Below are 50775 nucleotides of genomic sequence, written 5' to 3'. Positions count from 1 at the left end.
TCATTTTAGATTGTTCATTCATTTGATTCATCCCTTTATTAGTAAGTATTTTGAATTGGATTTGAAGTTTTAATAAGAGTCCCTTTTTTAATAACCCATACGCCTACCAAACAAATAATCATTCCGATAATAGTTAAAACCCCAATCTGATCTCCGAACATAAAGAAAGACCAGAGCATCGTCACAGGAGGAGTTAAGTACATTAGGCTACTAACTCGTGTGACACTTCCTAATTTTAAATTCAACCAGTAAAAACCATATCCACCTATTGTCGAGAATCCAGCTAACCATAACACAGCTAACCAAAATTCTGTAGTAGCAGGAGGGAGTGCTGAACCTGTAGCAACTCCAACCACAGTAAAAAGAAAAGCGGTAATAACCGTTTGAATAGGCAAAGCATCTACAACGCTAATAGGATGCTTTAACCCTTTTTCGTACAATGTCGCACCTACTAAACTAAGCATGGCTAAAAATGATAAAGCATAAGCCCATAAAGGAACTTGTGCACCAGTACCTAAATCAGCATAAACAACAAATAACACACCCAATATTCCTAAAAGTAAACCGCCCCATTGTTTTATTGTCGTAATTTCTTTAAGTATGGGTCCTGCTAACGCTGCTGCGACGATTGGTTGAAGCGTGGTAATTAAATTAGATGTACCCGCAGATACCCCGTATTCAACCGATAGAAATACACAATAAAGATAGCCCCCTTGAGCAAAAAGACCAATCAATGACTGTGAAAGAATGGATTTAAAGCTGAGCTTTTTTCGCTTTACCAATACCCACCACATACCTAAAATAGCTGCTGCGACGATAAACCGCCACATTAGTACAGTCATAGAACTAGCTTCTGCTGTGCCTAATCGTGCACCAATAAAACCTGAACTCCACATAATTACAAATCCAACGGCAGCAATAATATTTATCTGTTTATAAGAAAACATTTTAAAGTTCCTCCTAAAGTATACCGAACAGTATATTATTTTATAGTACAACCACACCGGTCGGTATACTGTCAAGAGTGGCTATTATATAGAGCGCATCAAGAAGATTGGTTTTGATGTAATAGAAAGTAAAATGATGAACTTTTCCTGTTTAATGAAATATGCAAAATATGGTAAGGTTGAGTAACCATAGGCGATATTACGAGGAAACTTATATATGCTACACCTTTTGATATTGTGACAGCCATAACAGTTTTAATCGTTTTAGTAACATGAAAGAAAGCGAACCTAAAGACATAGTTCGTGCATCTGAACCAGAAATTGAACCAGTAACTCAACAAGAACGAGAAGAATACAGATGGAACGACCCCGACAATCCTCAGGGCAGCTTGTATTAAGTAGAAGATCGTGAAGTGAATTTTGATAAGTTTGTCGAAGTAATTAAAAAGAATGTGGATACTGAACGAGGCCATATCTATCGTTAAATTTCAAAATGAAAAATACCAAGAACTAATGAACACTCTTAAAGATTCACTTAGAATCTTTAATAAAATAGCCTTCAAAAGGTGGAACCATAATGGATAAATGCGATTACAAGAAATTCTATGAGACAGTTGGGAATTTAAACGGTTGGGATTTTAGCAAATTACAAGTTCAAAGTGACGAACCGAAATGGGACTTTTATGATGAAGTAAAAAGAAGGGCTAAAACAACTGATATCCTTTTAGATATTGGTACAGGTGGTGGAGAAAAAATTCTAACCATTGCGCCATCATTGAAATTTACAGTTGGAATTGATTTATCGCATGCGATGATTCAAGTAGCAAAAGAAAATCTTAAAAATTCTAACTTACCGAACGTGCAGTTTTTGCATATGTCTTCAGACAAAATCGGATTTCCTGCTAACTTCTTTGATGTGGTATCAAGTCGCCATGCACCATTTAATGCAAAAGAAGTTGCACGCGTTTTAAATACAGACGGCTTGTTTTTAACTCAACAAGTAAGTGAAGCTGACAAATTGAATATCAAAATTGCTTTTAAACGAGGGTAATCCTTTAGTGAAAAGGATGGTGTTTCAAAAGAAAGGTATATACGGGAATTAAAAACAGCGGGGTTTTCCAACGTGCAATCTTTTGACTATAACGTCACTGAATATTATCAAAGACCAGAAGATTTGATTTTTCTCTTGCAACACACGCCCATTATTCCGAATTTTGGTATGGAACCAGAGGATTACTCTCGTTTAACTGCTTTTATCGAAAACAACCGAACAAAAAAAGGAATCTACACAAACTCGAAGCGATTTTTGATCATAGCCAAAAAATAGTTAGTCAGTGAAATACGTCATTTTTAAGACGCTTACGAATACTTAATTAGGATTGAACTTTTTTAGAGAAAAAGCCGAAAACTAAGAATATCAATCCATTTATGAACGTAGTTGTCGCAAAGACAAATCCTGCAAAGCTTGCTCCAATGCCGCCACCGGAATAGCTTCCGATAATATTAAGCGTCAGGATATAAACAAGTGGAGCTAATAAAATCATTGTAATGATCCCAGAGATAAACCATTTTTTACGATTAAGACCGGCTATTTTATTTACGATAAAATTTAACAAAACTAAAATTGTCCCCATAACTACAATTGACATGTAAAGGACCTCCTTTTATTAATTAAACATATGTGTTTAATTTAGTTTACCTTTTCACCAACAAGAATTCACTTACTATTTAGTGAATTACTGGAAAACGGAGCAGAGCTTATAATTATGTTTTTAAAAAATGATTTTTTGGAGGAATTTAGGGATGTCGGATTATAGAGAAGATAAACTTGTCGGAGGAAATGTCTCTACGGTATATCGTATAGGAAACACAGTTCGTCGAGAACTAAAGCCGGAAAGCTTTAAAATCCATCAGCTTTTAAAGCATTTAGAAGAAAAGGAGTTTACCCAATCACCCCGATTTATCGGAATTGATGAAAATGAAAGAGAGATTTTAACATATATTGAAGGAGAAGCTGGTAATTATCCAGTAAAAAAGTATATGTGGTCAGACGAAGTATTAATAGATATAGCCAAAATGCTTCGTCTTTATCATGATTCAGTAAGTGATTTTACATTTGATGAAAATTGGCAGCCTTTAGATAATACACCCTCACCATATGAAGTAATCTGCCATAATGACTTTGCTCTATACAACCTTATTTTCAATCAAGAAAAGTCAGTTGGAATTATTGATTTTGATCATGCTTGTCCTGGTCCAAGACTTTGGGATATTGCTTATGCGCTTTATACGTGTATCCCTTTATCAAGGTACCATCTAGCAGAATCAGAGGATAAAAAAGTTTACTACAATTCTTCCAAAGATGCGGATCGTATAAAACAGCGCGTACAGTTGTTTTTCGAATCTTACGGAGATAAAGTGGATAAGAATTATTTGGAGATGGTTTTGCTGCGATTAGATGGATTATGTGAAACGATAGCAAGAAAAGCTGCTGAAGGGGATCTTGCATTTCAACAAATGATAAGTGAAGGTCATATAGAACATTACCAAAAGGAAATTGAATTTATACGAGAACGTGGTCATGAATGGATTTGAAAAACTAAAAAAATTGCCATTTGAGAATCCCTTTTAATCCGGAAACTCAATGGCAATTTTTAAATAGTTAGCGAAATCATACTTAGCGGTTCTTTAGTGCCAAGTGCAACTAAAATACTTCACGCAATTCAATTTGACCTTCACCATCTCCTTGAGGGTCAGGCATACGCATGGCCCATTCAATAGCTTCTTCTTTTGAGTTCACCTCGATAAGGATAAACCCGGCGATTATATTGTCGGGTTCGGAAAATGGCCCATTTATAACCACAGGGTTTTCTGTTGAAGTTGGATAAGAAATGCGCATTCCATTTGAACTTGGTTTTATCCCTTTCGCGATGACCCTTACTCCTGCCTCGATTAACTCTTTATTGTATTTGTTCATATTAAATATAAAGCTTCTAGAAATTAACGATGAAATATTCTATTCAAACCTGTAATAGTCGGCTATTAGGCTACGCGTTTATTTAACAAGGTAAAAGGGAAAGTGAGCCTGTGGAATATATAAAAGGGAGTTGTGTGTATGGAAAAAAATCAAGGTTCCTATTCGTTTCGCAACTTAGGGTCTGGCCTGCTTTTTGGTATGGGTTTAGTGGCCTTTATTGATGAAGCTGTTTTTCATCAAATTTTAGGCTGGCATCATTTTTACGACAAGTCAACAACTGCAGTTGGTTTGTTTTCCGATGGCTTATTCCATGCATTTAGTTGGTTTGCGACGGTCGCTTCACTATTTCTATTAGCGGATCTTCGGAGAAGAAATTCGCTTTGGATAAAAAGATGGATTAACGGTGTGTTTCTTGGAGCGGGCTTTTTCCAACTTTATGATGGACTGGTTCACCACAAACTTCTCGAACTGCATCAAATCCGCTATCATGTCGATATTCTGCCGTACGATATTGTTTGGAACGGCGTTGCAGTGATTATTCTACTTGTGGGTGTCTTTCTTTATATGCAAACTCAAAAAAGCAAAAGGGCTGCAAAAGAAGGGAGATAGGTGAGCATGCATTCTCATGTTCAAGCACAAGGGACAAGTTTCGAGATGATTGTGGCATTGCTGTTAATCGCAATGGTTTCTCTTTATCCCTTTGCTGCGATTAGAACAAATCGAAAATATAAAGAATGGCCAGTTTATCGCTATGTATTCTGGGTTACAGGCGTTTTTAGTATAGGAGTAGCACTAACTGGCCCATTGGCTGAGTTTGCTCACAATAACTTTAAAGGACATATGGTTACGCACCTACTAATAGGAATGTTGGCACCGCTTCTTTTTGTGTTCGCTACACCGATGACTTTATTGTTACGAACTTTAAAGGTGACTACTGCTAGAAAAGTGACTCGTGTTTTAAAAAGTCGTCTGCTGCAGTTTTTAACCAATCCTGTGACAGCTACTGTTCTTAATATTGGTGGACTTTATGTACTTTATACGACTGATTTGTATATGCTGATGCATCAATCACTTGTTCTTTATGGACTGATTCATTTGCATGTTTTTCTGGCGGGGTATTTGTTTACGTTGTCCATTATATATGTTGACGTGACACCACATCGATATAGCTATATGTACCGAGCCAGTGTATTGATCTTAGCAATAGCTGGACACAAAATTTTATCCAAGTATATATACGCAAATCCTCCAAATGGCGTTCCGAGAACGGATGCAGAAGCAGGAAGTATGCTGATGTATTATGGGGGAGATCTCATTGAACTCGCTATAATTATTTTCTTTTGTTACCAATGGTATAAATCAACTGCACCACGTTTCACAAATTCTTTATACAAAACTTAACTAGAGTTGGAAACCAACAACAAATGTGCAGAAAAAAGAGGCTCTCAATATAGAGCCTCTTTTCAGCTTGTAGACAAAGTTCTATTAAACTGAATAATGATGCATAATCTTCAACTAGGCTGGCCACTGCGCTTTCCATGGGCTCAGCTTCAGCCTCCTCGTCACTGGCGTTCCTGCGGGGTCTTCAGCTTTCGCTGTCCCATAGGAGTCTTCGTGACCAACCTAGTTGAAGGTTTCCAGCTTCGATCACTAAGAGATACTTGAGTGCACTTCACCATAAAAGTAACCTATCAAAAAAACTTACCCACTCGCTTCAGGATTCGGAGCACCTAGTGGCGACTCCAGCGGAAAAACGAAGTGATGAGACTCCGCAGGAGCTTGCGACGAGGAGGCTCAGCGCGGAGTCCGTGGAAAGCGTCCACTAAGTGCGGAGAATCCTATATGCATACAAAATTGAGTAAATATTCTTTTGTCTACAGTCTGATAAGCTCTCATTAAAGAGCCTCTTTTTTCTGTGTAGAGATAGTGTTTAAAAGACACGGAAACTTAGCTTTGATTTACCTGCTCTCTTTAGAAAGACTAGGTAAAGTTTCGCGTAACCGCAGTGCTGCAATTATCCCTGCACTCAACGGTAAAATAGCGACCAGACCGATAGCCCAACTGACATTGAGTAAATCCGTTAATATGCCGGCAAATAATGCGCCAAAGGCATATCCACTATCCCGCCAAAAACGATAAACCCCCATTGAAGAAGCTCTCCATGATGGATCTGCGAGATCACTTATAGAAGCTTGCAATGTTGGATAAACCATCGCAGTTCCAACACCTAACAAGATAGCTGCAACAATCCACGTACTATATTCATTGACCAGCAAAATCATCCATAGTGAAAGGGCTTGAAGCCACATGCCACTAACAATCAATTTTTTTCTGCCTATTTTATCGCTAAGAAAACCAGTGAAAAGTTGAAAAAAGCCCCATGAAGCTGGGTAAATGGCAACCAGTAATCCGATTTGCGATAAAGTTAGCCCGACGCTTGCAAAAAATATTGGAAACAGTCCCCAGGCCATGCCGTCTTTTAGGTTGGTGCTTAGTCCGGAAAAGGTGAGAATAGATAAATTTTTGTTTTTATACGTCGTATTTTTGAAGACATCTGCCGCAGAAAGTGTCGAATTTTTAGTAGATGTGCTAGCTTGTAATTGAATGTGTGCTTGCGTATCTTTTACGATTAGCGATAATGCAAAACCGATCAAGACAATGACAATTCCAATATAAAAAGGTTCTGGTCGGTTTGAATAACTCGACGCAATAAAACCTGAAACAGCGGCCATTACCGCTACTCCGGTATAACCTGCAAATTCATTAAATCCTACAGCAAATCCTCTTTGGGTAGGTTTTGCTAAATCAATCTTCATGTTTACGGTCATAGACCAAGTAAGTCCTTGGTTAATACCTAAGAAAATGTTTGCGACTACAATCATCCACCACGAGCTTGCGAAGATCACGAGTAAAGGGACGAGTAACCCAACACTCCAGCCAATGAGCAAAACTTTCTTTCTTCCAAACCGGTCGGCGATGGTTCCTGCGAAATAGTTCACAATAGCTTTTGAGAATCCAAAACTAATGATAAAAGATAATGCCGCACTTGTAGAGACTAGGCCAAAATCTTCTTCGCCGATAATTGGAAGGATAGTTCTCTCTAAGCCAACCATAGATCCTACAAAAAAGTTTGTTACAACTAAAAGGATGAAATTCAGTAAATTTTCTTTGATGCCAATTTGTACAGTTTTCATAATGCCCACCTTCAACAAAAGGCTTTCCTTTTGTTATTTTCTTTATTCATCTGTTTTACTGTTTACTTTGCGGTTGAGTATTTAGTATATCAATAGTACAGGTTCGAATCGATTATCAAAACTGAAACAATGACGGGAACAATAAATAAATAGGTAACCCGCGCTCATTCACTTCACCTTATTAAGTAACTATTTTTGTACGTAATCTTATTAAACGATTGAAGCAAATAGCTATGAATAAGTAAAGGTGAATTCCTTAATTTACTAGTTTGTATAAATGTTAAAATAAAGAAATAAAAAACTTTGAAAATCTTGTAACGAAACCACTATTTTTTAGATATGAAGTGGAGGGTGGTAGAAGTGTGGATGAACTTACAGAAATGAAGGCGAGCGAAAAGAAATTGGTCCAATTTGAATACAAAAACGCGTATCTCAAAACCGTCGAAAATGCCCACCAAACAAAATACTATTCTCTTAAGGTTTGGGAATTATTTTCTTTGCCACTCGCGTTCGGCTTGATCACGTTATTTATTTTTGCTATATGGAGTTACCAAAAGCGCATCATGAAACCGTTGAGACCTCAAATTGGGTGAAATACTGCTACCAAAATTCACTTGAATCCAAAAGAAGAGAGACGAGCCTATACGTATAGGCTCGTCTCTCTTCTTTTGTTTTTGGTTTTTTGAGATCTTCAGTGTGTAAAAAAACTAAATGGGTAATAGATAGTAAATAGCAGTCAAAAATACGATTAACGGGATATTAAAAAATAGTGTGATCAGAGCGCTTACTACAGTTAAGGTTTTGTATTCAAAGTAAATCCTCATAAAAGTTAAAATAATCCATGAAAAAAGCAAAATCCATTTAACACTAAAGAATATATCATAGCCAATTGGGAAACCAAAAAACAAGGCGAGAAGACCGTATACATAAATCATCGGATATATAATAGCTATAGCACTCAAAATAATGAGTATGCGCAAAATCCAGGAAGCACGATAAATTCCGGCGTAGCGAGTTTCTTTCAGTGTAGGTACTTTTAAGTATTTTCTAACAAAAAATTCAACCGTTACATGGAATAGAATGTACATGTATAAATAGATGAATATACTTTCTTGATAGAAAATTTCTTCGATTTCATTCATATCGATCCACCTCGAGTTCTTTATTTATTTCGAAATCGAAGATCTTATGACTCGCTAGATTAGTCTCCACCGCTCGTATAATGATTATCCCCCATTTGGTAATTAGAGCTTTCGCCAGGTCTCGTATGAGGATTGATGGCATTGAGGGAAGTATCATTTCTTTTTTTCCGCTTCCATTCAATCAGTGCGCCAAGTGAAATTAGTGATGCAATAGGAACTATAAAAATCCACATGTTGGTTTCACGTCCTTTCTACTAAAATTTTTTAAATGGTTAATACCTTATGAAAATTTTAACATAGAGGATGGGAAAAAAATACAGTGAACAATAGTGAGCAGCTAAATTTTATCTTATAATAAAGACTGGTAAGTATTATTTCTGATAAAGTAAACTGAATGGGATATAGAGGGAATGTGTTACTGAATTTCTTCAGAAATACAAAACAACACGAAGTACGGACATTTAAACCAAACACCAATTAATCGTTTAAATCTTTGAAAAGAGGGATCCTATTGTTTTTTGAAAACGCTCGGCCGACAATAAAGCAGAAACAAGGACAGAACAAAGCGATTAAAATAAGTCATGAATTTTATGGTTGGGCTCTATTAGGTCATGCGATTTACTCGTATTTTTTTCTTATCTAAATTTAATGCTTCTTTTTGGATTTTGGTATGTGGTTCCATTATTTATTCCGCGAGTAATTTCTACTTTTCTAAAAGGAGAGATTGATTTGAAAATTACTTATTACTGGATTAGTGTTGTTGTTCTTCTAATCGCAACTATTTTATTGTTTAGCAAAGGAATGGATTTAAGGTCTATCGGAACAGATGTTGATGGAATTGGTATTGGTGTCTATTTTTTGTTTTATGAAATAAATGACCAAGTACCAACACAAAACATACCGACTTATGCATTTGGATTTTTCACTGCAAGTATTATAACTGCTTTAGCTACAACGATTATGGTGTGGGGGAAATGGAAAGTGAGTAAACAATAACTTACTTCTTTTCTGCTTTACACAAGTCAGCCAAAAGAAAGAGATGACTCGAATGACAGAAGCAATTAGATTTAGACTGGCGACACGTGAGGATTTAGAAAAAATTGTTGAAATGCTTGCTAATGATCCGTTAGGCAGCCAAAGAGAACATTACGAGCAACCTTTACCTTCTAGCTATATCCAAGCCTTTCATGCAATTTTAAAAGATCCCAATAATGAATTGGTGGTTGCCTGTATAGAACATGAAATTGTTGGTATGCAACAAATTACGTTTACGCCGTATATAACTTATCGAGGCGGATGGAGAGCTACAATTGAAGGCGTTCGGACGTCACCATCAGTACGGGGAAGAGGTATTGGCACACAACTTATCCAATGGGCAATTCAACGTGCAAAAGATCGCGGGTGCCATTTAGTACAATTGACTACAGATAAAAAAAGAACAGATGCTTTGAGATTTTACGAACGCCTTGGGTTTGTAAACTCTCATGAAGGCATGAAACTTAAGTTATAGTTAGATTTAATAAAAGGGTGGTTGAAATCGTTCTATTTCAACCACCCTTTGCTTTTTAGTTTTATCTTTCTGCTAAAAACTTTTTACCATAATCAAATCGGTTTGTTCATCCTCACCCACAAAAAAGGAGTGAGAGCCATTTTGGACAAATCCTTTTTTCTCATAAAATCCAATCGCATTTTCATTTTCTTCCCAAACACCTAGCCAAATTTTCTTTTTTCCTAATTCTTGCGCAAGTTCCATCGCTTTAGTTATCAGTTGTTTTCCGAGTCCCAATTTTTGATAACAGTTTTTAATGTAAATGCGTTCAACTTCGAGTGAATCTTTTCCCATCGCTTCTGTTTGGGCATCACCTGTATTTACTTTGAGGTAACCTGCGAGTTGATCCTTAAAGTAAATAAAGAAAAACTGAGAAGAAGGGTGGGCTAACTCTTTTTTTAGCTTATTCAAATTATAGGCTTTTTCTAAATAGGCATGTAAATGGTCAGGCGAATTCTGATCTTTAAAAGTATCGTTAAACGTAGAAATGCTAATATCCTGTAATTCAATTACATCTTTTTCGGCACAAGTTCTAATCATGGTTGTCATAAAATAGCTTGCTCCTTCAACTGGTTAGTAATTTCGTTTGTTTCCTTTTTTCACAAGCTCCCAATCTTTTTCAACGTTTTTACGAATTCGCTGAAGAAGATCATGCGCAGCTTGCTCTTCTTCTTTTGAAAATCCTTGCAGGGCTACTCGATCAGAGTGAACATTTTCTCTTTTGATAATGGGATACACGGCTTTCCCTTTTTCGGTTGGGTATAGTTGCTTGTTCTTTCTATTCGCTGGGTCATCTTTTTTCTCGATAAAGCCATTTTTCTCAAGCTTTTGGAGTGCACGTGTAGCAGTAGATCGGTCGACTTTGATCATGTCCAACAATTGTTCTTGAATCATTCCTGGGTTTTCACAAATACGAACCACGTATAAATATTGACCTTTAGTTAAATCCAGTTCTTTGAATTCGATATTGCTTATTGAATCTAAAGCTCTCGCTATCATGCCAATTTCGCGCAAAATGTCATTCATACATTTCTCTCCAGTCAAATTTCTATTGCTAATGTTGTCAACTATAGTATATATTGAACTTAACTTAATTTTGTTGCATTTGCAACAAAAAATAATAAAAAAAGAGTGATTTGACATGAGATATGGCTTCTACATGATTGGAATTTTGTTATTAACTTTAGGTATAGCTTGCACCATACAATCAGACCTTGGAACATCTCCTTTTGATGCGGTTTTAGTAGGGTTAGCTACTAATATTGGCCTTACAGTAGGAAGTTGGGAAGTTATCGTGGCTCTTCTGTTAATTGGCTGCAACTCTTTTTTGATAAGACAAAAACCAGAGGTGTTGGGTTTAGTAACGGCTATTATCACGGGAATTGGAATCGACCTTTGGCTTTTTGTGTTGAGCAACTTGTTGACTATTGAATCAGTTCAAGGCCAAACTATATATTTTGCAGTAGGATTATTGTTAATAGGAGTTGGAACCGCAACTTATTTACACACTAATTTCGCACCCATTCCAATCGATCGTTTAACATTGATTTTGAGAGATATCACGAAAACCAATTTATTTGTCGGAAGAACGTTAATTTATACTTTATTTCTGATTTTTGCGTTATTACTGGGTGGACCAATTGGAATCGGAACCATACTAACTGTGTGTTTTGCTGGACTACTGCTTAACTTCTTTATGCCCCCAATTGCCAAAGCAATCGATCGCGTCATTGTACCACCAGTCACTTCAACTCATTAAAAGGAGAGTGCATAATGAGGAAATTGTTAATACTAGGAGCCAGTGGATTAGTGGGAAGAGCGTTGGTTGAAGAATGCAAAGAAAGTTTTGAAATATTCGGTACGTATTCCACCTCGCCCATAGACCTTCCTGAAAACAACCAATTTCACCTAAACGTTAGTGAATTAGAGCAACTGAAAAATATCATTCGCAAAGTAAATCCTGATGCCGTGGTTTCGTGTTTGAGAGGGGACTTTAACCAACAACTACGATTTCATAAAGAGTTGGCATTAGAGTTAAGAGAAACGAACGGAGTTTGTTATTACGTCTCTACTGCCAACGTATTTGACGGAGATTACACTAAACATCATTCAGAAGAAGATCACCCCAATGCTGAGTCTTTATATGGAAATTTTAAAATTAGCTGTGAACACGAGTTAAAACAAATTTTAAACGAACGGGCTGTGATAATAAGAATTCCGCAAATATGGGGAAAACAGTCCCCAAGACTTAAGGGGATAGAATCTGCAATTGAAGAAGGTCAACTTGAGGTATACGACAATTTGGCATGCAATCATTTATCCGACACCTTATTGGCCAAACAGTTAAAATACATCATAGAAAATAAGTTAGAAGGAATCTTTCACCTCGGAACTGTTGATATGATGATTCATCAGCAATTTACGGAAAAGCTCGTAAAAAAACTTACGGATAAAAAAATCAAATTAATCCATAAGTCGATTCCAAATGTCTTTGGAATCTGCCATTTTGGTTTAACAAGTGTTCGACACGAAATTCCTGAAAACTTACAAATAACCAATCAAGAGCTGATCGACTATTTAATCGGATCAAGCGAATAAAAGACTTATGAAATAAGAACTTCAAATGGAGTTCTTTTTTTGTTTGTGAAATATTCAGTTAATTATTGACCAAGGTAGTCAATTGGTGTGATAATAGAATTGACCAGAGTAGTCAAAGAGTTTTGATGTAAAAAGGGGGATTCTAGTGGAAGACTTATTAAAAAACGTAGAGCTTGAAAAAAGAGATCGAATCCTAAATAGTGCCATGAAAGAGTTTAGTAAAAACACATTTCAAAAAGCTTCAACCAATAAGATTGTTGAAGATGCTGGGATTTCTAAAGGACTGTTATTTCATTACTTCGGAAACAAGGAAAAGTTATATAAGTACTTAGAGTTTTTTACGTTTAAAGTAATGACTGACGAAATTAACAATGAATTGGATTGGAACAACCAAGACATACTTGTGCGATTAAAAGAAATATCGATGATTAAACTTAAAGTTTTTCAAAAATATCCCTACTTAACGGACTTTTCACTGTTGCTTTTTAAAGATTCGACTGTTGAAGAAATTATGCACAAATATCCAGATTTTCCGTTAAAGCTTTATGGCCAAGTCTATACGCACAATATAGATTATTCTCTTTTCAAAAAGGATCTTGATGTAGAAAAAGCGTTGAACATTATCAAGTGGACGATGGAAAAATTCAGTGATGAATTCAGAAAAGATCTCGAACTAGGTGTAACCAAATTTGATGATCAATCAGTGGAAAAAGAAATCTTCAAGTACATCGACATGCTTAAAGAGTGCTTTTATCGATAGATCTAGTCAAGAGAAGGAGGGAATCCAATGATTTCTGTTAAAAATTTATACCACTCCTATAACAAAGACGGAAAGTATCAAGTAAAAGATGTTAGTTTTGAAGTCGCGAATGGGGAAGTGTTCGGGTTTTTAGGTCCATCGGGAGCAGGGAAGTCAACTGCCCTAAATATTCTTACAGGTCTTTTACCACTTCAACAAGGTGAAGTAGTGGTTGGGGGATATGATTTAAAAAAGGTTTCAAACGAGAGGTTCAACAAAATCGGGATGAGTTTTGAACAGTCGAATGTTTATAGCAAACTTACAGCAAAAGAAAATTTAGATTTTTACCGAAAATTGTTTGATGTGCCAACGCTAGACTCGCATGCGCTATTAAAGCTTGTTGGTTTAGAAGGCAAAGAGCATGTAAAGGCTGGTGAGTTTTCAAAAGGAATGAAGCATCGGCTAACTTTTGCGAGATCGATGATCAATAATCCAGAAATGTGGTTTTTAGATGAACCGACTACAGGGCTTGACCCATCTATCGCTGCAGATATTAAAGACATCATTAAAGAAAAAAACAAAGAAGGCGTGACGGTATTTTTAACGACGCATAACATGTTTATTGCAGACGAACTGTGTGACCGAGTGGCTTTTATCGTAGATGGAGAAATTAAATTAATTGATTCACCAAAAAATTTAAAGCTGCAATACGGCGATAAACTTGTTGAAGTGGAATATATGGAAAAAGGAGAAGTCATAAAAACGACCTTGTCTACTGTATTGCCAGAAGATAAAAGAGAGCTACAAAAGATTATTGAACACCATGACATTCAAACGATGCATACAAAAGAAGCTACGCTTGAAGAAATCTTCATAAAGGTTACTGGAAGGGGGCTTGTTTAACATGAAACTCTTTTCTAGCTTTATAAAAGAGTTAAAGCTAGCCTCACGAGGGTTTTACTTTTACGTCGAATTGTTTATGGCGGTAATCATTTTAGCGGTATTTCTGTTATTGGTTCCCGATAACTTTAATAACCAAAGAACGGAATATATCTACTTTGATATGCCAAGGCAAACGAGTGAGTTGTTTTTACAAGAAATCTTACAAGAAGACACTGATGGGAAAGCAGCGCCTGTCAAAGTTGAAGTAGATAAGCAAGAAAAAGACGCTATGCTATACACCACATCGGATCAAAAAATATACGTATTAACGAGTCGTGAAGACGTTATCTATATGGCAGATAAAGAAAAGAAAATTGCTGCGGTAGTGAAATTAGATAGTGATAACGCGATAAACTATGAATATTACTTACAAGGATATGAATCCGATAAGTTTAAGAACCTATTAAAAATACTTCATGTGGAGTCCAATGAAACCATAGAAGCTGCGATGAACAATCAAGACGTAAAGCCATTAGCTGACAATACCCTTGTGTTATCAGATAAAGAAAATATGATGCCTTCAGTTTTAGTATTCAATGGGGCGCTCATGGGGCTATTTATTATTGCTGCATACATTTTCTTAGATAGAAAAGAAGGGGTTATTATGGCTTATGCTGTTACACCTTCTCCTGTCTGGCAATACTTGATGAGTAAAGTTGGCGTCATTCTAGTAACGACAATACTGTCCAGTTTTTTAGTCATAATTCCTGTAATGGGAACACAGCCTGACTATTTATTGTTGCTGCTATTGCTAGTAACTACTGCTTTTTTTTCGTCATCCCTAGGGCTTTTAATTGCAAGCTTCTACAAAAATGTGACACAAGCTTTTGGAGCGATTTATGGATTTATGTTGTTAATGATTCTTCCCAATATTGCTTATTTTATCCCAAGTTGGAATCCGGATTACCTAAAACTAATCCCTACCTATCCCATGTTAGAAGGGTTTAAATCGGTACTGCTCGGAAATAATGACTGGCTATACGTGCTAACAATTTCTGGAGGATTTCTATTGGTTGGGGCAATTTTGTTCAGTATTTCAAACCGAAGATACAAGAAAACTCTTTTAGGCTAAGGAGGGGTAACGATGATTCGTAAAATCTGGGCAATATTCAGAAGAGACTTGAAAGTAAACTTAAAAGATTCGATTGCTCTTTACATCTTATTCATTCCAATTTTCCTTGCCGTTTTAATCAATCTTTTTACACCTGGGATAAATGAAACGACAGTAGACTTGGCATTATTAGAAGGAGATAATCCTAGTCAAATCAGTTATTTAGAGCAATTTGCAGAAGTAGAGCTTTTTAAAACTATTGATCAAGTACAGCAACGCGTCGAAGAAAGAGATGCCACAATCGGCATAGTTCCAGAAAACGGTGGCTATTATTTAATGACACAAGGCAATGAGCCTGAAGGCATTGTTGATTATGCAAAAATATTAACTAGTTTTTATGAGCTGGATATTTCGATGGAAGAAACCAATAGCGAGTTATTCGATTTTGAACGAACCGTACCCCCGTTAAAAAAGACGTTAGTAAACACAATGATTCTTCTGATTTCGATCCTTGGAGGGATGCTCATAGCATTGAATATCGTTGAAGAAAAGGCAGATAACACATTAAGTGCGATTAACTTAACGCCTGCTGGCAGACTTACTTTTGTATTAGGGAAAAGTGTAATCGGAGTACTGCTTTCTATTATTGGTACTCTTTCTTTAATCGTTATTACAGGATTTGGCACCGTAAATCTGCTGCAATTATTACTAGTTTTACTGGTGACGAGTTTACTTAGTATTTCAGTAGGCTTTATCCAAGGGCTGACTAGTAGCGACATAATGACCGCAGCCGGTAGTATTAAAATACTGTTTCTTCCTTTACTTGCAGGTGTATTAGCAATTGAAATGCTCGGAGATAAGTGGCAAAAATTCTTTTATTGGAATCCTTTTTACTGGGCCTATAAAGGAAACGATCTGATTTTATCTCAAAGTGGAACATGGTCGCAAATTTTTATGTATTCTAGTATCGTTTTGCTCATTAGTGGGATTGTTTACCTTTTCTTAGCGCCAAAGATTCGAAAAGGGCTCGAATGATAAGAAAATCATATGCGAAATAGATAGATTTGGGGAAGAAGCTTATAGTTAAGCTTCTTTTTTTTGATTATTAGGAAATAAGTATACAATTTTTGTTTATTTTATGGGAATTAATGTTATTCTGTACAAAGATAATCTGTTTTCTGTTAATTTACAGTAGTTTTTTTGAAAATATATTATTGCTAATTGCTGTAAAGAATTGTATTGAATTGTTTATCAAAATTATGTGTACCCTACTACAATTAGGGTGTTTATTGAAAATGGAGGAGACTACCAGTGAATCAATTAGTTGTGCAAAACTGGAATTTAAATTCTTTATACAAAGGTGGAAGTCAATCAATTCAATTAGCTAAACTTATAAGTCGTATAGTGGAACAGTTATATATTGTCAATGATGAAATTAGCGTACATAAAATAGCAATAAGAAAGCAGAATTTGCAACCATTACTTTCCATAGTTCAACAGTTTCAGTTGATACTGAGTGAGTGGGAGGAAGTAGATGAATTTTTGCTTTGTGCCTATTCTGAAAATGTTAATAATAGTTCAGCGATTAGCCTAATAGAGAAAAGTGATAGTTTAAAAGTAGAAATTGATACGTTAAAAGTAAAAGTAAACCAACTTCTTGCTTCATTGCCTGAAGATGTATGGCATGAGTTTATCCAACTAGAAGAAATCCAACCTATTACCTTTTATTTAGAAAAACAAAAAAAGGAAGTTTGTGATCGTTTACCTGCTGAAATGGAAAGGTTAATCAGTGTAATGTCTGTAAATGGCATAAAAGGCTGGGAACAACAGCAACAGTTTATGCTTTCAAAATTGAAAGTGTTGCTAGAAGTGGATGGATATAGAGAGTCAGTTTCCATTGGCCAAGCCTTAAATTATGCGATTCACTCTAAAGATGACACATTACGTAAGCGGGCAGCACAAGGCATTAAAGAAGTATGTGAGGCAGAAGCCGCTTCATTTGCTGCTGTATTCAATCATATTGCTGGCTCTCGTCTAGATATATATGAACAGCGAGGATGGACTAACTTATTAAAAGAAGCCATTGAACAAAACGATATAAAGGAAGAAACGATCCATTTAGCGATTGCTTCAATTGATCAAAATAAGAAAAGTTATTTAACTTATATTCAACGAAAACTTGAATTGAGTCGAACAGAGCGAGCTAGTTGGTTTGACTTAGTTACCCCATTATTTGCACCTGTTGAAAAAATTTCGTATAACGAAGCGAGAGAGATTATTTTGACGCAATTTTATCGGTTTAGTGAAAAGTTAGGGCGATTTGCAGAAATAGCGTTTGAGAGTGATTGGATCGAAAGCGAAAATCGCCCGAATAAAGCAGAAAGTGGATTTTGCACTTCACTGCCTATATCGAAGGAAAGTCGTATATTTTTTACTTATCGAGAAACATACCAAGATGTTTTAACCTTAGCTCACGAACTCGGGCATGCCTATCATAATTTCATCATTCATGAGGAACCCGCACTTGCTCAACAAACTGGCATAAGTGTCGCTGAGACTGCCTCCACATTTATGGAGAATTTAGTACTAGACGCTGTAATCGGTCAAACGACCAATGAGCAAGATAAATTAGCACTTCTAGAGATGAAAATCAAAAATGGACTTATGTATGTAGGGGCCGTACCAAACATGTTCCGTTTTGAACAAGCATTCTATGAAAAAAGAAAAGAAGGACCATTATCTGTCCAAGAAATAAACGAATTGTTGAGTGGTGTAGAAAACTCCTTTTATGAAGGACAAATTGAAGATTTAGCAATTTACAAATGGATTTATACAAGCCATTTTTATGATGCCGAAAAACCGTTTTACAACATTCCTTATACTATTGGGTACTTGTTTAGCAACGGCATATATGAAATGGCGAACATAGCACCAACCGGCTTTGAAGAACGTTATGATGAACTTTTACGTAATTCTGGAAGGATGACAGTCGAACAACTGGCGCAAACCTTCTTGGATGTAGACATATCCAAACGCGAATTTTGGCATGCTTCTCAACAGCCTTTAAAAGATGCAATTGACGAATACATGAGACTGACTGAGAAGTATTGCGTGTTAGACTAACATTTTATGAAATAGATAAAAACACCTTCAACAAGTACATTTTTAAACTGTACTTACATTGAAGGTGTTTTCTACTGTGTTGCTAGAATTGAGTTTAGAATACTTGTTTTAATCGATGTTTTCTGTTTGATCGATCATAACCTGTTCATCCATTGGGCCGACAATCTTCTGGGCAATTTCGCCTTTTGTATTTAAAATATAAGTTGTCGGGACTGTGCGCACTTGGTATGTTTGTGCCACTTCTCCGGATTCATCCATCGGAATTTGAAAAGTTAAACCAAACTCATCAATAAACGAACGGATGGCTTCGTCGCCTTTGTCCTGGGAGGTCAAATTAACGGCCAGTATTTCGACGTCACCGCCTGGATTGTTTTCATGAAATTGTTGCATATGCGGCATTTCTGCGCGGCATGGCGGACACCAAGTTGCCCAAAAATTAAGAATCACTTTTTTTCCACGATAATCGGACAAGCGAACCGTTTCGCCATTTTGATCGGTTAATGTAAAATCGGGTGCTTCTGCTCCTGGTGTAAGCCCTGTCGTAACAGACTGATTGGATTCTACTTTAGATTCTGTAGATTCGTTTTCTTTTGCTATGAAGTTGGTGGCAATAATGGCAATAGCTGCTAACAATAAAATTGCAAAAAGAACTTTTTTAATCATACAATCTCTCCTTTCTGTGTAAATCGGTTATAAAAATAAATCGTTATTACTGCAAGTGTAACAAATGTTGCAGTTTGCCAAGAGATTAAGGGAGCAAATACGCTTACAATTAGCAGTTCTAATGTAAATAAGGCTCCGAGTAGTAAATCGGTCGGAACATCTGCACGCTTAACTAGATAGCGAATAGCTGAAATACTTACTATCAGCAATAGGCTATGAAAAATTGCTTCTAGTACATTATTTTCGAAGATCTGCAATACAGCTTGATAAGATACAAAAAACAATAGCCAAGCAAATACAGGTTGGTTAGCTAGTTTCGGCTGTTTAGTTAAGAGAACCGTTAAATACACCATCACTAAAACAATTCCTAATACATGACCGTATAAACCACCATTAAAATAAAGAATAGATAAAGGCATTTCAAGAAAACTTTCGAAATTAAACGGGATGTAGCTTAGTTTCCAGATAAGGATATATAGTGATACCGCATTCCATAACCAGTCACCCGCTTTTTCTTTTAATGCAAAGCGTACTAAAAAACTTGTTAATGCAGCTGCGATTAAGACTGATACCCATATGGCTGGGATTGTTAAGTGAAATATTGGGACATAGCTCATAGTTGCACGTCCAATATTGTTTTTATTATCATAGAAAAATCTCTCCATCCGTATTATGCTCAACGTTTCCTATTATATCGGAAAGCACAATCTTTTCATCTTTTTTGTTTGGCAGGTATGATTAAATCAATACTAATGAGGAGGTAGAAGTATGGCGTCTTGGCATGAACGTTTTCAAACGAAAGAATATTTGTACGGAACAGAACCAAACGTATTCATCAAAAAATACCCATCCAAACTTTAATCTTTCAGGGGATGCCCTTGCGATAGCAGAGGGAGAAGGACGCAATGCCGTATATCTTGCAGAACAAGGAATGCAAGTTACTTCCTGGGATATTGCACAAAGTGGCTTGGATAAAACAGTGCAACTCGCAAAAGATCGTTCGGTAACTGTCTCAACCGAATTGGTAGATTTGTCGCAAGCCATATGGCCAGAAAACAAATGGGACGAAATTATTTGTGTGTTTGGTCATTATCCACAAGAGGTCCAACAACAAACATTCGAAGGGGTAAAACGTGCGTTAAAACCAGGAGGTTATTTTTTAATGGAGGTCTATTCTGTGGATCAACTCCACTATGGGACAGGCGGTCCGAAATCAGAACAACTTTTATATCGGCCAGAAGAAGTGTTGACGGCATTTACCGATTACCGAATCGTCCATTTTTTCACAGGAGAAGTCATTAGAAATGAAGGAACATTACACAATGGCTTGTCCCATGTAATTCAACTTGCTGTTCAAAAGCCGATATAAGAAGAACAATAGAGAACCCCAGCAACTCTGACAAGTTCAGGTTGTTGGGGTTTTTTTACTTATTTCAATATATAAAAGGCATAATTATGATTGTCACACACGGCTTGTTTGTGCAACATCAGAAGAAGCGGTGCGGGTTGTTGTTGACTTAGGTCCAAGTTGGAACAGCAATGCGCCACTTGCGATTAATACAATTGCAGCAAGAGACTGCCAAGTAAAAGGAACTTTTTCAAGACCAAACCAGCCAAGTGTATCCCACACAAGCCCAAAGAATATTTGAGAAATCATGACCAGTGAGATGGCTGCACTCGGCCCCAATTTCTGGACGCCTTGAGTCACGGAAGCAACAACCCCAACTCCAAGAATGCCACTGAACCAAAACCACGGCTCGGCATGAAAGTGGAAAAGAGTCGTTCCTTCGAAAACGAGTCCTGCTACCAGCGAAGCGACAAAGCCAAGAAGCAGAACAAGGGCGGTCGTCGACCAGACACTTACCCTTTTTTTAACGTTCGCATTAAAGGTGTTTTGGACGCAGACAAATGCGCCACCTAGAAAAGCTAGCAGTATGCCGATTGCCATTAAAGTTCCTCCTATTCGTAAATGTTATTGCCAAACTGTTTTAACATGGAATCACGGTTAATTATTGTGATTTTCCCGCGCTTTTTCAAAATCCATCCTTGTTCTTCAAACTGCTTTAATACCCGATTCAAATGCCGATAGCTTGTACCGATTAAATCTGCCATGTCTACAAGTGAAGTCGAGTCGAGCGTGGTGTCATTTGGCGTCATTGCTAATAAGTAACTGGCCACCCGAACATCGACTGCATACAATAAACTGAAATTCATAGCATGCGATTTAAGCTCGAACTTGTGGGTAATCGTCTCAAGTAAAAACTGTAGCCATTCTGTGTTGTTTGTCATGCTATTTTCCAATGCCTCATACGGAATGCGAATGACTGTTGTTGTGGTAACGGCTTCAACTGTATTAATCAGCGTACATTTTCGGATATATTCAATATCTCCAACAAAATCAAAAGGAGATTTAAATGCCAATATAAGTCTTTTGCCTTCCGGCGATAGCCTTGACACTTTTAATTTTCCTTCTACTAGTAAATAAAGCGTGTCAGATTTCTCGCCTTGTGAAAACAACCGGTTACCACCTGTGTAAGTTTCCAACTGCATTGCTTGTTGTACGCGATCAGGGAACATCGTGCTCAAGTTATATTGCTCAAGGTAACTGGATACAGTTTCTTTTTTCATAATAGACACCCCTTTACCATTTCAAGACGATGACGCCTGCAATCATCAAGGCAACACCGAGGAGGTGATTGCGCCCAATGGTCTTTTTGGGCATGTCCAGCCAACCTTTAGAGTCAATCAGCACAGCTGTGATTAGTTGTGCAATTAAAAACACGCCAATCGTCAGTGTCACACCTAAACGGTGAATCGCTGTCATGTTGCTGAACAGGACGATTGCTGCTAGCATACCGCCTGATGCATAAAGCGGCGAGACCTGCGTCAGCTGTTGATATGACCGATCTTTTAATGCTAAGACAATTATCAACGCTAAGACAAAGCCAGTAAATTGGGTCATCGTGGCAGCTTGCCATGTGCCAATTTGCGAACTGATAGCGGCGTTTGCGACACTTTGAAACGTCAGGAAAAAACCTCCTGCCAATGCAAAAAATATGCCTTTCATCTGATTCACACTCCTTATATCTTTATTAACTGTACTAGCAGTCAAAAAATACCGAAAGGACATATGTCCCATTATTATTCCTTTCTTATTGTTTGTCTAGTAGCATAAAAAAGGAGATTCATTATTGCAGTTTTTAACTTCAATCATTTACGCTATGCAAATTAGGCGACTTTCAATTTTTTCCATAATAAAGGCGCAATGGGTATCAGCTTTTCAGCTAATACCATTGCGCCTTTTCGTGTATAAAGTTATTGTGCTGTGTAACCGCCATCGATGACGATTGTTTGGCCAGTAATGCTTTTCGCTTTGTTGCTTGCCAAGTAAAGAGCAGCATCTGCAATTTCAGCAACGTCTAGCAAACGTTTTTGAGGCACAAGCGGTAAAAGAACTTCTGCTAGTACTTTTTCGATTGGCACATTACGTGTCTTAGCTAAATCAGCCATTTGACCACGTACTAATGGTGTATCGACATAACCTGGTGCAATTGCATTAACTGTAATTCCGTGTTCTGCACCTTCTAAAGCAGCGACTTTTGTTAAGCCAATAACACCGTGTTTCGCGCTGTTGTAAGCAGCTTTGCCAGCAAAACCAATCAAACCATTGATAGAAGAGATGTTAATAATGCGACCAAATCCTTGTTCTTTCATGATTGGGAAAACTGTTTTCGTCAAAATGAACGGTGCAGTTAACATGATTTTTAACATCAATTCGTATTTAGCTGTTGGAAATTCTTCGATCGGAGATACGTGCTGCAAGCCGGCATTGTTAATAACGATGTCAACGCGACCATAAGTTTTTTTAGTTTCTGCTACTAAGTTTTGAAGCTCAGACTCGCTAGTAACATCAGCTTTAACGCCGATTGCTTCAAAGCCATCGTTTCTAAGTGATTGAGCAGATTCTTGTAACACTTCATCATTAATATCTGATAAAACGACTTTTGCGCCATTTTCTGCGAAGTGTTTTCCAATTTCAAAACCGATACCACGAGCAGATCCAGTAATAATTACGACTTTTTGTTCTACCATGTTAAATTCCTCCATATAATGTAATTTAATTTAATTGATGTGGTTATACTAAACCAATGCCACCCATAATAATGCCGACGATTACAGCGATTGTTGGAATAACCAATGCCACAACAAAGACATCTTTATATGTTTCTTTATGCGTCAATCCAGTTACCGCAAGCAAAGTTAATAATGCACCATTGTTTGGCAAAATAGATGCACCCGCAGCAACAGAAGCCATTCGGTGGAACACTTCTGGGTTGATGCCAGTAGTTTGTGACAAGTTATAAAACGTATCACCTAGTGTACTGAGCGCAATTCCCATACCACCTGAAGCAGATCCGGTAATCATGGCCATTACTTGAATCGCTAGTGATTGGGCAACCAAAGGGTTGTCCGATACATTAAGTAGCCATTCTGTAATGTTGTCAAAAGCAGGAACGATTGCAATAACAGCTCCAAAACCAACAGCCGCACTGGTGTTAAGGATAGCCATAACAGAACCTTTTGCTCCTTCGTTAATCGAGAAGATAAATTTCTTATAAACTTTCACGTTGATTAGCATAATACTAACAATACCAAGCATTAACGCATAAATTGGTTCAAGTTTTACAACGTTCAAAAAAATCACGACTACAATAAGAGGAACTAATGACAAGAACCAACTCGGTGTAGAACTTTCATCACTTTTTGAAGAACCAGGTGTTTCACGCATTACAAAACCTTCACCTTTTGCCGAAAGTTTTTTCTCTCGATACGCTAACCAAGCATAACCTCCAACTGCCATGATTAACGTAGTGACGATTCCAATAACTGGGCCCGCCATTGGGGTTGTATTGTAGTAAGCAATCGGGATTAAGTTTTGAATCTGCGGTGTGCCGGGCATCGATGTCATTGTAAATGTAAATGCACCAAGCGCAAAAGTAGGAACTAAAAGTTTACGTGTAACGTTTGCTTCCCGGAACAATTCAAGTGCAATTGGATAGACCGCAAACACGACAACGAACAAACTTACTCCTCCATAAGTCAACAATGCAGAGGCGATCAGCACGCCTAAAATTGCACGTTTGCCACCGATTAATTGAGTGACTTTTTTCGCAACAGCTTTCGCCGCTCCTGTTTCTTCCATCAATTTACCGAATATCGCACCCAGTAAGAAAATCGGAAACCATTTCTGTACAAAATTTACTAAACCGTTCATATACGTATCGGTATATGTTGAGTAAACGTCTAGTCCGCTTAAAAGTGCTACGACTCCTGCTGCTAATGGAGCCACCCATATAATAGACCATCCCAAATAGGCAAGTGCCATTAAAAGGATCAGTCCGATAAGAATGCTTAACATGTGTTCTCTCCTCTTTCTAATCTGCGAATCTTTTTTTGCCGAAGCAAGGACTTATTATACACGAATAAAGATATATTGAAATAAATATATACTAATTAACGAAATATAAAACAATTGCGATATTTACATTTTTTCTTGTATTTTTGTTATTAATACTATTTAATTAAGCATCTATAAGTATGGATGAAAGTAGTTATTTATATTTTAGGTAAAAATAAGATTTTATTGTTCTTTTAATGTTATTTTAGAATTATTAAATCGAACTAAAAGTGAGACGATTCCAAATAGGCCCACAATTAGATTGCCTAATCTATAAAGTAGCTTTCTTTCATTTCTTTAGAAAATCGCAATTATTTTGGAGGAAGAATGATGGATTTATTGATTATTTTACTGTCGCTTGGATTGTTAATGTTTGTGGCTTATAAAGGTTTTTCGGTGATATTGTTTGCGCCACTTTGTGCGTTATTGGCAGTTTTCTTGATTGATCCAGCAAATATTTTGCCGTTCTATTCAGGCATTTTCATGGACAAGATGGTCGGCTTTATCAAACTTTACTTTCCTGTATTTTTACTAGGAGCTATCTTTGGTAAAATCATTGAAATGTCAGGCATAGCAGAATCGATTGCGAAAACAATTGTCCGGTTTATCGGGGCGAAACAAGCGATGCTTGCCATCATTATTTTAGGTGCAATTTTGACGTATAGTGGCGTAAGTTTGTTTGTCGCTGTTTTTGCGATTTATCCGTTTGCGGTGCAATTGTTTAAACAAGCAGATATTCCGAAAAGACTTATGCCCGCGACAATCGCGCTTGGGGCATTTACGTTTACGATGGATGCACTGCCAGGAACACCCCAAATTCAAAACGTTATCCCGACTTCGTTTTTCGGAACGGATATTTATGCTGCACCAGTTTTAGGGATTATTGGCGGCGCAGTTGTTTTGTTTACCGGGTTATCTTATTTGGAATTCAGACGCAGACAAGCGAAAAAAGCGGGGGAAGGCTATAGTGGGTTTACTGAAAAGACTGTTGATGACACACGAGACAAAGAAGAGCCTCGCATAGAGTTGTCTTCTACCAATTCTAAAACCAAACAGCTTTTAGCTTTTGTCCCTTTGGTTTTGGTTGCAGTGATGAACAGTTATTTGGTTCGTGCAATTCCGGGATGGTATCCAAACGGTTTCGACTTTGCAGCTTTAGGACTTGATAACTATTCAATCGATGTCACTTCAAATGTCGCTATATGGGCCGTAGAGATTGCCTTAGTAGCAGGAATTCTTGCGGCGCTTCTGTTTGACTGGAAGCGAGTTATGTCGAATATGAAAGATGGTCTTAATACGAGCATCAATGGGTCACTATTAGCTGTAATGAATACGGCATCTGAATATGGATTTGGCGGCATTATTGCAGCACTTCCTGGTTTCGCGAAGATCAGTGACAGTATTTCAGGAACTTTCACTAATCCACTGGTTAATGGTGCGGTTACTACGAGTGCACTTGCGGGTATCACAGGATCTGCTTCAGGTGGAATGGGGATTGCGTTAAGTGCGATGGGCGATCAATTCAATAAAGCTATAGCGGCTGCTAATATTCCGCCAGAAGTTATGCACCGCGTCGTCGCAATGGCATCAGGCGGAATGGATACTTTGCCGCATAACGGCGCAGTTATAACGTTGCTAGCGGTCACTGGACTGACGCATAAACAATCTTACGGTGATATTTTTGTCATCACGTTAATCAAAACTTTAGCTGTTTTTGTTGTCATTATCATCTATACATTGTTTGGTATTATCTAAACTTATATTCTACTGAAAAGCTGTCGACTCGGATGAGACTCGACAGCTTTTTGCATCTCATATAGAGAAGAGGCAGATGATTTTAGGCAAGTAAGGAGGAATAAGGAAAAAACAATTGAATTACTAATAGTTAAGGGAAAGTAGGTACTGCTTATTTAAACTCAAGTAATTGGTGACAAAAATAGGATAGGGGTGTTTTATATGAGTAAACTATCTCTTGATCAATTTGAAAAAGCCGCTTTGTTTATAAAAACAACAGCACGACCTTTAGAGCAGACTTTATTTGCATGGGAATTTGAAGGTGGTAGCTCTGAGGCTATTTGGAGTGAAGTGAAAAAATTTCAGAACAAAGATGGCGGATTTGGTCATGGCTTGGAATCGGATTTTCGCTGTGAGGAATCTTCAGCTTTGGCGACTGCGGTTGGATTGCATCTTTTGAGCGATATTGGCGTAACAGAGACAGAAGCAACAGTGGAGAAGGGCATTCAATATTTACTAAATACGTTTAACCAAGAAAAGCAAGGGTGGCAAATCGTCCCACGTGCTGTTGAAAATGCACCGCGAGCGATTTGGTGGAACTACAGTGAGGATTGGGCATGGGGCAATCCGACCGCTGAAATCATTGGACTTCTCCATCATTATCAGAACTTAGTACCAGCGGATTTCTTAGAAGAAATCACATCCCGTGCATTAAATTATTTAAATAACTTAACCACATATGAACCGCATGAGTTGCTTAGCTTTTTAAAACTGTATAAACAACTTCCTGCGTCGCAGCAAGCTGTTATTTTCCAGAAGTTGAGCGACATTTTAAAAGAATGTGTGACAACAGATTCAAATCAATGGGACTCGTATAGTCTACAACCTCTTCAAGTGGTTTCTACACCTAACTCTGATTTTTACGATTTATTCAAAGAAACAATTCCAGAAAATTTAACGTATGTAATTCAAAAGCAAACTAAAGATGGCTATTGGAATCCTACATGGCAATGGGGTCAATTTGAAAAAGAATGGGAAGTAGCCAAACAGGAATGGCAAGGTGTGCTAACGCTCGCTAATTTAAAAATTCTTCGCGCATTTAACGCACTGGAAACGAGTTAGAATTCGTTCAAATGATTGTTCTGAATAGGAGCATGCCCAAGAAAAAAGATGGATGAACTAACTAACTATAGCAAGCATTTATCAAGAAAATTGGAAAGGTGGTGGCATTTAATATGAGAAAGTTAATTTTGAATTTAGCCATAAGCTTAGATGGTTTTATTTCAGATGAGCACGGGGGATTTGATTGGATTGTAGGGCACGGAGATACCAAAAACGACACTTCCGATGTTTTTGATTTTGCCGAATTTCTGGACAGTATCGATACCATCGTTATGGGTTCAAAAGCATATGAAGATGTAGTATTAACCGACCTAGATACGTATGATAACAAGAAAATCTTAGTTGCAACAACAAGAGAGCTTGAGAAAAAAGGCAATGTAGAGTTTATTCAAGGTGATGTTTGTAAAGTGGTCTTGGCATTAAAAGAAACAGAAGGTAAAGACATTTGGTTATATGGTGGAGGAATTCTTGCCGATCCATTTATGAAAGCGAACCTTGTAGATGAATACATTATCGGAATTATTCCAACCATTTTAGGAAGGGGACGCACGTTGTTTAAAGGGGACAATCCGAAAATTGATTTGCATCTTGATCGTGCGACTGTGACGGATGGAATCTCGATGTTAGTGTATAGTAAAAAGCTATTATGAATTAAAATGTAAACCCTCAACGAAAGAAAGGAATTAAAGCAATAATGCATTTAATATTTAAAGTACTAATTTTTTCTATATTTGTACTGATTATTGTATTATCAGATACACCTTTTTTGATAAAAGTCATTTTATCAGGCGTTATGTTGTTTTTTCTTTTGCCCTTTGGAGATGAAGTCTTTTCAAAAGAAAGGCTTACTAGAAAGGTTAAAGCAGCTTTTGTCAGCACTGCAACTTTTGTGGTTTTACTCTATCTGTTTCCGGCTTTAATATACAAAGATGCACTCGTGTTAAGTAGCATTGAAGAAAGTGCTAGCTTCTTTTATGTAGTACTATTTTCTTCTTTTTTAGGGTTTTTCATTTATGGATTACCGGTATCTTTATTGTCAGACTGGATTTCGATTCGCTTTACTTACCGGTTTGCAATGGCTGCTTTTGTCCATATTGGATTTGGATTGCTGTTGTTTCAATTTTTGTACATACTTCCAGCCATTTGTGCTGTCGTATTTTTAATAGTTGATGAAATGCTGTGTACAACAGAAAAAAAGCATTTGCCTAGTTAATACATATGAAAATTCAATAATTAAAAGCAAAGAGCAGGTAGCGGAAATTCCGTTACCTGCTCTTTATATTGTGCAGTTTTTATGGAGTTTGTTTATTCTAGTTTAGTCCGAATTATGACAGGGAAAATTCATACTATTCAAGTTGAGTACATATTATTAATAATTTTTAAATTTGTTTAAGTAGGATGGAGGAATGAAAATTGGCAGACTATAAAAAGAATAGTATTTCCTTAACGGGGGCTGTCGGATTAGGAACGGGCGTGATGATTAGTGCAGGGATTTTCGCCTTACTTGGCCAAGTCGCACAACTTGCAGGAGCTTGGTTTCCATTAATATTTATTGCGGGGGGACTTGTTACTGCGTTTAGTGCTTATTCATATATTAGGCTAAGCAATGAGTTTCCATCAGCGGGTGGAATTGGCATGTTTTTAGTTCAAGCTTATGGTAAGGGGACGATCACAGCTGCAGCTGCCTTATTAATGGCCATTTCAATGGTTATTAACCAAAGTTTGGTTGCTAGAACATTTGGTACGTACACCTTACAACTTTTTGATGTGGATCAATCAAGTTATCTCGTTCCATTATTGGGGGTTGGGTTACTAACTTTCGCATTTCTAGTGAATATTTCTGGGAATAGTTTTATCCAGTCGTTTACATCCATAGCGTCATTATTGAAAATTGCGGGATTAGCTGTATTTGGAATAGGCGGATTAAGCGTCGCAGGATTTTCATTTGCACCCGCAGAGAGCGGGGGGAATTCGGTAGATCCTACCATTGCAAGCTATATTGCTGCGGTAGCATTAACAATTTTAGCGTTTAAAGGATTTACTACGATTACCAATAGTGGTTCTGAAATAACCAAACCTAAGAAAAATGTAGGTAGAGCCATAATGATTTCGATTTCAGTTAGTTTACTTGTGTACTTATTAATCGCATGGTCAGTTTCCAGTAATTTGCCGTTGGACCAAATTATTAAAACAAAAGATTATGCAATTGCAGAAGCAGCTAGACCTGCATTTGGCGATTATGGACTTTGGTTTACTGTTGCTATAGCCATTATCGCAACAATTTCTGGAATTATTGCAAGTGTATTTGCTGTCTCTCGAATGTTAGCAATGTTAACAGATATGAAACTAATTCCTCATAAACACTTTGGCATGCCAGGGGATATTCAAAAGCATACCTTGGTTTATACAATCGTGTTGGCGATGTTTCTAACCATCTTTTTCGACTTGAGTCGAATTGCTTCAATGGGTGCAATTTTATATTTGGTTATGGATATGATTATTCATTGGGGCGTGTTCAAGCATTTACGCAAAAAAGTAGGAGCCAATTCTGTGATTGTGCTAACAGCTTTATCACTAGATGCCATCATACTCACTGCCTTTATATGGGTGAAGATAAACTCTGATTTATTTGTAGTCGGTGTCTCATTTGTATTTATCCTGTTAATTTTTGCAGGAGAGCGTTTCTTTTTAAAACGTACTGCATAACTGATTTATAAATGTCGGAAAACTAAGCAAATAAGTACCCCCGCAGAGCCAAGATTCGAGCTGGCTTTGCGGGGGTATTTGTACTGGTTAATAGATTTCAATTTGTCCCATCATGCCATTGTCTTCATGTTCTAAAATATGACAATGAAATACGTACACACCTTTTTCGGGGAATGTGACGAGTATTTTTACTTTTTCTCCTGGATTAACTAATATACTGTCTTTTAAACCTTGTTCGTCTGGATCTACTTCTTTACCATCACGAGATATAACTTTAAATTGAGTCCCGTGAATGTGGAATGGGTGTATCATACCACCCATCATATCTTTTTTATTGTATACTTCCCACACTTCGGTCACGCCTTGTTCTTGACGTAAGTCAACGCGGTCGGCATCAAATTTCTTGCCATTAATGGTTACCATGTCCATCATGCCAAACAATTCGATATTTTTTTCAACAGGCATTTCTTTTTCTTCTTGAGATAGGAATGGCTCTTCAGTTGTCCACATTTCAGTTGAATCTGCGGTAGCACCATCTAGTTTCATATCAAATGGCAACAATTCAACGCCTTCATCATTTACGATAGCGAGTGATTCTTCGGTTGTTAGTTTTGAAAAATCTATTAGAATCTCTGCGCGCTCTGATGCCGCCAATGTTAATTCGTGAATCTCGACAGGTTCATCAAGCAAACTGCCATCAGATGCAATTTGCGTAAAGCTAGCGCCATTACTTAAACTAAATGTGTAGTTACGCGCATTCGATCCATTTAATAAACGGAAACGCATAATTGGTTTTGTAACCGTTAATTTAGGATTGATTGTGCCATTAACGATAGAAACGTCTCCTAATGTGCCGTCTTCATTCATAAGTTGATTGTAATTCAACTGTTTGTCTTCATCAAAAAGGCGATCTTGGAAAATCAGTGGAATATCGTTGACTCCATATTCATTTGGTATAGTAGGATCTTCCTTATCAGAGCTATCGATAAGCAACATACCTGATAATCCTCTATATACTTGCTCAGCCGTCATTTCATGAACATGGGGATGATACCACAAAGTTGCGGCTGGCTGGTCAGCTTCTAATGTGACGATTCGACTTTCACCAGGTTGGACTTCATCACTAGGGCCACCATCTATCTCACCGGCAACTTCAAGTCCGTGCCAATGAAATGTAGTGGGTTCGTTTAAGTCATTTGTAATTTTGACATCGACTTTTTCGCCTTCTTCTATTGAGAGAGTAGGGCCAAGTAAATCACCGTTGTATCCGTAAGTTTCCGTTGATATTCCTTTGAAAAATTCGGTAGTTCCTTGTTTTGCAACGACTTCATAATCATAATTTTGCCCCTGCTGCCTTTCAAGCAATGGAGGTATAGTTAATTCATTTGAACCTTCAGAAGAGGCAAGTGAAGGTACATTACCATGATTCATCATTGAACCCATACCGCCCTGAGTCATTCCTCCCATGCTTTGTTCAGTATCTTCTCCGCCCATCATATTTGAATTCATCCCACCACTATTACCGGAACAAGCGGATAACGTTATTGCTAAAAAAAGCAAGAATCCGATCAATCCATATTTTTTACTCATTATAAACCCTTCTTTCTTATCTGTTATATTTCTACTGTACCCAAAAAATATGCACATCTCGTGCAGGAATAGTGTCACTGTGATGTCCATCCGGATAAGAGGTAAAGAAGAGATCCATCTGCACAAAAAATCAAAATTATTCCTTTACACTTATTTTAGAATTTATAGATAGAAAGTGGGAGAATGGCAATGATAAAGCAGTTAGGATCGATGATTATTATGGGTGCAGTGATTTTAACAGGGTGTAGCGACAACACAGAGTCCAAAAAAGAAATTCCATATAGTGGGGAACTCAATCATGTTCATGGAATAGGCTACGCCGGTGATAATGGGGGTTTGTATTTTGCGGCCCATACCGGGTTAAAAATTTACCGTGAAGGAAGTTGGTTTGCTGTATCTGATGATTTTTTTGATTATATGGGATTTAACGCAATAGACTAAGGCTTTTATACATCAGGACATCCGAGTGCCGACTCAACTATGCCAAATCCACTTGGGATTCAAAAAAGTTTAGATGGTGGAAAATCTTTGGAACATATTGCTTTTGAAGGAGAAACGGATTTTCATGCAATGGCCGTTGGATATGCTAGTCATGATATTTTCTTGTTAAACCCAGAAGCAAATTCCGAATTAGCAGCTGGATTTTATAAACGCACAAGTACGGATGATCAATGGAATGCTGTAAATGCAGTAGGATTAGAAGGAGAAGTTTCAGCACTTGCTCTACATCCGAGTGACTCTAATTTAGTTGCAGCAGCAACATCTACTGGGGTGTATGTGTCAGAAGATGGTGGAGAACAATTTGATCGAATTACAAATGAAGCAGCTCGTGGAACAGCCGTTTTCATTAATGAAACCGAATTGTATTACGCAAGCTATGAAGAAAGTGCAAAGTTGACAAAATATACAATAACATCTAAAAAAGAAGAACAAGTCACTTTACCAAATCTTACGCAAGATGCGGTAGCTTTTATTTCTCAAAATCCTGCAAATAAAGACGAAATTGGGTTATATACACTGCAAGGAGAAGTTTTTTTAACACAAGATAATGGGAGTACGTGGTTGCCTTTACTTCAAGAAGGCAAAGTAGAATAATATAAAACGTTTATAGGTAAGGAGAAGTTAATAAAAAGGAGTGGGTAAGATGAACGCTAAAAACTCACATCATAATCATGAAAAACAGTCACCAGAACAGGTGCATGATAAAAACAATGCAAATCATTCAAATCACGATCACCAAGGTCACAGGGGTCACGGGGACATGGTAGCAGATTTTAAAAAACGATTTTTTATATCATTGATTTTAACTTTACCAATTTTAGCCTTGTCTCCAATGATTCAACATTTTTTTAGGGGTCGATTGGCGCTTTGATAATGACCTATATATTTTATTTGTTTTATCAACCATTGTTTTCTTTTATGGTGGATGGCCATTTTTAACAGGAGGAATTCGTGAACTTAAAGATAAAAATCCAGGCATGATGACTTTGATCGCTTTAGCAATTACCATTGCTTATGGCTATAGTACAATGGTTGTCTTTGGGTGGGATGGCAATCAATTGTTTTGGGAACTGGCTACATTAGTGGTTATTATGTTACTCGGTCATTGGATTGAAATGCGTTCGATTATGGGGGCGTCTAATGCTTTAGAGGAATTAATCCAGCTCATGCCAAGTGAGGCACATAAACTAGACGAAAATAACGATATTCATGATGTGCCATTAGCGGACATCCGAAACAACGATCGATTGTTAGTTAAACCGGGCGAAAAAATTCCTGTAGATGGATTAATCATTGAAGGAAAATCAACAATTGATGAATCTATGCTTACAGGGGAATCGCTTCCTATTGAAAAAGAAGAAGGAGACCAAGTCATTGGTGGATCTGTAAATAATGAAGGGTCATTAACCGTTGAAGTAGAAAAAACAGGAGAAGCATCCTATTTATCACAAGTGGTAAAGCTGGTAAAAGAAGCGCAAGAGTCTAAATCTAGAACACAAGATTTAACCAATCGCGCAGCTAAGTGGTTATTTTACTTAGCCATCGTAGCAGGACTTGTAACCTTTTCTGTATGGATTCTCCTCGGCTACACTGTAGATGTAGCAGTGGAACGAATGGTAACGGTTATGGTTATTACATGTCCTCATGCATTAGGTTTGGCAGCGCCCCTCGTAGTAGCCGTTTCAACATCAATATCGGCTAAAAAAGGTTTGTTAATTCGCAATCGTGCAGGATTTGAAGACGCACGCCACTTAAATGCAGTAGTTTTTGATAAAACAGGCACATTAACAAAAGGGGAATTCGGTGTTACCAATATTATACCGAGTGGCGATTATACAAAAGATGAAGTTCTGCAGTTTGCTGCTGCGATTGAACAAAATTCAGAGCATCCCATTGCGTCAGGTATTGTGAGTTCTGCGAAAGATCAAGGGCTTGAACAGAAAAGAGTAACAGACTTCGAATCGATTACCGGAAAAGGCATTCAAGGACAAGTAGGCGGTCAGAAAATAAATGTAGTAAGTCCAAAGTACGTAAATGATAATAATCTAAGCTTTGATGAACAGCAGTTTAATGAGTTATCAGAAGAAGGAAAAACAGTTGTGGTTGTATTAGTCGAAGACCAACTCGCTGGCATGATTGCGCTCGCTGATATCGTACGAGAAACTGCTAAAGAAGCCGTATCGGCATTGAAAGAACAAGGGATTCACTCAATTATGTTGACAGGGGACAATCAAAAAGTAGCGAACTGGGTAGCCAAACAACTTGGCATTGACGAAGTTTACGCAGAAGTGCTGCCTGATGACAAAGCCAACCAAATTAAAAAAATTAAAGATAAAGGTTGGAAAGTGGCGATGACTGGAGATGGTGTGAATGATGCACCAGCACTTGCAACAGCTCATTTAGGAATTGCAATTGGAGCGGGAACGGACGTTGCGATGGAAACAGCGGATGTTATTCTTGTTCGTAGCAACCCGAATGATGTAGTCGAATTAATGGATTTATCGAAAAAAACTTATCGGAAAATGGTTCAAAATTTATGGTGGGCAACAGGATACAATATATTCGCTATTCCATTAGCAGCCGGTGTTTTAGCGCCATGGGGAATTATCGTGAGTCCAGCAGTGGGAGCGGTATTAATGAGTTTGAGTACGATAATTGTTGCTATTAATGCGAAGCTATTAAAAGAATAGTATAAAAAACATAAATCCTGTTCTTGTTATGTTGCTATGACAATAACAGGATTTTTTTGAATCTTACAAGTAATACAAAAAAAGTTAAGAATTTTCACTCGTTTTTTGCATTTTTAGATAGCTTCTTGCTAAATTTCCTGTAATATGAAATTAAACAGGTAAAAGGTAGAATTTTAACTAGGCAGATAGAAGGGGGCACAAACTTGAACATAAAATCAAAATGGATGGTGACCAATATTTCAATTGTATTGGCCCTCTCTATATATACACCTACATCAAACGCAACCACATTAAGTGAGCTTGAAAAAAAGCAACAAGAAACAGAACAAAAGAAAAGTGAATTGCATTCTGGTATAGAAGAAAAAACAAATGCCATCAGTACAAACCAAACAAAGTTATTTGAAATTATGGAGAAAATAACAGAATTAACGAACAAGATTAATGAAATGGAATATTATATCGTAGAAGTTCAAGAGGAAATTAATCAACGAAAAATTGAAATTGATGAGTTGCAAAATTCAATTGAAGCATTTGAAAACAAAATAGCAGAGCGCACAGAATTGTTAAAAGACCGTGTTCGTGCTATACAAATGAGTGGTGGATCAATCGATTATATCGATGTTCTGCTAAGTGCTAATAGTTTTGTTGATTTTATCGACCGGTTCTCGGCTGTAAACACATTAATAGAAGCAGACCGTGAAATCATGTTACAGCAAGTTGAAGACACAAAACTATTAGCTAAACAAAAAGCAATTGTGGAAACCAAACTTAAAGAACAAAAAGAGCGTCAATCCGCACTTCAAGAACTAAACAATTCGATAGCGACTCAAAAGAAAGAACATGCTGAATTTGTTGTGGAGCTAACAGCAGAACAGCAGCGATTAGCAAAAGCAAAATCCGAATTGGAAAATCGATTTGAAGAAGAATTGGAACTGAGCGAGAAACTAGAAAAGCAAATCATTGCAGAACAAGCTCGCCTAGCTGAATTGGCAAGAAAAGCGGAAGAAGAACGTAAGCGAAAAGCCGCTGAAGAAGAGCGGTTACGACAAGCTTCAAACAGTCAATCATCAGTGAATACAACCAACAAAATCGCAAACTCTCCTTTTATTAGACCCGCAGCAGGCAGACACACTTCTGGATTTGGTGGCCGGGACATAGGGGATGGAGCGGAAACACATTTAGGTTATGATATCGCGAATGCAACAGGGACATCAGTTGTCGCAGCCGCAGATGGTTACGTATCTTTTGCAGGAGTCATGGGTGGATATGGCAACGTTGTGATTCTTACACACTCTATCAACGGTCAAACGCACGCGACAGTATACGCACACTTAAATTCAATAAATGTCTCTATTAGTCAATTTATATCACAAGGTGAACAAGTTGGCGGCATGGGGAACACGGGGCGTTCGACTGGAACTCATGTACATTTCGAAGTGCACGTAGGTCCTTGGAATGGATCAAGATCAAACGCTGTAGATCCAGCTCAATATATATGGTAAACGTTTTAAACAATCGTCCCTGTTTACAAGTGACGATTGTTTTTTTATCTTCTAAAAATTTTATTGTAAAGTAGGTCAAAATGTGGCAAATAAAAACGAAATAACAAGTACACCCAATAAAAGCAAAAAGAAAAAATCGAAATTAACAGGATTCTTCTATCTATTAGTCATCTTCATAGCCAGTTTATTACTTGTAGCTTTAGCATTTGTTTACAAAGGTTTAAAAGAAGATGCGACAAGTAGTTCTCAAACTAATGATTTAAGCTCGTCAGAATCGGCTGATGCAAGCAAGTCTTCATTTTACTTTAAGCTACTCAATCCGTTTGGCGAAAAACCGGACGCTTCTGAGCCTAAGGTGGAGGCCAGTTTACAAACCGGGAAGCAAGAAAGTGATGAATTTCTTCCGCCTATGAAAACTTTTATAGATGAAAAGGAATTATCTTCAAGCTTCAATGAAGATTTGTTTGATGATATAAGTTCTAGAACAAATATCGACACGGGACATTCAACTTTGGACAAAGACGTCATCTATATATATCAGAGTCATAGTAGAGAAGCATTTTTACCATATTTAAAAAACGTAAATGAACCCGAAGAAGCTTTTCATTCAAAAGCAAATGTAACATTAGTGGGGAAAATGCTAGGAAAAGCACTAGAACGAAGAGGAATAGGATCAACAGTAAATTCTACAGACATTATTCAAGAACTAGATTTAAGAGGCCTGGACTATGGAAGTTCTTATTTAGTGTCGGGGGAACAAGTAAAAGCAGCAATCCAAGACAATCCAGATTTAGATATTTTTATCGATATTCACCGAGATTCCTTACGAAAAGATTCTACAACGGTCAACGTAAACGGAGATGATTATGCACGGATATTGTTTATAGTGGGCACAGGACATAAAGAGTTTGAAAAAAACTTGGCTTTTGCAAAAGAATTACAATTGCAACTTGATACAAATTATCCAAATTTATCAAAGGGAATATTAGAAAAAGATAAGAGCCAAGGTAACGGCGTATACAATCAGAACTTAGCAGCAAACGCCATTATTGTTGAAATAGGTGGCGTTGATAATACGGTAGATGAACTTTACTTGACTGTGGAGGCATTGGCCGATGTATTGAGCAATAATTATTGGCATGAATAATTGAGTTTTGGAAGAATTGCTAGTTCTAAATACTTTCTAGTAAGTTATAAAAGGTCAGAAAATGTTAAATATATGAAATAGTTCTCATTCGAAAAAAACTTTCAATAAATTACAGAAAAATAGAAATATTGATGGATTTAGGTATATATTACCTGTATAATGTAGAAAGATAATATTAAAGACTCATTTTCTGTCAGTAGACCGATTACTTTGTAATGTAGTGGTATTGTATAAACCGAAATTTTACATATTTCATGTACAAAACCTTACAAATTATGAGCTCTTTTATTATCTAAATTAAAAATGAGAGGGTGTATATTATGAAGAAAAAGTTTTTATCGATTTCGTTAATGCTTGTCTTGTTAACTGGTGTAGCAAGTCCTACTTTGGCAGCTAGCGACAAAGATGTAGAAGACGCAATAAAGATGATCGAAAAAACAAATGTTGAGATTGATGAGAAAATCGAAAAAGCAGTTGAGAAAGCAGATGAACTTCAAGAGGATTACCTATTGGACATCCGAGAAATTGAAGAAGGCGGTAAAGTTCTTGATATCAAAATTGAAAAGAACGAAGTACTTGCTGAGTTAGAAATGTCTAAACACGACTTGAAAAAACAAGTTAAATTAAATGAAAAACTAGAAAAACTGAATGAGAAGATGGTAGAAGAACAAGCGAAAATCGATAAAGAATTGGCAGAAATCAATTCGGAAATTACAGAACTAACACGAAAAGTTGTAACTGCTGAGGATAAAGATACGAAAAAGTTAGAAAAGAAATTGAATAAGTTGACAGATAAACTAGGCAGAAAATCAATTGAGTTAAATGAAAAAACTGCAAAATATACACATGAGTTAAATAAGGTTATTACAGACACGTATGATGTAACACTTAAAATGTCAGCAGAGACAATTGCAAAAGCTGCTGAAAGAGGGGTTCAAGCAGAATGTAGCTGGAAACTCGTTCGTTTTGCTGATCAATGGGTATGGATTGATCCAATTCGTGTAGTTGGAAGAAGATAATTTTTACAATTCAGTATTCGTTTGTAGTACAATAAAGACGAGTTCATCGTGAACTCGTCTTTATTCGTATTGAGGTGGGATGATATGGACGGTTTTAAGGTTGGTAAAAAAGGTGAATTTCTTGAAACGGTTGATTTTGAAGACAATACTTCCTTAAGCCTTATTACCAAGGGAGATGGTGTAGAAATTTTACATCAATCGATTGAAGAAGGAATGTTATTTTATGTCTACCCAAGCGAAAATCCCAATGCTGTAGAATTTTATTTTGTGTTGTCAGGAGAAATTTTTTATGATCTTGATAACAACAGAGAAAAATTAGGTCCGGAAGACTATTTTACAACTCGTGGTCTTAAAGAGCCCATTTATTTCACAGCCTTATCGAAAGTAACTTTACTATGTGTTTTCACAGAGCAAACATTTTTCCATATTAGTAAAGAAATTTCGAAGTTGATGGATATTATGAAGCAAGTTGAAGAGAAAGATCGATATACACATAAACATAGTCACCGAGTAGCAAAATATTCAGTTTTAATTGCTCAAAGGCTAGAACTTAACAAAGAACAACTTGAAAATTTAACAGTAGCGGCTTTTTTACATGATATCGGAAAAATTCATGTTCCTTCAGAAGTTTTAAACAAACCAGGTCGACTTACTAATGCCGAATTTGATATTATAAAAAAACATCCTACAGATGGTGCTGAAATGGTTAGAAACTCATACTACTACGAGCTTGCGCCTATTATTGAACAGCATCATGAAAAGTTGGATGGCAGTGGCTATCCGAATGGACTAAGTGGAGATGAAATTTTATTGGAATCACGAATTATTGCAGTGAGCGATACATTTGATGCGATGACTGAAGATCGTGTCTACCGAAAAGCGTTAGAAGACCATATTGCGATTGCCGAACTAAAAAAGTTTGCAGGAAAACATTACGATCAAGAGGTCGTTACTGCATTTGAACAGATTTTAATAGAAGAAGGAAAGATTATTCATACACACGAATAAAAAAGACAAAGCCAGCTGTGAAATCTCAGCCGGCTTTGTCTTTTATTTCGAAAGATCGTTGGCGAACGAGCTTCTTAAACTGTTCGCCAATCATCGTTATTCGTAAAGGTCTTTATACTTTTTCATAAATTTTCGATCGATATACTGCTTAATCTTCCAAGGGATTTTCCCATGAAAAAGTTGACTGCCGTAAGAAAGAAAAGCTTCACCATCGCCTGTAGACAAAATCGATACATATCTTTTTTGAGGTGTAAATCGCACTAATTGGCCTTTCGTTAAACTCTTCTTTAAGTTTTCCCACAGAATTGGACCTTGTCGAACGGCATAAACACCGTTTTTAGCAAGTGCAGGATACTGATCAATGGTGACACAATCTCCTGCTCCAAAAATTTCAGGATGCTGATTGTTTTGCAACATCTCATTCACTAATAAATAGCCATTTTCATCTGTAGTCAATCCGGAAGATTGGAATAAATCAAAACTTTTCGGACCAGTTAACCACAAGACTGCTGATTGTGGATGATTGTCACCTTCACTCGTCGTAACGCTGTTTTCATCCACAGACTCAATCCCCGTACCCGAATAAAACGGCAATCTTTTTTGCACAGCAATCGATTCGATTTTTTTAGAAGCTGCAGTTCCTTGACTCATCAATAACTCAGTTGAACTAAACAACGCCACATTCGCAGACAACTGATTTTGTTTTCGCCAAGATAGGATTGAAAATGCTAGTTCTACTCCTGATGCGCCGCCTCCCACAACTACCGGATGAGAAGATTCGCGTGTTTTAACTAGTTGATCGGGAAAGCGGTAGTTTGGTTTAATCGATAAGGCATGACCTTCAATCGTTTCTGGTACAGCAGTTTGGGAACCGATATCAAATGATACAACATCATATGTATAAACTGCTCCGTTTGCCCCCGTCAGCTTTTGCGCTTTCGCGTCGATAGCCGTAACTGTATCTTCACTAAATTCAACACCAATGCTTTGACATAGTTTTGTTAAGTCTACCCGAATTTCGTCCAAGCTATATACGCCTTCTGTATATCCAGAAAACATTCCCGAATAATATTGATAAGGGGACGGTGAGATTAACAAGACATGCCAGTCTTTTTGAGAATCATTCTTTAATTGTTCTAGACAATGCAAATGCGCATGTCCGCCTCCTACTAATACAAGTGTCTTCATCTCTCACTACTCCCATCTAATTTAAAATTCGTTTTGCTTCAGCCATTCGTTGATAAATGGTAAAAAGTTGAATTGCGATAAAAATCAGTGTAATAACTGTCAAATATGTTGAAAACACAATCATTAGGGTAAACAATATAAAGCCTTCTGTTCTTTCGGCTAACCCTGCCTGATAGTAGAACGACTTTACGCCTTTTTTATCGGACAAAGCTCCTACAGTTAAAAAGACAGTCATGCCAATGATTATGGAAGTACTTAACAACAATAACGCCCACATAGCATCTGGAAAACGGAATGCTAATCCTAAAATCACGCTAATTTCTACCATCCGATCAAAGCTAATATCGAGTAGGGTTCCCCAAGGAGAAGGTTTGGTTTTGCGGGCCATTGTCCCATCAACTACATCCAAATAGCCGGACAACCACAGGACAACGACTGCCCAAAAGGGTTGATCAAAGTAAACAAAGATACCTGATGAAAGGCCAATCACAAAAGCAATTTTGGTCACACCATTAGCAGTGAAGCCCCTCTTTAATAAGAAGTCAGCTGTTTTGTCAACGACCGGTTGTACATGTTTTCGTCCGTATGTATCGAGCATCAAGTTCACCTTTTCATTTTTAGATTACATTAAGTATAAAGGATGTTCCCAATTGTAACCCGTAATCTCGCTCGATTCAAAATAACTTGCAAGTGTTGAGCCGGATTAAGAGAATATAAGTCTTCTTTATTGTTAAAATGGATTTAATTTAAAAAGAGAGAGGAAATGATGTAAATGGTTAAAAAATATGATGTTGCTATAATTGGAGCTGGAGCAGCCGGATTAACAGCTGCATTTACAGCCGCTGGATTTTCTAAAAGCGTGGTTCTAATCGATAAAAATTTACCGGGCGGAGAATGTACGTGGTCCGGTTGTATTCCGAGCAAGTCACTTATCAATATTGCAAAAGAAGTCTATCATGCAAAAAAATATACGCCTGATTTACAAGTAGATACTTCAGTCGTTTTAGCAGAAATTCAAGATGTTATTCAAAAAGTATATGCAGGCGAATCCCCAGAAGTCTTAAAAGACGCAGGCATTGATTTTATCAATAGCTATGCAAAATTTATCGAACCGCATGCACTAGAAGTAGATAATGAACGCATTGAAGCAAAAAAAATCATTCTTTCGACAGGGTCTTCTCCAATGGTTCCGCCAATTGAAGGGTTAGACCAAGTTTCTTATTTAACGAATGAAACCATTTTCACTCAAAAAACGTTTCCAAAAACTATGACCATTCTCGGTGGTGGAGCGATTGGCGTGGAGTTAAGCCAAGCGTTAAATCGTCTTGGCGTTAACGTAACGCTAGTGGAAAAATTCGAACGAATTTTGCCTAAAGATGAAGAAGAATTGGTGTTGATGATTCAACAAAGTTTGATTGATGAAGGTGTAACGATTCATACAGGCGCAACTGCGGTTCGTGCTGAGCAAAATGGAGAAATCATTGATTTGACCATTGAAAAAGACGGCAAGGAAATGACTGTTAGCGGAGAAGGGCTGTTAGTAGCGCTTGGACGTCAAGCAAATGTAAATGGCTACGGGTTGGAAACAGCTGGTGTTGAATTCGATTCGAAAAGCATTCAAGTTGATGAGCATTTGGAAACAACCGCAAAAGGTATTTATGCTATTGGTGATGTCGTTGGGCCTTATCAATTGTCGCATATGGCTAATGCACAAGGAATTTTAGCGACACAAAACGCCATTTTGCCCATCAATCGAAAAATGGACTACGAGCATGTCACGTGGTGTACATATACAGATCCTGAGCTCGGCAGATCCGGGTTATCCGAAGAAGAAGCCCGCGAAAAATACGGCGACTCGATTCGAGTATACGAGCACGAATACGCTGACTTAGACCGTGCCAATACGAAAAAAGACAGCATTGGGAAAGTGAAACTTATTTTAGATAAAAAAGGTTATATTCTAGGTGCGAGTATTCTCGGGGACCGAGCAGGTGAAATTATTAGCCAAATTCAAACCATCAAAACCTTGAAAATTAATATGGGGAAACTATCTGGCGTGATTCATCCGTACCCAACGTATAGTGAAGTGTTGGTGAAAATCGGCAAAAAAGTTTTCGTCGACAATTTATTAAACCAACCGGTTGTTAAAACGTTCAATAAAGCAAAAGCAGGAGAACTGCCGGCAAAAAAAATTGGTATATACGGAGCCGCGACGGCAACTGGACTTAGCATTGCAAACTTAGTCGTTCACAATAACATTAAACCAAAACTTGGGGTCAAAAATGGCCGATTAAAAGAAATGCCTGCAACACCGAATGCTATATCGTCTCAAACAACAGAACAAGACATGCATGTACCGGCATGGCCTTACAATGGCAATAAGCAAAGAGCAAAACAAAGTTTACTCGAAATGCTTGAAAATTACGAAGGTGTTAAAATTCAAGCAATGGATGAAAATTATGTACGTGCAATCGCGATATCCAAACCTCTTAGATTTAAAGATGACATTGAATTTTATTTTAATGATGCCGCGCAACGTATTGAATTCCGCTCAGCATCTCGCGCGGGTCATTCGGATTGGGGCGTAAATCGTAAACGTTATGACGAAATGAGAAGTCGTTACTTTAGCATTTTGGCGCACAAACAAAATTCATGAAAAAGAGCAAAGGTTTTCAAATTGCCAAATGGGTAGCGATTGCCGTATTAATCGGTATTGTCATTTGGCTCAGCCGCTCTGTTTTTCAAGTAGATGCCAACGATTTGCGTAATTGGATATTGTCATTTGGTATTTGGTCGCCGGTTTTGTATATATTAATTTATACAGTACGACCGCTCATCTTTTTCCCGGCATCGGTGTTATCGATTGCCGGTGGCCTAGCATTTGGTGCATGGTTTGGCACTCTTTATACCATTATCGGCGCAACGCTCGGAGCGATGTTATCTTTTTACGTTGCCAAAACTTTAGGGAAAAGCTTTGTTCGCAAATCTTGGACCGGTAATGTGGGGAAAATTCAATCCCAAATGGAACAAAACGGCTTTTTCTACGTGTTGTTGTTTCGTTTTATTCCCGTTATTAATTTTGACTTAATCAGTTATGTCGCGGCTTTTGCGAAAGTGCGTTTCTCGTCTTTTGCGTTAGCGACATTTCTCGGAATAATCCCGGGTACGTTTGCTTATAATTTTTTGGGCAGTAGTTTTGTGAGCGGAAATCCGAAAATCATCCTTCTTGCCGTCGTTGTTTTCGTTATACTAACAGTAGTACCAATTGCTTTACGCAATCGGTGGAACAAAAAACAAACACTCAATAAATAACAGCTACTTTATCAACGGATTTAGGAAGTGTAAAAATGAAGAACTCCGTATTTTTAGCATCATCCTTTCTACTGCTGACGTTATCCGCTTGTTCTCAAAACGTGGATGAGCAAACAGCTAAAGAAACAGATCAATTACTGACAAGTGATTGGCAAACAATTGCGGATTCAGCTGCAGGACAACAAGTGAATATGTATATGTGGGGCGGAAGCGAAAACATTAATCAGTATATTGATGAGTGGGTAGCGCCGCGTTTGAAAAAAGAGCACGATGTCGAGTTGAATCGCATCCCTATGAACGACTCCCAAGACATCATTAATCAATTGGTTGACGAAAAATTTGCGGACAAGTCGAGTGGCAGTATGGACGTCATTTGGATCAATGGTGAAAACTTCAAAACAGCTAAAGACAATGACTTGTTATGGGGAAGTTTTAGTGGTCAATTGCCGTATTTTAACGACTTTATCGACAAAGATGCGCCTGAAATCGCGTATGATTTTGGTGAACCTGTAGACGGTCTCGAAGCGCCATGGGGAAAAGCACAATTTGTCTTTGTGCACGATGAAAGTAAATCGCCAAACCCGCCAAAATCTATGAATCAGCTGGCAGAATGGGTTCAAGAAAACCCAAGACAGTTTACGTATCCAGCGTTACCCGATTTTACAGGCAGTGCGTTTGTCCGTCACGTTTTATATGAAACAACAGGTGGATACGAGCAGTATCAGCAACCGGCAGCGTCGATTCCAGACTTAGAAACAAAACTCGAACCAATGTGGGATTATTTAAATAGCATCGAACCGTATTTATGGCGTGATGGAGAAACTTATCCTGAAAGTTTAGCGAAACAAGATCAATTGTATGCAAGTGGAGAAATTGGTATGACGATGAGCTACGATCCGGCACTTGCGGCGAGTGAAGTCTTAAAAGGTCGTTTTACTGAGTCCACCCGCACATTTGTATTGGATGGTGGAACTCTCTCCAATACCCATTTTTTGTCCATCCCTTTTAATTCTTCTGCAAAAGCGGGAGCAATGGTTGCCATCAATGAGCTAATGTCACCAGAAGCGCAAACGGCAAAACTGTCTCCTGAAAACTGGGGAGATTTGACTGCACTCGACTTCACTTTATTGTCTCTTGAACAACAAGACGCAATGAATGACGTTGACTTAGGCGCAGCCACGTTGTCATTAACAGAATTAGAGGAGCACCGACTTCCAGAACTATCATCAGACTATATAGAAATTATCGAAAAAGGATGGTTACAACATGTGGCAAAAGAATAAACCGTATCTTTTGTTGCTTCCTGCCATCGGAACCATCGTCCTCCTGTTTTTTGGGGGACTTTTTGATGGATTTTTAAAAAGTCTTGGCTATTTTCCGGCACTTGGTCAAACTGATTTTAACATTACAGCTTATCGCCAGCTATTTAGCTCATCTGAATTTTGGGCATCGTTTAACTTAACCTTTCGTGTAGCATTTTTGTCTTCAGTATTTGCGGCTGTGTTAGGTGCAGCTTTGGCAATTTCCTTGTTTATGCTAAAAGAATCAACTAACGGCAAGAGCTCGTCTATTTGGCATCGATTGTTTCAACTGCCATTAACGATTCCGCATCTTGTTGGCGGCTATATTATTGTGTTGTTATTTATGCAAAGTGGTTTTCTTTCTCGAATTGCGACCAACCTTGGATTCATCGATACAATTGCGGAGTTTCCTGTTTTGGTAAATGATTCGTTTGGATGGGGCATCATCTTGACGTATGCTTGGAAAGAAGCGCCTTTTATCTCATTAATGATTTATCCAGTATTATCACGCATCCATCAGTCTTGGCGTGATGTATCCCGCATTTTCGGCGCAAATCGCTGGAATTATATCCGAGAAATTGTGGTTCCTGTCATGATGCCAGCTTGGACGATTGCGACATTTATCGTATTTGTCTTTACGTTTTCCGCGTTTGAAGTTCCTTTTTTACTTGGTGTCACGTACCCGAGTACACTGCCGGTTTATTCTTATCAACTTTATACAAGCGGGACACTCGCAGATCGACCAGAAGCACTTGCTGTCAACATCATCTTGGCAAGCTTTACTGTGTTATTAGGACTCGTGGTTTACGCAATAAATAAACGCTGGAACGCTGTAAAGGGGTGGGATTGATGAAAAACCCACTAGTATTTATTAAAATTATCTTGTCTGTATTGGTATTCTTATTAATGCTTTTGCCTTTTGTTCCGCTCATTTTAACTAGTATGTCATTTGGCTGGCAATGGCCAGCTATTTTGCCTGAGTTAATTAGTTTTCGGGCTTGGGATTATGTGCTGTTTGGCAGTTCCGGCACTTGGCAGGCGGTAGGTGTTAGTTTACTCATTGCATTAATTGTCACAGCTGTAAATGTATTGCTCGCGGTACCTGCCGCTAATGCACTTGTGCGAAATTCGTTTCGCGGCAAATGGTTAATGGAAGCTATTATTTTTGCGCCAATCATTATTCCGCCATTTGTTGCAGTAATGGGCATTCATTTGACGTTTTTAAAGCTTGGATTAACAGAGACGGTAATAGGAGTGGTGTTAGCGCACATTTCCCCGACATTGCCTTATATGGTACGCGCCATTATGATTAGCTACCAAACATTATCAATTGATTGGGAAGACCAAGCACGCATGCTTGGAGCGGGTCCTATTTCCCGGTTTACCCTTGTAGTATTGCCACATTTACTGCCTGGTATTGTCGCAGGAGCTAGTTTAAGTATTTTAATCTCGTTAAGCCAATACTTGATCACTTTCATCATAGGTTCGGGTCAAGTGGTTACGTTATCTATACTGTTGTTTCCGTTTATTAGCGGGGGTGACCCGGCAATTGCATCTGCCTATTCATTATTATTTGCAGGCATGGCAATTATGACGTTGCTTGGCTTAGATGTACTATTGAAGAAGTATTACCAACAAAAAAGTCGTGACACACTAGGCTAAAGGAGTGAGAAAATGAGCGATTTACGAATAATCAATGTAGAAAAACAATACAAACAACCTCAACAAAAAGACCATTCTGCCTTTTCGTTGCGTCCTGTCAATTTGACGATTCATGAAGGTGAATTTTTCTCATTGCTTGGCCCTTCTGGATGCGGCAAAACCAGTTTGTTAAAACTAGTTGCGGGATTGCTTGCAGCAGATAACGGTGAAATTTGGATTGGTGATCAAAATTTCACCCGAGTTCCGTCTGAAGCGAGAAACTTTGCGATGGTTTTTCAACAGTCACTGTTGTTTCCGCATATGACGATAGAAGACAATGTCGCTTTTGGGTTAAAAATGCAAAAAGTGGACAAACAACAACGGTTAACAAAAGCGCGCGATATGCTTGAACATGTCGGGTTGCACGGTTATGGCAAACGTTTTCCAGATGAATTAAGTGGTGGCCAACAACAACGCGTGGCTCTAGCAAGAGCGTTAGTTGCCAATCCACGTGTATTATTAATGGATGAACCGTTTAGTGCGTTAGATCCGGGGTTACGAGAAGAAATGCGCGACTTGCTTAGCCGGATTCAACTGGAGTTTCATGTCACCGTATTATTTGTTACGCACGATCGAGAAGAAGCTTTTTCACTGTCGGATCGAATCGCTGTAATGAGTCAAGGTGAATTGTTACAAGTGGGCAGCGCTAAAGAGTTATATGAGCGCCCCTTAACGACAAAAGTCGCTTCATTTCTTGGGATGAAAAACATTATAGAAGGACAGGTCGAAGACGGGCGTTTTCGCTCTGCGGATGGCAGTTTTGAATTGTTAGTGGACGCAACCATTCAACATGCTTCAAGTTATTTAATTATTCGTCCTGAAGCTATACAACTTGTGTCAGAAGATGCACCAACACCTGCAACTGCTTTCCGATTTCAAGGCATGGTGGAACAGATGAAGTTTAATCATGGATTTTATTCAGTCAATGTGACTGTCGGAAAATCTCTTTTAACTTGCAGTTTGACGAGCCAACAAGCAGATACATTATATGCAGGAAAATCAATCATATTGCAAATAGATGCCAAAGATGCATGGTTAATAAATGAATAATATTTATGAAATGAATGAATAAAATATACATATACTTTCATGAATAACACGCAAATAGATAAAAATGAATAAAAATTAACCTTATTTATTCATTTTGAATATTGACTAGAAAATTTTTAGTTAACAGATATTTTCGGATTTCCATAATAAAATGGCTTTATTCATTTGTTATTTTATTTAAATTATTGCCAAAGTATAAGCTTTGACTTATATAATAATAATGGCATACACTAAATCTAAAGGAGTGGATCTTCATGGAGACTTTATCAAAACGATCTGCATCTGACGTTACGGCTCTTCTGAAAGCTGTCAGCGATCCAACTCGTCTAATGATGATGAAATTGGTAGAGACGAATCCGTATTGTGTATGTCAATTTGTTGAAATGTTTGGCATGACCCAACCAGCGATTAGTCAACATTTACGGAAATTAAAGCAAGCGGGGCTTTTAAAAGAAAACAGAAGTGGTCAGTGGCGGTTTTATTCGATGAACAAAGAGTCTATCCATGCGACATTGTTGCTAGATATTTTAAGTCATATTGACGACTCAGATGCACAACTTCAAGCGTTACGTGCGAAAGAAAAACCAGTAGATTGCATTTAAAATTATGTTTGTAAAAAGGAGAACTATTTATGACAAAAAAAATTATTTATTTCTTATGCACCGGAAACTCATGCCGTAGCCAAATGGCTGAAGGATGGGCAAAACAACATTTAGCAACAGAGTGGGATGTATACAGCGCTGGAATTGAAGCTCATGGATTAAATCCGAATGCGGTAAAAGCAATGAATGAAGTAGATATTGACATATCCAATCAAACTTCAGACATTATTGATACTGACTTGCTCCATCGCGCAGATTTCATCGTGACGCTATGCGGTGATGCTGCAGATAAATGCCCGGTAACTCCGGCACACATTCGTCGTGAGCATTGGGGCTTTGAAGATCCCGCAAAAGCACAAGGCACAGAAGAAGAAAAGTGGACGGTATTCCAAACAGTTCGCGATGCTATCGGGACTCGCATCGAATCATTTGCGAAAACTGGCATTTAACTACATGATTAGCATGAAACCCACAAGCTTTTTAGCTTGTGGGTTTTCTTTTCTCTAAATTGTCAATCGATTCCAACAACTTCATTGACACAGTTGGGGGGTGCTACTTATAATTGCTATATAACAGTTTCGCTATTTTTACACGAGAGGGGTCATTTTATGCTGGCAACGTTAACACCACTTGATTGGAAACGCCGCGCGGTAAAATACTATCCGGAGAAAGTTGCGGTGATTGATGGAGACAAAAAGTTTACATACAAAGAGTTTGGCGAACGAGTAGATCAACTCACAATCGCTTTACATAATGCGGGTATTGGCAACAAAGACCATGTGGCGGTGATGTTGCCAAATAACCACGCGATGCTGGAATGTTTTTATGGGATTATCCCACTTGGCGCGGTGATTGTTCCGCTTAATTACCGCTTGTCTACAAAAGATTTAACATATATTTTAAAACATAGCGACGCAAAAATGTTAATAGTCGATGCGGAATTCGGCAAAATGCTTGAAGATGTACAAGACGAACTACCAATTGAAAAGTACATAATCGTGGCAGTAGATGGCTTTGAATCAACGATTAACGGGGAAGACTACGAAGCGTTTATCGGGAACGCAGCGGTTGATGCGAAAGTGCCTTACGTCGATTTGGATGAAAACCAAATGCTGTCGTTAAATTATACGAGTGGGACAACTTCTAGCCCCAAAGGAGTCATGCAAACACATCGCACCAATTACTTGAATGCAGCCAACTTCTTGCATCATTTAGAGATTAAGTTTGATGACGTGTATTTGCATACCTTGCCAATGTTTCATACAAACGGATGGGGAGGCGTTTGGGCCATTACCGCAGCGGGAGCTACGCATGTTTGTTTACGTAAAGTAGACCCTCCGCTCATTTTGGATTTATTTGAAAGTCATGGCATCACTTCACTTTGCGGTGCGCCGACAGTTGTCAATATGCTTGTGAATGAACCTAAAGCGAAACAACTTGAATTGACTCAGACCATACGGATGGGAACAGCAGGTGCACCACCTGCTGCTGCGTTGATTGCGAAAGCACAAAGCATTCTTGGATTGAATATGATGCATGTGTATGGCTTGACTGAAACGTCTCCGTTTATCCTTTACTGCGAATGGAAAAATGAATTTAATGACTTGGATTCTGACCAACAAGCATCTATAAAAGCACGCCAAGGAATAGAACTCGCTTTTAATGGCGAAACAAAAGTCGTTAACCAAGAAGACGGCAAAGAAGTGGCTTGGAACGGTAAAGAATTAGGTGAAATCGTCACGCGCGGCAACGTCGTGATGGCTGGTTATTACAAAGATCCTGAAAAAACAGCAGAAGCAATTCGTGACGGGTGGTTTTATACTGGGGATTTGGCGGTAACGCATCCAGATGGCTTTATCGAAATTCAAGATCGCATTAAAGACATGATTATCTCGGGTGGCGAAAACATTTCCTCTACAGAAATCGAAGGTGTTTTGTACAAGCATCCAGCCATTGCTGAAGTGGCTGTGATTGCCGTACCGGATGAAAAGTGGGGGGAAGTACCAAAAGCCATTATTGTGTTGCATCAAGGTGCACAAGCAACCGAGCAAGAAATCCTGGATTATACGCGCGAACATATGTCGCGCTTTAAAGTACCAAAATCCGTAGACTTTGTTGAATCGTTGCCTAAAACAGCAACTGGGAAACTGCAGAAGTTCCAGTTACGAGAAATGTATTGGGGGACGAGGAAAAAAAGTAAATTAACGTTAAAAACCGTT

At 37.9% G+C, this 50775-nt stretch carries 53 protein-coding genes and 2 pseudogenes; 37 read left to right on the top strand and 18 right to left on the bottom strand.

Going from position 1 to position 50775, the window contains the following annotated elements:
* Positions 1–38: 38 nt before the first annotated feature.
* A complete protein-coding gene (locus tag GPDM_RS02135; RefSeq protein WP_008428495.1) occupies positions 39–947 on the bottom strand; it encodes a DMT family transporter in 909 nt (302 codons plus the stop codon).
* Positions 948–1524: 577 nt separating this feature from the next.
* Between GPDM_RS02135 and GPDM_RS16535 the strand changes: the two are divergent.
* Positions 1525–2274: pseudogene (locus tag GPDM_RS16535) on the top strand (class I SAM-dependent methyltransferase).
* 46 nt (positions 2275–2320) lie between these two features.
* Here GPDM_RS16535 and GPDM_RS02125 read toward each other — a convergent pair.
* Positions 2321–2596: a hypothetical protein gene (locus GPDM_RS02125; RefSeq protein ID WP_008428490.1), complete on the bottom strand. Its 276-nt coding sequence runs from the start codon at positions 2594–2596 to the stop codon at positions 2321–2323.
* Between the two features lie 154 nt (positions 2597–2750).
* On the opposite strand from GPDM_RS02125, the gene GPDM_RS02120 reads away from it, so the two are divergent.
* Positions 2751–3542, top strand: a complete 792-nt coding sequence (locus tag GPDM_RS02120; RefSeq protein ID WP_008428488.1) for a phosphotransferase — start codon at positions 2751–2753, stop codon at positions 3540–3542.
* A 109-nt stretch (positions 3543–3651) separates the two neighbouring features.
* Here the strand turns inward: GPDM_RS02120 and GPDM_RS02115 are convergent, their stop codons facing one another.
* Positions 3652–3924 carry a YciI family protein gene (locus GPDM_RS02115; RefSeq protein ID WP_008428486.1) on the bottom strand — a complete coding sequence of 91 codons (273 nt, stop codon included), beginning with the start codon at positions 3922–3924 and terminating at the stop codon, positions 3652–3654.
* Positions 3925–4062: 138 nt separating this feature from the next.
* Here GPDM_RS02115 and GPDM_RS02110 point away from each other — a divergent pair, with 138 nt between their 5' ends.
* Together GPDM_RS02110 and GPDM_RS02105 are read left to right on the top strand one after the other, a co-directional pair.
* Entirely contained in the window at positions 4063–4533 is a 471-nt protein-coding gene (locus GPDM_RS02110; RefSeq protein ID WP_008428484.1) for a DUF2243 domain-containing protein, read from the top strand.
* 6 nt (positions 4534–4539) lie between these two features.
* On the top strand, positions 4540–5325 hold the full coding sequence (locus tag GPDM_RS02105; protein ID WP_008428482.1) for a cytochrome c oxidase assembly protein: 786 nt from the start codon (positions 4540–4542) through the stop codon (positions 5323–5325).
* Positions 5326–5882: 557 nt separating this feature from the next.
* Here the strand turns inward: GPDM_RS02105 and GPDM_RS02100 are convergent.
* Positions 5883–7118 carry an MFS transporter gene (locus GPDM_RS02100; RefSeq protein ID WP_008428479.1) on the bottom strand — a complete coding sequence of 412 codons (1236 nt, stop codon included), beginning with the start codon at positions 7116–7118 and terminating at the stop codon, positions 5883–5885.
* Between the two features lie 362 nt (positions 7119–7480).
* On the opposite strand from GPDM_RS02100, the gene GPDM_RS02095 reads away from it, so the two are divergent.
* Positions 7481–7711: a hypothetical protein gene (locus tag GPDM_RS02095; protein WP_008428478.1), complete on the top strand. Its 231-nt coding sequence runs from the start codon at positions 7481–7483 to the stop codon at positions 7709–7711.
* A gap of 114 nt (positions 7712–7825) precedes the next feature.
* Here the strand turns inward: GPDM_RS02095 and GPDM_RS02090 are convergent, their stop codons facing one another.
* Together GPDM_RS02090 and GPDM_RS16700 are read right to left on the bottom strand one after the other, a co-directional pair.
* On the bottom strand, positions 7826–8260 hold the full coding sequence (locus GPDM_RS02090) for a hypothetical protein (protein ID WP_008428476.1): 435 nt from the start codon (positions 8258–8260) through the stop codon (positions 7826–7828).
* 59 nt (positions 8261–8319) lie between these two features.
* Complete coding sequence (locus tag GPDM_RS16700) at positions 8320–8493, bottom strand: hypothetical protein (RefSeq protein ID WP_192806484.1); 174 nt, start codon at positions 8491–8493, stop codon at positions 8320–8322.
* Positions 8494–8932: 439 nt separating this feature from the next.
* On the opposite strand from GPDM_RS16700, the gene GPDM_RS02085 reads away from it, so the two are divergent.
* Positions 8933–9256, top strand: coding sequence for a hypothetical protein (locus tag GPDM_RS02085; protein ID WP_237704119.1), 324 nt, complete (start codon positions 8933–8935; stop codon positions 9254–9256).
* A gap of 52 nt (positions 9257–9308) precedes the next feature.
* Positions 9309–9770 carry a GNAT family N-acetyltransferase gene (locus tag GPDM_RS02080; protein ID WP_008428472.1) on the top strand — a complete coding sequence of 154 codons (462 nt, stop codon included), beginning with the start codon at positions 9309–9311 and terminating at the stop codon, positions 9768–9770.
* 72 nt (positions 9771–9842) lie between these two features.
* On the opposite strand, the gene paiA is transcribed toward GPDM_RS02080, so the two are convergent.
* The gene (gene paiA, locus GPDM_RS02075) at positions 9843–10358 is read right to left on the bottom strand and encodes a spermidine/spermine N(1)-acetyltransferase (RefSeq protein ID WP_008428471.1); all 516 of its coding nucleotides are present in this window, start codon (positions 10356–10358) and stop codon (positions 9843–9845) included.
* A 24-nt stretch (positions 10359–10382) separates the two neighbouring features.
* Complete coding sequence (locus GPDM_RS02070) at positions 10383–10835, bottom strand: MarR family winged helix-turn-helix transcriptional regulator (protein WP_008428470.1); 453 nt, start codon at positions 10833–10835, stop codon at positions 10383–10385.
* Positions 10836–10950: 115 nt separating this feature from the next.
* On the opposite strand from GPDM_RS02070, the gene GPDM_RS02065 reads away from it, so the two are divergent.
* From GPDM_RS02065 to GPDM_RS02035, 7 genes are all read left to right on the top strand, one after another.
* A complete protein-coding gene (locus tag GPDM_RS02065) occupies positions 10951–11568 on the top strand; it encodes a YczE/YyaS/YitT family protein (protein ID WP_008428469.1) in 618 nt (205 codons plus the stop codon).
* Between the two features lie 14 nt (positions 11569–11582).
* Positions 11583–12407, top strand: coding sequence for a sugar nucleotide-binding protein (locus GPDM_RS02060; protein WP_008428468.1), 825 nt, complete (start codon positions 11583–11585; stop codon positions 12405–12407).
* A gap of 145 nt (positions 12408–12552) precedes the next feature.
* On the top strand, positions 12553–13167 hold the full coding sequence (locus GPDM_RS02055) for a TetR/AcrR family transcriptional regulator (protein ID WP_008428467.1): 615 nt from the start codon (positions 12553–12555) through the stop codon (positions 13165–13167).
* 27 nt (positions 13168–13194) lie between these two features.
* Positions 13195–14049, top strand: a complete 855-nt coding sequence (locus tag GPDM_RS02050; protein WP_008428466.1) for an ABC transporter ATP-binding protein — start codon at positions 13195–13197, stop codon at positions 14047–14049.
* Between the two features lies 1 nt (position 14050).
* On the top strand, positions 14051–15160 hold the full coding sequence (locus GPDM_RS02045) for an ABC transporter permease (protein WP_008428465.1): 1110 nt from the start codon (positions 14051–14053) through the stop codon (positions 15158–15160).
* A 12-nt stretch (positions 15161–15172) separates the two neighbouring features.
* Positions 15173–16174: an ABC transporter permease gene (locus GPDM_RS02040; protein WP_008428464.1), complete on the top strand. Its 1002-nt coding sequence runs from the start codon at positions 15173–15175 to the stop codon at positions 16172–16174.
* A gap of 276 nt (positions 16175–16450) precedes the next feature.
* On the top strand, positions 16451–18262 hold the full coding sequence (locus GPDM_RS02035) for a M3 family oligoendopeptidase (protein WP_008428463.1): 1812 nt from the start codon (positions 16451–16453) through the stop codon (positions 18260–18262).
* Between the two features lie 108 nt (positions 18263–18370).
* Here the strand turns inward: GPDM_RS02035 and GPDM_RS02030 are convergent, their stop codons facing one another.
* Complete coding sequence (locus GPDM_RS02030; RefSeq protein ID WP_008428462.1) at positions 18371–18925, bottom strand: peroxiredoxin family protein; 555 nt, start codon at positions 18923–18925, stop codon at positions 18371–18373.
* Positions 18922–19542, bottom strand: a complete 621-nt coding sequence (locus tag GPDM_RS02025) for a hypothetical protein (protein WP_008428461.1) — start codon at positions 19540–19542, stop codon at positions 18922–18924. The genes GPDM_RS02030 and GPDM_RS02025 overlap by 4 nt, the downstream gene beginning before the upstream one ends.
* Before the next feature lie 164 nt (positions 19543–19706).
* On the opposite strand from GPDM_RS02025, the gene GPDM_RS02020 reads away from it, so the two are divergent.
* Positions 19707–20294, top strand: a complete 588-nt coding sequence (locus GPDM_RS02020) for a class I SAM-dependent methyltransferase (protein WP_008428460.1) — start codon at positions 19707–19709, stop codon at positions 20292–20294.
* Positions 20295–20387: 93 nt separating this feature from the next.
* Here the strand turns inward: GPDM_RS02020 and GPDM_RS02015 are convergent, their stop codons facing one another.
* The 5 genes from GPDM_RS02015 to GPDM_RS01995 form a co-directional block, all read right to left on the bottom strand.
* A complete protein-coding gene (locus GPDM_RS02015; protein ID WP_008428458.1) occupies positions 20388–20873 on the bottom strand; it encodes a DMT family transporter in 486 nt (161 codons plus the stop codon).
* A gap of 11 nt (positions 20874–20884) precedes the next feature.
* A complete protein-coding gene (locus tag GPDM_RS02010; RefSeq protein ID WP_008428456.1) occupies positions 20885–21553 on the bottom strand; it encodes a Crp/Fnr family transcriptional regulator in 669 nt (222 codons plus the stop codon).
* 13 nt (positions 21554–21566) lie between these two features.
* Entirely contained in the window at positions 21567–21992 is a 426-nt protein-coding gene (locus GPDM_RS02005) for a DMT family transporter (protein ID WP_008428454.1), read from the bottom strand.
* A 248-nt stretch (positions 21993–22240) separates the two neighbouring features.
* The gene (locus tag GPDM_RS02000; protein ID WP_008428453.1) at positions 22241–23017 is read right to left on the bottom strand and encodes a 3-hydroxybutyrate dehydrogenase; all 777 of its coding nucleotides are present in this window, start codon (positions 23015–23017) and stop codon (positions 22241–22243) included.
* Positions 23018–23060: 43 nt separating this feature from the next.
* Entirely contained in the window at positions 23061–24344 is a 1284-nt protein-coding gene (locus tag GPDM_RS01995; RefSeq protein ID WP_008428451.1) for a GntP family permease, read from the bottom strand.
* A 369-nt stretch (positions 24345–24713) separates the two neighbouring features.
* Here GPDM_RS01995 and GPDM_RS01990 point away from each other — a divergent pair, with 369 nt between their 5' ends.
* From GPDM_RS01990 to GPDM_RS01970, 5 genes are all read left to right on the top strand, one after another.
* A complete protein-coding gene (locus GPDM_RS01990; protein ID WP_008428450.1) occupies positions 24714–26138 on the top strand; it encodes a GntP family permease in 1425 nt (474 codons plus the stop codon).
* 201 nt (positions 26139–26339) lie between these two features.
* Entirely contained in the window at positions 26340–27239 is a 900-nt protein-coding gene (locus GPDM_RS01985) for a hypothetical protein (protein ID WP_008428448.1), read from the top strand.
* Positions 27240–27352: 113 nt separating this feature from the next.
* Complete coding sequence (locus tag GPDM_RS01980) at positions 27353–27889, top strand: dihydrofolate reductase family protein (RefSeq protein ID WP_008428446.1); 537 nt, start codon at positions 27353–27355, stop codon at positions 27887–27889.
* A 44-nt stretch (positions 27890–27933) separates the two neighbouring features.
* Positions 27934–28452, top strand: a complete 519-nt coding sequence (locus tag GPDM_RS01975; protein ID WP_008428444.1) for a hypothetical protein — start codon at positions 27934–27936, stop codon at positions 28450–28452.
* Positions 28453–28652: 200 nt separating this feature from the next.
* On the top strand, positions 28653–29945 hold the full coding sequence (locus tag GPDM_RS01970) for an APC family permease (RefSeq protein ID WP_008428442.1): 1293 nt from the start codon (positions 28653–28655) through the stop codon (positions 29943–29945).
* A gap of 87 nt (positions 29946–30032) precedes the next feature.
* Here the strand turns inward: GPDM_RS01970 and GPDM_RS01965 are convergent, their stop codons facing one another.
* Complete coding sequence (locus tag GPDM_RS01965; RefSeq protein WP_008428440.1) at positions 30033–31535, bottom strand: multicopper oxidase family protein; 1503 nt, start codon at positions 31533–31535, stop codon at positions 30033–30035.
* Between the two features lie 189 nt (positions 31536–31724).
* Between GPDM_RS01965 and GPDM_RS16820 the strand changes: the two genes are divergently transcribed.
* The 8 genes and pseudogenes from GPDM_RS16820 to GPDM_RS01935 all read left to right on the top strand — a co-directional run bounded on the left by GPDM_RS16820 (position 31725) and on the right by GPDM_RS01935 (position 39402).
* Positions 31725–31976, top strand: a complete 252-nt coding sequence (locus GPDM_RS16820; RefSeq protein ID WP_008428437.1) for a hypothetical protein — start codon at positions 31725–31727, stop codon at positions 31974–31976.
* A gap of 12 nt (positions 31977–31988) precedes the next feature.
* Positions 31989–32630: pseudogene (locus GPDM_RS01960) on the top strand (F510_1955 family glycosylhydrolase); the annotation flags it as partial.
* Positions 32631–32679: 49 nt separating this feature from the next.
* Complete coding sequence (locus GPDM_RS16990) at positions 32680–32907, top strand: hypothetical protein (protein ID WP_008428433.1); 228 nt, start codon at positions 32680–32682, stop codon at positions 32905–32907.
* A gap of 106 nt (positions 32908–33013) precedes the next feature.
* A complete protein-coding gene (locus GPDM_RS01955; protein WP_008428431.1) occupies positions 33014–34726 on the top strand; it encodes a heavy metal translocating P-type ATPase in 1713 nt (570 codons plus the stop codon).
* 203 nt (positions 34727–34929) lie between these two features.
* Positions 34930–36228, top strand: a complete 1299-nt coding sequence (locus GPDM_RS01950) for a murein hydrolase activator EnvC family protein (protein WP_008428429.1) — start codon at positions 34930–34932, stop codon at positions 36226–36228.
* A gap of 82 nt (positions 36229–36310) precedes the next feature.
* Positions 36311–37375 (top strand): stage II sporulation protein P, encoded by a 1065-nt coding sequence (gene spoIIP / locus GPDM_RS01945; protein ID WP_008428428.1) that lies wholly within the window; start codon positions 36311–36313, stop codon positions 37373–37375.
* Positions 37376–37695: 320 nt separating this feature from the next.
* Positions 37696–38394 (top strand): hypothetical protein, encoded by a 699-nt coding sequence (locus tag GPDM_RS01940; RefSeq protein ID WP_008428426.1) that lies wholly within the window; start codon positions 37696–37698, stop codon positions 38392–38394.
* 84 nt (positions 38395–38478) lie between these two features.
* Entirely contained in the window at positions 38479–39402 is a 924-nt protein-coding gene (locus GPDM_RS01935) for an HD-GYP domain-containing protein (RefSeq protein ID WP_008428423.1), read from the top strand.
* Between the two features lie 96 nt (positions 39403–39498).
* On the opposite strand, the gene GPDM_RS01930 is transcribed toward GPDM_RS01935, so the two are convergent.
* Positions 39499–40590, bottom strand: a complete 1092-nt coding sequence (locus GPDM_RS01930; RefSeq protein WP_008428421.1) for an FAD-dependent oxidoreductase — start codon at positions 40588–40590, stop codon at positions 39499–39501.
* 16 nt (positions 40591–40606) lie between these two features.
* Positions 40607–41188 carry a CDP-alcohol phosphatidyltransferase family protein gene (locus tag GPDM_RS01925; RefSeq protein ID WP_008428419.1) on the bottom strand — a complete coding sequence of 194 codons (582 nt, stop codon included), beginning with the start codon at positions 41186–41188 and terminating at the stop codon, positions 40607–40609.
* Positions 41189–41362: 174 nt separating this feature from the next.
* Here GPDM_RS01925 and GPDM_RS01920 point away from each other — a divergent pair, with 174 nt between their 5' ends.
* The 9 genes from GPDM_RS01920 to GPDM_RS01880 all read left to right on the top strand — a co-directional run.
* Positions 41363–43246 (top strand): FAD-dependent oxidoreductase, encoded by a 1884-nt coding sequence (locus GPDM_RS01920; RefSeq protein ID WP_008428417.1) that lies wholly within the window; start codon positions 41363–41365, stop codon positions 43244–43246.
* Positions 43243–43902 carry a TVP38/TMEM64 family protein gene (locus GPDM_RS01915; protein WP_008428416.1) on the top strand — a complete coding sequence of 220 codons (660 nt, stop codon included), beginning with the start codon at positions 43243–43245 and terminating at the stop codon, positions 43900–43902. Before GPDM_RS01920 ends, GPDM_RS01915 begins: the two co-directional genes overlap by 4 nt.
* Positions 43903–43937: 35 nt before the next feature.
* Positions 43938–45185, top strand: a complete 1248-nt coding sequence (locus tag GPDM_RS01910; protein ID WP_008428414.1) for an ABC transporter substrate-binding protein — start codon at positions 43938–43940, stop codon at positions 45183–45185.
* On the top strand, positions 45169–46053 hold the full coding sequence (locus GPDM_RS01905; RefSeq protein ID WP_008428411.1) for an ABC transporter permease: 885 nt from the start codon (positions 45169–45171) through the stop codon (positions 46051–46053). The genes GPDM_RS01910 and GPDM_RS01905 overlap by 17 nt, the downstream gene beginning before the upstream one ends.
* Positions 46053–46865, top strand: a complete 813-nt coding sequence (locus GPDM_RS01900; protein ID WP_008428409.1) for an ABC transporter permease — start codon at positions 46053–46055, stop codon at positions 46863–46865. Before GPDM_RS01905 ends, GPDM_RS01900 begins: the two co-directional genes overlap by 1 nt.
* A gap of 12 nt (positions 46866–46877) precedes the next feature.
* Positions 46878–47954, top strand: a complete 1077-nt coding sequence (locus GPDM_RS01895; protein WP_008428407.1) for an ABC transporter ATP-binding protein — start codon at positions 46878–46880, stop codon at positions 47952–47954.
* A 254-nt stretch (positions 47955–48208) separates the two neighbouring features.
* On the top strand, positions 48209–48556 hold the full coding sequence (locus GPDM_RS01890) for an ArsR/SmtB family transcription factor (protein WP_008428404.1): 348 nt from the start codon (positions 48209–48211) through the stop codon (positions 48554–48556).
* A 29-nt stretch (positions 48557–48585) separates the two neighbouring features.
* Positions 48586–49005, top strand: coding sequence for an arsenate reductase (thioredoxin) (gene arsC / locus GPDM_RS01885; protein ID WP_008428402.1), 420 nt, complete (start codon positions 48586–48588; stop codon positions 49003–49005).
* 159 nt (positions 49006–49164) lie between these two features.
* Positions 49165–50775, top strand: a 1611-nt coding sequence (locus GPDM_RS01880; RefSeq protein ID WP_008428400.1) for a long-chain-fatty-acid--CoA ligase, incomplete at its 3' end; no start/stop codon positions are given.

The organism is Planococcus donghaensis MPA1U2 (assembly GCF_000189395.1).
Classification (GTDB): domain Bacteria; phylum Bacillota; class Bacilli; order Bacillales_A; family Planococcaceae; genus Planococcus; species Planococcus donghaensis_B.
This window is presented reverse-complemented; position numbering and strand designations above follow the sequence as displayed.

What these genes read in the sequence shown, in the direction of transcription:
- GPDM_RS02120 (WP_008428488.1), top strand. Translation starts at nt 2,751, where the DNA reads ATGTCGGATTATAGAGAAGATAAACTTGTCGGAGGAAATGTCTCTACG.
- GPDM_RS02070 (WP_008428470.1), bottom strand. Translation starts at nt 10,835, where the DNA reads ATGAATGACATTTTGCGCGAAATTGGCATGATAGCGAGAGCTTTAGAT.
- GPDM_RS01895 (WP_008428407.1), top strand. Translation starts at nt 46,878, where the DNA reads ATGAGCGATTTACGAATAATCAATGTAGAAAAACAATACAAACAACCT.
- GPDM_RS02045 (WP_008428465.1), top strand. Translation starts at nt 14,051, where the DNA reads ATGAAACTCTTTTCTAGCTTTATAAAAGAGTTAAAGCTAGCCTCACGA.
- GPDM_RS02080 (WP_008428472.1), top strand. Translation starts at nt 9,309, where the DNA reads ATGACAGAAGCAATTAGATTTAGACTGGCGACACGTGAGGATTTAGAA.
- GPDM_RS01900 (WP_008428409.1), top strand. Translation starts at nt 46,053, where the DNA reads ATGAAAAACCCACTAGTATTTATTAAAATTATCTTGTCTGTATTGGTA.
- GPDM_RS01990 (WP_008428450.1), top strand. Translation starts at nt 24,714, where the DNA reads ATGGATTTATTGATTATTTTACTGTCGCTTGGATTGTTAATGTTTGTG.
- arsC (WP_008428402.1), top strand. Translation starts at nt 48,586, where the DNA reads ATGACAAAAAAAATTATTTATTTCTTATGCACCGGAAACTCATGCCGT.
- GPDM_RS01975 (WP_008428444.1), top strand. Translation starts at nt 27,934, where the DNA reads ATGCATTTAATATTTAAAGTACTAATTTTTTCTATATTTGTACTGATT.
- GPDM_RS01930 (WP_008428421.1), bottom strand. Translation starts at nt 40,590, where the DNA reads ATGAAGACACTTGTATTAGTAGGAGGCGGACATGCGCATTTGCATTGT.
- GPDM_RS02010 (WP_008428456.1), bottom strand. Translation starts at nt 21,553, where the DNA reads ATGAAAAAAGAAACTGTATCCAGTTACCTTGAGCAATATAACTTGAGC.
- GPDM_RS02025 (WP_008428461.1), bottom strand. Translation starts at nt 19,542, where the DNA reads ATGAGCTATGTCCCAATATTTCACTTAACAATCCCAGCCATATGGGTA.
- GPDM_RS02135 (WP_008428495.1), bottom strand. Translation starts at nt 947, where the DNA reads ATGTTTTCTTATAAACAGATAAATATTATTGCTGCCGTTGGATTTGTA.
- GPDM_RS16990 (WP_008428433.1), top strand. Translation starts at nt 32,680, where the DNA reads ATGAACGCTAAAAACTCACATCATAATCATGAAAAACAGTCACCAGAA.
- GPDM_RS01905 (WP_008428411.1), top strand. Translation starts at nt 45,169, where the DNA reads ATGTGGCAAAAGAATAAACCGTATCTTTTGTTGCTTCCTGCCATCGGA.
- GPDM_RS01910 (WP_008428414.1), top strand. Translation starts at nt 43,938, where the DNA reads ATGAAGAACTCCGTATTTTTAGCATCATCCTTTCTACTGCTGACGTTA.
- GPDM_RS01890 (WP_008428404.1), top strand. Translation starts at nt 48,209, where the DNA reads ATGGAGACTTTATCAAAACGATCTGCATCTGACGTTACGGCTCTTCTG.
- GPDM_RS02090 (WP_008428476.1), bottom strand. Translation starts at nt 8,260, where the DNA reads ATGAATGAAATCGAAGAAATTTTCTATCAAGAAAGTATATTCATCTAT.
- GPDM_RS01985 (WP_008428448.1), top strand. Translation starts at nt 26,340, where the DNA reads ATGAGTAAACTATCTCTTGATCAATTTGAAAAAGCCGCTTTGTTTATA.
- GPDM_RS02110 (WP_008428484.1), top strand. Translation starts at nt 4,063, where the DNA reads ATGGAAAAAAATCAAGGTTCCTATTCGTTTCGCAACTTAGGGTCTGGC.
- GPDM_RS01980 (WP_008428446.1), top strand. Translation starts at nt 27,353, where the DNA reads ATGAGAAAGTTAATTTTGAATTTAGCCATAAGCTTAGATGGTTTTATT.
- GPDM_RS16700 (WP_192806484.1), bottom strand. Translation starts at nt 8,493, where the DNA reads ATGTGGATTTTTATAGTTCCTATTGCATCACTAATTTCACTTGGCGCA.
- GPDM_RS02040 (WP_008428464.1), top strand. Translation starts at nt 15,173, where the DNA reads ATGATTCGTAAAATCTGGGCAATATTCAGAAGAGACTTGAAAGTAAAC.
- GPDM_RS02050 (WP_008428466.1), top strand. Translation starts at nt 13,195, where the DNA reads ATGATTTCTGTTAAAAATTTATACCACTCCTATAACAAAGACGGAAAG.
- paiA (WP_008428471.1), bottom strand. Translation starts at nt 10,358, where the DNA reads ATGACAACCATGATTAGAACTTGTGCCGAAAAAGATGTAATTGAATTA.
- GPDM_RS02115 (WP_008428486.1), bottom strand. Translation starts at nt 3,924, where the DNA reads ATGAACAAATACAATAAAGAGTTAATCGAGGCAGGAGTAAGGGTCATC.
- GPDM_RS01940 (WP_008428426.1), top strand. Translation starts at nt 37,696, where the DNA reads ATGAAGAAAAAGTTTTTATCGATTTCGTTAATGCTTGTCTTGTTAACT.
- GPDM_RS02015 (WP_008428458.1), bottom strand. Translation starts at nt 20,873, where the DNA reads ATGGCAATCGGCATACTGCTAGCTTTTCTAGGTGGCGCATTTGTCTGC.
- GPDM_RS01995 (WP_008428451.1), bottom strand. Translation starts at nt 24,344, where the DNA reads ATGTTAAGCATTCTTATCGGACTGATCCTTTTAATGGCACTTGCCTAT.
- GPDM_RS01955 (WP_008428431.1), top strand. Translation starts at nt 33,014, where the DNA reads ATGATGACTTTGATCGCTTTAGCAATTACCATTGCTTATGGCTATAGT.
- GPDM_RS02125 (WP_008428490.1), bottom strand. Translation starts at nt 2,596, where the DNA reads ATGTCAATTGTAGTTATGGGGACAATTTTAGTTTTGTTAAATTTTATC.
- GPDM_RS01915 (WP_008428416.1), top strand. Translation starts at nt 43,243, where the DNA reads ATGAAAAAGAGCAAAGGTTTTCAAATTGCCAAATGGGTAGCGATTGCC.
- GPDM_RS02000 (WP_008428453.1), bottom strand. Translation starts at nt 23,017, where the DNA reads ATGGTAGAACAAAAAGTCGTAATTATTACTGGATCTGCTCGTGGTATC.
- GPDM_RS01935 (WP_008428423.1), top strand. Translation starts at nt 38,479, where the DNA reads ATGGACGGTTTTAAGGTTGGTAAAAAAGGTGAATTTCTTGAAACGGTT.
- GPDM_RS02105 (WP_008428482.1), top strand. Translation starts at nt 4,540, where the DNA reads ATGCATTCTCATGTTCAAGCACAAGGGACAAGTTTCGAGATGATTGTG.
- GPDM_RS16820 (WP_008428437.1), top strand. Translation starts at nt 31,725, where the DNA reads ATGATAAAGCAGTTAGGATCGATGATTATTATGGGTGCAGTGATTTTA.
- GPDM_RS02030 (WP_008428462.1), bottom strand. Translation starts at nt 18,925, where the DNA reads ATGATTAAAAAAGTTCTTTTTGCAATTTTATTGTTAGCAGCTATTGCC.
- GPDM_RS02100 (WP_008428479.1), bottom strand. Translation starts at nt 7,118, where the DNA reads ATGAAAACTGTACAAATTGGCATCAAAGAAAATTTACTGAATTTCATC.
- GPDM_RS02005 (WP_008428454.1), bottom strand. Translation starts at nt 21,992, where the DNA reads ATGAAAGGCATATTTTTTGCATTGGCAGGAGGTTTTTTCCTGACGTTT.
- GPDM_RS02020 (WP_008428460.1), top strand. Translation starts at nt 19,707, where the DNA reads ATGAACGTTTTCAAACGAAAGAATATTTGTACGGAACAGAACCAAACG.
- GPDM_RS01965 (WP_008428440.1), bottom strand. Translation starts at nt 31,535, where the DNA reads ATGAGTAAAAAATATGGATTGATCGGATTCTTGCTTTTTTTAGCAATA.
- GPDM_RS02065 (WP_008428469.1), top strand. Translation starts at nt 10,951, where the DNA reads ATGAGATATGGCTTCTACATGATTGGAATTTTGTTATTAACTTTAGGT.
- GPDM_RS02060 (WP_008428468.1), top strand. Translation starts at nt 11,583, where the DNA reads ATGAGGAAATTGTTAATACTAGGAGCCAGTGGATTAGTGGGAAGAGCG.
- GPDM_RS01920 (WP_008428417.1), top strand. Translation starts at nt 41,363, where the DNA reads ATGGTTAAAAAATATGATGTTGCTATAATTGGAGCTGGAGCAGCCGGA.
- GPDM_RS01925 (WP_008428419.1), bottom strand. Translation starts at nt 41,188, where the DNA reads ATGCTCGATACATACGGACGAAAACATGTACAACCGGTCGTTGACAAA.